Origin of the sequence: Cohnella cholangitidis (assembly GCF_014107495.1) — a bacterium.
GTDB classification, from domain to species: domain Bacteria; phylum Bacillota; class Bacilli; order Paenibacillales; family Paenibacillaceae; genus Cohnella; species Cohnella cholangitidis.
On sequence record NZ_CP041969.1, the window covers coordinates 2,372,844 to 2,430,514 of the forward strand.

Sequence of the window (57,671 nt, forward strand, 5' to 3'; positions counted from 1 at the left end):
ATTGCGGCTATATTCAAATAAGATGCGGTGGTCATCTTCGGATAATTCCAACTTCTTCAGCATCTCGTACTGAGTTTCCGCGGAATCCGTAGTAGCCAATTGATAGTCTGCTTTAGGCGCTTGCCTGCTCACAAGCTTGTCCGCTTTAAACGACTGAAACTTAACCGCATTTGCTCCGGAAGCACTCGCAACGTCGATTAATCGCTTAGCCATCTCGATTGACCCATTATGGTTAACTCCGGCCTCGGCGATAATATATACCTGCTGCTTAGACTGATTCATGATCATCTACCTCATAGAATGACTTTTGTATTAAGCCTCGTAGATTATCAAAATCCTTGAGGATTCCGGCAACACGTTCCGAAGCGCGACCTTCGCCATAGGGATTTACCGTATTCGTACAATCCATTGCAAACGCGACGGTCATCGCCTTGCTAATTTCGCTTCTATTCGGTTCGCAATCGATTACGGAGCTAGCTTGCATCCTCCCCCTCTGACGACTGCCTATATTAACCGTAGGGATTTTAAATGTCGGCGCTTCGTACAGACCGCTGGACGAGTTTCCTATTACGGCGTCGACATGAGACAGTAAACTCAAATAAGGGAGTTGACCAAGCGACGTGTAAGCTTTGGCGTTAGAGTGGCTTTTTACGAATTCATCGGTCATTTCAATTAGTTTCCTGCCGTAAGTATCCGAATTCGGCTTCGTGATAATGATCCCTGTTTCCTGTCCCAGAGATTCCAGCGCATGAAGCAACTCGCTAAATTGTTCCTCCGGCCTTTGGGCATCAAGAGTGGCGGGGTGAAAAGTAACGGCTACATTCCGCTTCCTGAACTCGAATTCCAATCGCTCGGAAAGTTGATCTTTAGTCAGAAGAGTCGCTTTTCTAACGAAATCCAAGCCGGTGCTGCCCACGTTGAAGATATGCTTCGGATTCTCGCCTAATTGACGGACCCTTTTAGCCGCATGCCCGTTGGACACGAAATGCAAATGAGACATTTTCGTTATGGAATGGCGAATCGCCTCATCAAAAGCTCCCTCGGTCGTATCGCCGCCGAACAAATGGGCAATTGGTATTTGGGCAATTAATGCGGCTTGTGCCGCCGCCAATATCTCGTAGCGGTCGCCTGCCAAGACCAGAATATCCGGTTTTAACCGATCCAAACATTCAGCAAAACTCAGTACAGCCAAACCAATCGATTTCGTGATGCCCACCGGCGTATCGCTGGACAATAACATTTCGATTTTCTCGTTGATGATAAATCCGTCTTGCTCTATGAATTTATATGTCGATCCGAACTCAGGAGAGAGATGCATTCCGGATACGATCAATTGAAGCTCTACCGTCGGTTCGGCTTCAAGCTCTTTCAACAGCCAATACAGCAGTCCGTATTCCGCTCTCGTTCCCGTAACTACGCAAATTTTTCTTTTACTCATATATGCCTCCAAGGAAAGAACTGCTTGGAATGTTAATCATGCGCAGACTTAAGTTCTCGGCGTTGACCAAATCCATTCTGGGGCATGTGGAGTAGATCTGGAGTTGATGCAATAACGTCCATGCGGGTCTTGACATCAAGCCATTATCATTCAATTGTTGTAACACGCTGTCTCGTTGACCCTTATCCTCAAGCAGTATCGTGTTTAACCAATAATTGCTGTTGCTATCGAGCGGTTCCTCGAAAAATCGAACGCCATTCAGATCTCTTAGCTGTTCGCGATATCGGTTCGCCAATTTCCGTTTTCTACTTAAAAAGATCGGTAGTTGTTCCAATTGAGCGCATCCCAGCGCGGCGTTGAGATTAGGTAATCGATAATTATAACCGATATGATCGTGATTAAAATCCCAACGGTGCGGAACCTTAGCGGTAGTCGTAATATGCTTCACGAGTTTACCTAGTTCCTCATCCTGCGCGAGAATCGCTCCGCCCCCGCCGGTTGTCATGATTTTGTTGCCGTTAAAGCTAACGGCGCTAAGCTTGCTGAATGTTCCTGTATGTTTGCCCTTGTAAAAGGAACCTAATGATTCGGCGGCGTCCTCCACAAGCTCTAGAGAGTATTTGGTACAGACTTCGATTAATCGATCAAGGTTTACGGGATGTCCAAACGTGTGCATCGCTATAACGGCCTTAATCGCACGTCCCGTAAATTTGTTATAACACCGCTCCCCATCTACTCGAGTAATTTCGCCCAAGTACGTATCTAGCTTTTCAGGATCGATTCCAAGCGTTCGTTCATCGATATCCACGAAATGGGGAATCGCTCCGCAATAAGCGATGGCATTCGCGGTAGCTACGAACGATAACGTCGGACATAATACTTCATCATTCTGCGTGACTCCACTCATCAGTAAACTGATGTGCAAAGCAGCCGTGCCGTTAACAACCGCAACCGCCCGCGCAGAACCTGTGTATTCGGCAAGCATTTGTTCAAAACGATCTACGTATTGACCTACCGATGACACCCAACCCGTCTCTATGCAATCCAGGACGTATTCTTTCTCTCGCCCTTGGAACACAGGCTCATGCAAACCGACGAACGATTTCTCTGAATCAATTGCCCATCTAATAGCTTCTATTAATCTCGAAACATTCAAATGCTCGCTCATATATTGTAGAAATCAGCCTTGTAGTTCTTAAGATTATCCGGATTCGTAAACCACTCGACCGTTTTCTCTAGCCCCCTCCGCAACCCGTCTCTGCCAGCGAATTTCGGCTCCCAGTCCAGAAGGCGCTTAGCCTTTTGATTATCGGCCCACAGCCTCTCCACTTCGCTCTTCTCCGGTCTGATACGGGAAGAATCCGTTTGGATTTCAATCTCGCGCCCCATGATCTCGGCAATGAGCTTCACCGTATCTCCAATAGAGATTTCATAGTTGCTTCCGATATTAATGACTTCGCCGATCGATCTGTCAGACTCCATGACTTCGATAAAACCTCTCACCGTGTCTTCAACATAGTTAAAATCCCTAGTCGGGTGAAGAGCTCCCAGTTGAATCTCTTTTTTTCCGTTAGCGATTTGCGTGATGACGGTGGGTATTACCGCTCTCGCCGATTGTCTTGGTCCATATGTATTAAATGGCCGAATGATAGCCACTGGCGTCTGAAAAGAATCATAGAAAGACATCGCCATCTGATCAGCCCCAATCTTACTCGCCGAATACGGGGATTGACCTTGTAAGGGATGCTCCTCTGTGATCGGTACGAATCGTGCTGTACCGTACACTTCGCTCGTGGAAGTGTGGACGAACTTGGACACGCCGGTCTCCCTTGCAGCTTGCAATAAATTTAGTGTTCCTTTGATATTGGTATCTACATAAGTGTCCGGAGAGTGGTAGGAGTAGGGGATGGCAATCAACGCAGCCAGATGAAGGACTGCATCGCAACCGCGCATTGCCTGCTTAACGCCATGAGGATCCCTAATATCGCCGGTAAAGACATCAAGAGAAGATTTAATCTCTTTGGGAGATTGATCCAACCAGCCCCAGGAATTAAAAGAGTTATAAACGGCAAACGCCCTAACGTCGTAACCTCTGCGTACCATTTCTTCCGTTAGATGCGATCCGATAAATCCATCGGCGCCCGTTATGAGTACTTTGCCTTTGAATTGCTTTTCCATGCAAGCCCTCCGTTGTTAGAAAATCTTTCAACTTTGTATGTATCTACAAATCAGTCTAACACCAGATTGCCATAAAATCGACACGAGTCGCCAACGTTCTACAATTCCAATAATTGGCCATCGGGATTCAATCAAGATCGAACAACCTCTAGCTTCCCAGTAGCTAGAAAGGCGGATCCAGTTCGCGCTTTCGCTTCTGGATCCGCTTTGTTTAAATAAGCAAATTAGAATGGTTATAGGAAATCCACGTATTCCAAGAATCGTTTAATCATAATCGCGGCTTCCGCGCGAGTCGCTTTGCTTTGCGGATTAATCGTCTTCGTCGTGGAGCCCTTGATGAATCCGACGGTAACGCTGATCGACATTCCTTCTTTTGCCCAGCCGCTTACTTTGGCTTTGTCCTTAAAGCCGTTAAGCGCGGTACTGGATGAGGAAGATTGTACTCCAACATAGTTCATAGCCCGGATTAGCATCGTTGCCATTTCTTCCCGGGTCACGTTCGCGTTTGGACGGAATTTGCCATCCGTTCCGCCTTCTACGATACCCGCTTTGCTCACCGCTCCAATATAAGATGCAGACGGGTTTGTGAGAGAGACGTCCGTGTATCTGGAGGCAGAGGATTTATCCCCGTTCAACCCGATACCTCTGGCAAGAAACTCCGCAAAATCGGCTCTGGTAATATTCTTGCCGGGCGCAAATGTTTTGTTCGTGTCGCCCGTTACGATAAATTTGGAAGCTAATACCGTAACATCGCCATTCGCCCAATGCTTGGCCATATCCGTAAACGACGCGTTCCTGCGCACTACGGCGTATTCGCTGTTGCCCTTGCGCTTAAAGTTAACTTTGGTCGAACCGTTGACATTCTCGAATAGCGTTGGAACGTAAGACGGTTGGTTGGAGTCGGAGTCCAGACGAATGACGGCCAAATTGTCCGTGGAACCGGAGAAGCCCGGAAGCGCGAATGATCTCGTAACGTACTGCTCGTAGTTCTCTACCGCTTTGTAATTCGTTCCCGTTAATATTCCCGCGGAGAAATCGGCAGGCGTCGTCATCGACTGAGCTCCGAGAATATTAAGAGTAGACAGCACCGGGGAGTTCTGAGCCTTATCGATGCTGATCTGCAGAGAAGATGTCGTCGTGCTGCCGCCCGCCAAGTAAATCTCTTTGCTGTAATTGATAGCCGACAACGGGATTTCGAATTGCATATCTCCGTATTCAAGACGGAAGGATGCGTTAGACGCCCTGGATGACGCATCCATTAGGGAATTGATCGGAATCGTTACTAGCGCCCCAACCTCGGTCGACGGCACTTTGAATGTGAGACGCGGGATCGCGATACCGCTGTTCTGTCTAATCGCGTCGTAAGCAGCCAACAGCTTCGTACCGTCCAACGTATATCGATTCATGGATTTGCCGGACGGAGCCGTACCTGAATAAATCGACGAGGATTTAGCGACGATTAATTGCACTCCGCCGGAGCCGTCCGCTTCCACGTAATCAGGCAATCCTACGATCGTGCCGCCACCGCCTCCGCCGCCGGGTAACGTCGATTGATTCGTAATGGTCATTTCGTTAATCCCGCTGACCGCTTGGTTCTGCAAATCCTTCACCGAATTACCCGTAGCCATGTAACTAAGTACAACGGTCGAACCTGTTGCTACAGGCGACGTTAGCAAAACCCTCACTTGGGTTCCGACGATATTCACGGAACTAACGTTCGCGAAAGTACCGTTGACTTTCACATAATATTGCGATGCATACGGCACGGATGAGTTATTGAGCGCCGCGCTGTAAGTCAATGTGATTTCATTATTGTAAACAGAGCTAGCCACCAACTGCGTAGTCGTCGCCGCCACGCCTGTAACAGGGTAGCTATTGAATGTTGCAGCTAGATTACCCGCCAAGTCTTTAATTCCTTGACTGGTCTGAATGTAAGAAACATATAATACGGCATTCGTCGCGACAGCCTGAGTCATCGTTAATTCGACCGTGTTATTCACGATCGCGACGGATGAGATCGCCGCGGTCGTTCCGTTTTTGATTACGGAGAAGTTGGATTTCAAAGGAACCGAAGCCGCGCTTAACCCTTCGTTATACGACAAAATAACTTTCGTTCCCGAAGCGGTCGCCGAAGTAAGCGTAGGCGCAACCGTATCGTTCACGTTCTGAACGTAGAAGTCCGTGAACGCGGGAACCGCGTTGCCGCTCAAATCCCTAAGAGGCGTCGATCCGGGCGCGTAAGAGACGGATACGGATTGCGTTTCCGTAACGCTCGACGGCAAAGTGAGAGTCACTACCGACCCGTTAACCGAGATTGCGCTAATGCTTTGCGAATATCCATTATATTTAACGGAGAATTGATAGGAAGCTCCGCTAGCGGGCGCCGCCAACGACTTATTAAAGTTCAAGGTCAGCGTCGAGCCGTTCAGTACGCCGCTCAACGGCTTAGCCAATGTCGTATCGGAACTATTCGTTACCTCTTTGGAGGACAGGGCAACTGCTTTATTGCCCGATAAATCCTGAAGCTGATGATCCGTATCGGAATCTTTGGTATAGGATACTTTAACGGTTTGGCCAACGGCTACTCCCGATTGAAGAATTAACCGGACCGTTTTACCGTTGATCGTAATTCCATTTACTTGTCTCGGGACATCATTAACCGTTACGTAATAGTTCGCCGGATATGGAACGACCGTGCTATCCAATTCCTCGTTGTACGTCAAGACGATTGCGCTGCCATCCATCGCCGCGCTCGAGAACGTCGGGGCCGTCCTATCCGAACCGATCGTCTGGAAAGTCCAACGATAATCGTTCAGTATGCCGGGGTAAGCATTAAGCGCCAAATCGGTAATCGCATTGTCCGGTATGCTCACAACGTAGGTTGCGGATCGGGTCAAGTTTCTCGTCGGCGTTAAGATGACCTTACGGGAATTCGTGCTGTCTACGCTTAACGTTGCGGGTATAGAATCTCTAATCGTACCGGATACGACTTGATTCAGGGTCGCGGCGACGCCATGTACGGTAACCGACTTATCGAATAGCATCGTTAATACCGCGTCCTCTTTGACGCTATTCGTGCCCGATACCGGAATCGTGCTAATCAATTCAGGTCTTACCGTATCGGAATTGACTTTAAACCACCATGTAGAGTAATTGGTTGATGGGATGCCTGCGTATGGATTTCCTGCCAGATCGGTAATGGCAAGGCTTCCGATCTGTACCGCATACGAAGTGTTCTTCACGAAGCTGCCGCACGCGGAGTAAACCGACGGCGTGATCTTGATCGTATCCGTTCCGCCGCCCGTGACCGCGCTATGCGTAACGGGGATCGAACAAACAACCGCTTGGGAAGAAGCATTGCGAATGACGATCATTCCGCTTCCCGGCTTAACAAGCTCGTTGAACTTAATGCTCAGCATACCGTTAACTGCCGTTACGGCTCCTCCGGCTGCCGGCGTAAACGCCGAGACAAGAGGAGGCGTATTATCTACCCCGGAAGCCGTAGTGAAGTTCCATGTCACGGCGTCAACGATTCCTTCATAGAGATTGCCGCTGGCATCCTTCAGAACGCCGGGGTCCATCATAATGTAATATTCCGTATTGGCAACCAGAGGTTGATAGAACGCAATGTTTATCGCAGTAGTACCGCTACCCGTTACTCGGGAGGCGCCAGTCGCCATGCTGATCGTTTCGACCGTTTCATTCGTCAGTACTTTTTTCAAATAAATATTTCCGGAAGTGCCCGTCAATACCGCGGATGCGAAAGTCATCTTCGCGGTCAAGGCGCCTAAGCTTACATTCGCGCTATTATCGGCAGGTACTTTGCTAATCAACGTAATAGGAGAAGCCGTTGTCGAGAAGTTCCAGGTCGTACCGTAGTAAGCGTTGCCTACAACGTCTACGAATGCTCCCTGCTCTACCATGACTTGATAGTTCTTACCGGAAACCAACCGAATCGACGGTTGGATTACGATCGTCGTTTTACCTGTTCCGTCCACGATTCCGCTTCCCGTTACTTCCGGAGAAAGCACGGAAATGACTTGCGTATCGCTTGTATCCAACCGGGTAATGCGGATATTGCCGGACGCAGCCCATACTTTCTCGTTAAAGGCAAGCTTGATCGCTCCCGTCGCCGGCATCGTCCCGCCGCTAACCGGCGTTGTCGTGGCGGAAGGGGGCGTTACGTCGCTAGCGATCACGCGGAAGTTCCAGGTCGTGGCATCGTTAATTCCCGCGAATCCCGCTCCCGCTACGTTCAGGAACGCATTCGGGCTTATTTCCACGTAATAGTTCTGTCCCGCCACGAGCTTTCCGTTAGGATTGATCTGAATCGTGCTCGCGCTTGTCGGATCGATCGTAACGTATGCGCTTTGGGTTGGGTTTCCAAGGTCGTAGCTAGCTACCGCCACGTTCGTATTCGAGTTCTTGATAGATACGACGCCGCCGCTGGCTTTAACGACGTTCTCGTCGAATTTAATCTTTAACATCGCATTGGCAGGCACGGTCACCTCATTGTTAGCCGGAGAAGTCGATATCATGACCGGTCCGCCGGCTGCTGCAAAAGAAGCGCCTGCTACCCATAGCTGAATCAATAACGCCATGATCAATGTGAGTGATAGAGTTCGTTTAAGCTGCAAAACAATGACCTCCTGATGAACACAGTAATACCTTTTATTTCGGCATTTAGTGCCAAAAAAATTAGGGACAAAGGACTTATTTACCAGTTTGCGCATGAAAAAAAGACCTCCGCTCGCGCGGAAGCCTTTGACTTCGTTCGTTGAAATTATGCTAAAGCGCCTTGTTTCAACGCTTCTACCCGGTCCAAACGCTCCCACGGAAGATCGACGTCCGTACGGCCGAAGTGGCCGTATGCAGCAGTCTGGCGGTAGATCGGACGGCGCAGGTCCAGCATCTTGATAATGCCCGCCGGACGCAAGTCGAAGTTGTTCACGATCAACTCGACGAGCTTCTCTTCGGCGACTCTACCCGTGCCGTACGTATCCACGTTGATGGAAACTGGACTTGCAACGCCGATCGCGTAAGCGAGTTGGATTTCGCACTTGTCGGCCAACCCCGCAGCAACGATGTTCTTCGCTACGTAACGCGCCGCATAAGCCGCGGAACGGTCAACCTTCGTCGGATCTTTGCCGGAGAATGCTCCGCCGCCGTGGCGAGCGTAACCGCCGTAAGTATCAACGATGATTTTGCGTCCCGTTAACCCTGCATCTCCTTGAGGACCGCCGATAACGAACCTGCCCGTTGGATTAATGAAGAATTTCGTGTCGGCATCCAGCCACTCGGAAGGAACTTCCGGATAGATAACATGCTCGCGGATATCTTTCTGGATTTGCTCCAAAGAGATGTCTTCGGAGTGCTGCGTGGATACGACGATCGCATCGACGCGAACCGGTTTGCCGTCTTCGTATTGTACCGTAACTTGAGTTTTGCCGTCCGGGCGCAGGTAAGCAAGCTTGCCGTTCTTGCGCACTTCGGACAAACGCCGGGACAAACGATGCGCTAACGCGATCGGAAGCGGCATCAATTCAGGCGTTTCGTTCGTCGCGAAACCGAACATGAGACCTTGGTCTCCTGCTCCGATATCTTCGTTCTCTTGTTGGATGTCTTTACCGTCGCGAGTCTCCAAAGCGGCGTTAACGCCTTGCGCGATGTCGGCGGACTGTTCGTTCAAAGAAGTCAGAACGGCGCAAGTGCTGGAATCGAAACCGTATTTAGCCCTAGTATAACCGATCTCCTTGATCGTACGACGAGCGATAGCGGAAATATCTACGAAGTCGGCTTTGCTGCTGATTTCGCCAATGACTAATACAAGCCCAGTAGCAACGGACACTTCGCAGGCTACACGAGCGTAAGGGTCCACTTCCAGGAACGCGTCCAATACCGCGTCTGAAATCTGATCGCATATTTTATCCGGATGGCCTTCGGTGACCGATTCGGATGTGAAGAGATGCCGGCCTTTTATCGACAAAGTCTCCAACCCCCACATATAAAATCAACCTTTTCCCATGGGAAAAGGCTGTAAAGAATAAACCTTCGATTAATAATGATACCGGAACTGTCGAGGAGTGTCAATGTAATGCAGCCTTTTCCGCGCTATGAATAACAAGGTTACAGGAGCGTTTGCTGAGCTTGTTGAACGAGTCTTTTCGTAATGCCTCCGCCCAGAGATCCTGCTTCCCGCGAAGTAAGATCTCCTAGATATTGTTGCCCAAAGCCGGCCGAACTTATGCTTCCCAGCTCGCCGGCGAATTCCGTATCCAGCCCGCCCGTATGTGCAGCTATCGGAACACCTAGTTCCGCGGCAATTTCGTATTTCATCTGATTAATCGCATTAGCGCACTCCGGTACGACAAGTCTGTTGCTTCTGTTGTTTCTCGCCATAATTATAGTCCTCCTTGTATTGTGATGAACCTAGTATGTACCGGCTCATCGCGATCAAGGCGTATTACATTATGGGTCTCGGGGGAAAATATAGGATGTATCTTCGAACGCCCCGCCCGAATTCGTCAAAAAATCGCGCAGTGCCTCCCGCCAGTGACGCAGAGGCTGAAAGCCCGCTTCGATCATCGCGGCCGAGCTTAGCACGGAGTAGGCGGGGCGCGGGGCCGGACGAGGGAATTGGCTCGTCGAACACGGGGTTACCTTGATGTCCGACATTCCGGCTTCCTCGAATATCGCCTTCGCGAAATCGTACCATGTACATCCTCCCGCGTTGGAAGCATGGTACGTGCCATACTTATCGCTAGTTACAAGCATCGCAAGGAATCGAGCAAGATCATAAGTATAAGTCGGCGCCCCTACCTGATCGTTCACGACCGCTAACTCTTGTCGATCCGATGCCAACTGGAGCATCGTTCTGGCAAAGTTTTTCCCGTATTTCCCGTAAAGCCATGACGTTCTGACGACAAACAGTTTAGAGGAAGCAGATGCAGCCGCTTGTTCTCCTTCCAGCTTCGTCCTGCCGTATACGGAAAGCGGGCCTGTAGGATGGAACGCCTCGTACGGCTTGGTTCCCATTCCATCGAATACGTAATCCGTACTGATATAACAAAATTTAGCCCCGACCGCTTCAGCAGCTTCGGCCACGTTATGCGTACCCATTACATTGATCGCATGAGCCCTATCCGGTTCCGTCTCCGCTCGATCTACCGCGGTATAGGCTGCAGCATGTATAACGACATCCGGTTTCCATTCGGCGATCAGTAAATGGCATTGTTTCGCATCGGCAATATCAAGCTCCGCTCGGCTCTTGCCGATAATTCGGAGCTGGTCGTCCTCCAATCGCGCGAGCTCTTGACCCAACTGGCCGCTAGCGCCCGTTACCAAAACCGTAGGCTGAATCGAAACGCGATCTAACCCGCTCATTGTTGGTACTCTCCCGAGGCGATTCGCCTCAACCAATTCTGATGTTCCTTATACCACTTAATGGTCGCTTGAATTCCATCCTCATAACGATATTGAGGCTTCCAACCCAATTCGTCGCTGATTTTCTTCGCGTCGATCGCATACCTACGATCATGGCCAAGCCGATCCTCCACGAATCGAATCAAACTTTCCGGTTTGCCGAGCTCCTTGAGGATGGTATGAACGACCTGCAGGTTCGTTCGCTCGTTATTGCCCCCGATATTGTAAACCTCCCCCTTACGCCCATTATGAAGGACGAGAGCAATCGCATTGCAATGGTCCTCCACGTACAGCCAATCCCTCACGTTCAACCCGTCCCCATAAACCGTTAAGGGTTGGTTTGCCATCGCGTTCCGAATCATAAGCGGGATAAGCTTCTCCGGAAATTGGTAGGGACCGTAGTTGTTCGAACAACGGGTAATGTTAACGTGCAAACCATAGGTTTCGTAATAGGCGCGAACCAACAGATCTGCCCCCGCTTTACTGGCGGAATAAGGACTGTTGGGGGCTAGCGGGGTCTTCTCGGAAAACAAACCTTCTTCTCCAAGCGTACCGTACACTTCGTCCGTGGATATTTGCACATACTTGGGTACCTTGTACTTGATTGCTAGATCCAAGAGCACTTGCGTGCCGATAATGTTCGTCCTTACGAAAATTCCAGGGTCCGTAATGCTGCGATCGACATGGGATTCCGCCGCGAAATTCACGACGGCGTCGATACCTTCTTCGAATAAAGGTTCCATGGAAGCCGCATCCGAAATGTTCGCACGAACGAATCGGTAGGTTTCGGGATCTTCGATGCCCGATAAATTATCGGGATTGCCCGCATAGGTTAGGTAATCTACGTTCATAAGCTCATAGGACGGATATTCGCGCCTCATGTAATGAATAAAGTTGCTGCCGATAAATCCGGCACCGCCTGTAACAAGCAATCTCATGCTGCTCATCCTTTAGTAAACAAAATTGTATTGCGCGTTTGCCAATCGCGGGTGCAACCCGTCTTTGTCCGAGAGAATGGGCCTATCCGTCGGCCACGCTATTCCGATATCCGGATCGTTCCATAAGATTCCTCTGTCAAGCTCGGAAGAGTAGTAATTATCGACCTTGTACTGGACTTCCGTATACTGCGTCAACGTGCAGAAACCGTGTGCGAATCCTCTGGGAACGAAGAGCTGGCGCATATTGATCGCGGACAGCTCAAAACCTTCCCATTGACCGAAAGTAGGCGAACCTGATCTTATGTCCACGACTACATCGAAAATCGATCCCGCGGTCGCCCTGACAAGCTTGCTCTGGGCTTGCGGATTCAGTTGGTAATGAAGACCCCGTATGACGCCGGCTTGAACGGACAGGGAATGGTTATCTTGGACGAATACCGTAGGGATCCCAAGCTCCGAATAGCGCTCGGCATGATAGCTTTCCGTAAAAAAACCCCGATGGTCTACGAACGAAGCCGGCTCAATTAACTTAACGCCTTGCAACTTGCTCTCTATGACCTTCAATTGATCACCTTATATCGGAAAAATTACCGTTCTATACTCTTCTCGGCATCGTATATGTTATTCACGGGATCGTTTCGTTGCCTTAGGTAACTGCGGCTTCTTCGGCACGCAAAAAAAACCGCCAAGCTTAAGGCTTGACGGTTCATGGTATAAGTATCATTCATAATGGCTATTGCAGCAGCTTGTATTCGCCTCGAACGAGAACGATGATATCCTTAGCCTGCTTAGGATCGGACTCAACGCCTCTATCCCCTCTAGGGTTCAGAATAAGATGGTTGTTCTTGACCGCTTTGCCCGGAGTGATATCCAATCCGTCGGTTAAGTCGGACAATCCGTTCTTGTCCGCACTGTAAGCGATCGCTTTGCCCGTTCGTACGATCAGCTCGCCGCCGTCGGCGACGACCAGCTTCGTCCCCCATGGTACCGTTACGACTTCCAGCTTCGTTGAACCTCCGCCACCGCCGCCGGTAGAGCCGATTTTCTCCAACTCTTGCTTCACAAGCTTGGCAACCGCGGCATCGACGTATCCCTTTGTTACGATTGGATCATCTACGGATCCGGGATTCGTAGGACCGTCGGCTTCTGCCGTCGAGGACATGATTCCGATCGTGCCTAGAGCTACAGCCAGCACGGCCGTCGCTCCCCATACCGCCCATTTCTTCGGTGTCTGCAAGTTTCATCTCTCCCGTTTCGACAAGTTCTATCATTTTGTACGCATTCTGATGCGGGAAAGTTGCGAGATTTGAATATAACTAAATTATATTAACTTGAGCTTACGTATCCGCTCTACTTCTAGTTTTATCCCCTCAGCAAATGAAATAGGAGAAAAACCAAAATCTTTTTTTGCTGCAGCATGATCAAATGACTTATTTTCATTCAATCTTAGTACTTGTTCTATCTTTATTTTGGGATTCTTCGCCACGCGATTATACAACCCAACCACTGGTAGAATGAGCCGAAGAGGAACATGAAGCTTCTTAACCTTTTTATTGAGTGCGTTGGCCGTTATATCGATAACTTGATCGAATGTCAAAGGTTCTTTGCCCGAGAGATTATATGCTTTACCTGAGCATTCCGGATTACTCATACATCCCATGATCGCATCAGCGAGATCATCAACATAAATCGGCTGCTGAAGAGATTGTCCATCTCCGGCAATCGGCATTACCGGATATCGATGCAAAACCCTTATCAACTTAGACATATTTCGATCTCTTTCAGTTCCATATATCATTGTTGGTCGTAAAATAGTGTAGTCGAGCGAGCTGCCCGTCACTTTCGATTCCGCTGCCAACCTTATCGCTTTGGTTTGCGCAGCCAAAGTCGTAAATATTGCCGTTGTACTTACAAATATAGCTCTTCGCACGCCAGCATTTACCGCTTCATTAACGATTGTATCCGCATGCCCAAATCCCAAAGAAGCTATATTAATTAATGTATCAACACCTTGAAGTGCTTTACGATAAGAATCCTTATCCTCAAGTGTGCCAGACACCGTTTCTATTCTATTTCGATCCAATCGATTCGTGTCGCTTGTAGGGCGGACAAAGCATCGAATTTCCTTGTCCGTTTCCATCAGTTTTTTCATAAAATGGCTACCTGTAAAACCTGTAGCGCCGGTGACCAAGATCATTTTAGATTCTCCTTCTCAATTCCCGTAAGTACGTCCAAATACTTATTGGCCAGAGCAGCTCTAGAAAAGTTTCTTTTAACGAATTCGTACCCTTCTTTACTTAATTGTTCTCTTAAGACTGAGTCATTGGTTAATTTCTTAACCGCTTGCTCGATTTGATCAACATTTTCCGGTTCGGCTAGAATAGCACCTCGAGAGCTACGAAGGATCTCCTCTGCCTCACCTGAGATTGAGCCTACAATCGGACACCCACTGCCTAGAATTTCAAACATTTTCGAAGGAATGTACGCGTCAAATAATGGCAAATTTCTTAAGGGCACGAAGCTTAAGTATGCTTCTGAGTAGAACAATGGTATTCTGTCTTTACTCTGTGAAGATATGAATTGAATATTGGTTAACTGATACTTACTCGCTAAATCTAGAACTTTTGGTTTCTCGGCCCCTTCACCTACAAAAACGAATAACAGATCATTATTATCTCGCATTCGTAGCGCTACTTCAACGAGAGTAGACAGCCCTTGAGATATACCATGGGCCCCTGCATATAATAAAATTTTCCTATCTCCCCATCCGTATTCACTCCTAAGCTCATTACTAGCTGGCAGACTCTCTTTATTAAAGATATCTGTATCTACTCCATTAGTAATAACCTCAATTTTTGCTTCTTGGACTCCCCTTTCACAAAGTTGCTTCTTAAATGATTGCGTAACGACGACTACCTTCTTACTTCTTCGATAAAGAAACATTTCCAACGATTCAAGAGCTTTAATAATCCATTTATTTTTTAGTACGCCTAATTTGATGATTGCATCCGGCCATAAATCACGGACTTCAAATACAAAAGGTGATCTTCTGAATATGCTAAATACATATCCAGATATAACCGAAAAGAGAGTTGGTGAACTTACGATAATAACATTCGGCTTCGGGATGTGTACCATGCTTTGAAAAATTGAAGACAGCATAAAAGAAACATGTCCCATTGTTTTCTTGACGAATCCTTCATTCGGTGTTGCATACACATAGTTTCGATATACTCTTATTCCCTCAATTTCTTCCACCATGTATTTCTTCCCGCGATAATGTTCCGGTATTATCCCTGTAGGATGGTTCGGAAAACATGTCACTACAGATACCTGATGCCCTTCGCCGACCCAACGCTTCGCCATCTCAAACAATCTTGCGGATGGAGCACCGATTTCCGGATAGAAATAATGACAAATTACAGTGATTTTCATATCTTGCTCCCTGTATTTTCTCTAGTCAAAATTTTGTATTCCAGATGAGTTCCCAATTTAATCTCAAGTTTAATCTGACCTATCTGTATCGTATAAAATTCTAACCTATCATTAAAATGATATTCTATTGCTTCCTTTTTTATAGATAGCACATATCCAATTACATTTGTCCCTGCAAATAGCTGATCGGAAATATGAAATACCGGGTTATCGTATTTAATGCCAAACTCTGGTGAGTACATGCCTGTAGTTTGTTGCAGACACGTATTTGCCGTCCCGAAGTATTCCATATACAAAGTTAGAGCTTCATGTTTAGACTCATATTTGTTCCCATCAACTGTCCATTCAACTTCGGGGTGTGCATGAATGAAGCTGTCGGCTTTTATTAATTGTTTGCTTTTGCTTGTTATTTCATCTATTACAATAACGATCTCATCCGCTATAACAAAAACTTTCTGACCGGATTAACCCCAATATCATGATAACCATCATGACTCGCGGATAATGCCCACACTCCATCGATATCGCTATAATAAACAGCCGTTGGTCGTGCTCTCTTAGCTAATCGAAAATTACCCCAAACATCTGATTGATTTCTGCCATTAATCATTAAACAATTGTGTGCGGCTGTACTTCTGAACGTATTTCGCAAATCACCTTGATATTGGTAGACGCCTGAATCAACAATCCAACGTTTCCCTCCAAAAGAGAGCTCGTAGTTGCCGAAGTCAGCATGAGCATGAGCAGGTAGGAAGTCCGGACAAGACTGGCCGGCATCCGCAATCAAGAATAGCTTCTCACCTTTATAAACATAATAGCCCGATTCGTCGCCGAAGAATGAAACGGTCTCTTTATTATCCAACTCATCTACGTTCCCTATTAATCGATTATGCCCAATCAATAGCCAATCCAACAATGAATCCGGTCGATCTGAAGTCTCTGCAGATCCTACCCCCATACCGTAAGAAAGCAATCTAATACTGGCAGATGACGATGCAATATGGAAAGCCGAATCATTCAACAATGGAATTTTCCCGTCCGGATGCAAAGTTTGATTCTGGAAATGAACCATAGCTTCCAGCTTGCGATATACCCATTCTGGGATAGGTCTTTCATATATCCTCAATAATCGGATAACTTCCAGATAATCCTTCAACACAATTTGATGATACATTGGCGAACGTTCATAATGCCCTCCATCCGCAAGGATCTGATCATTCAACTGCCCCCACAAAATGGTTAATCCTTTATTGAGAATTGAGTCTGAGAATGGGCCTTCTAAGAAGAGACCCGCATATACCAATGCCTTGCCATTCTCGATCAAGTGATTACCTAATACATCCCATTCTATGTTTTTAGACAGGAAGTAGCTCTGCACCCAGTAACTCTCTAGCAACGCTTGTTTAAAAGCGACATCATCTTCAATAGCGGTTCTGAATAGATCATAAGCATACGTCCAATTCACTAAACGCAAAGAGAGGGTGTAGGGATGCCAACCATCGCCTATACCCACTTGTTGATTGTTCTCGATCCAGCTTAATACTAATGACTTAAATGTATTGTAATAGGATGTAATGGCTGTATCTTGAGTCCATGCCAAGCCTAAAGAAATTCCATATTCAAAATAATGTAAATTGTAACGCCATAAGTGCGATGCTCTTGTAGTGTGCCATTCAATAGTATCATCAAATTGAAGTTCATAGTTCAAAAAAACAAACTTATTACTTTGAATGTTCTTTATCTCGAGCTGAAAATCATTCATTCGAGTTGGATTCCAATATTCATTCAGATTACCGTGAGACAATAATATATTTCGCTTAGTTAACCTGACTCCGAGATGGAGTTTCTTTATTTTTCGTTTGTAGTGATTCATCGTTATAATACGAAATGGATAAGCGAATCTCCGCTTACCCATAAATAATAATCGATGACCTATTTGATTCCACTTGAGGTAACTGGTCGTAATTAGCATTCTCTTTATTCGATCAACCCGAATCATATTATGCACCCCAAAACCATCGTTAAGCTTTAATTCCTTTAGAACTGGCAACAGAGCTTACAGTTCTGAAAATAATTTTTATATCCATCCATAAATTATGATTCTGCAAATAATACAAGTCATACTGTGCTTTCATTTCATCCGATATATCATCCCTGCCATTAATCTGAGCCCAGCCTGTCAATCCCGGCGGAATACGATGAACATTGAACTGTTCTCTCATACTGATTAGCTCCAGTTGATTATGAAGGGCTGGCCTTGGACCAACGATACTCATATCTCCCTTTAAGATATTGAACAATTGAGGAAGTTCATCTAAGCTCGTCTTTCTCAGTATCCGACCGACTCTTGAAATATAGACTTCCGGATTATTTAGCAAATGTGTAGGGATGTCCGGCGTATCCACCTTCATTGTGCGGAACTTATAGATCGTGAACAACGTATGATTCCTTCCGGATCTCTTCTGCTTAAATATTACCGGTCCTTTAGAATCTAATTTAATCACTACCGCTAAGAAAAGAAGAACTGGTAGGAGAACAATAAGTGTTGGGATGGAAATAACTAAATCAAACACTCTTTTCATAATATCCTCCATAATAATAATAATAATAATATCTATTTTAATCGATTAATGATATCAAGTGTAGTTTTAGTTACTTCGAATATTTCGTTTAGCGGGATTGGCGGGCGTAGTCCACCCTCGACTGCTTGAATAAATGCTTTTATTTCATTTGAATGTCCCTTATCTTGATTCCATAACTTCATTTTCTTAAATTTGGGCCACCCATACCCCGTTAGTGTCTTGAAATTATCCAGAGACAATATTTTCCCACCACAGAACACTTCTACGCGTTCCTTCGGAAAAGATGCATGGCCATTCGCAAAATAGTGAACCGTTCCCATTGATCCATCGCTAAATGTTAATGTTATGGTTACTTTATCATCACGGATGGTAACACCAGGAACCATTCCAATGACTGAAGCTTGAATATCTACAATTTCATGTCCAATTAGATATCTCAATAAATCAACAAAATGACATGCTTCACCAATTATTCGACCACCGCCAATAGCGCTATCCTGTGTCCAATGATCGGAAGGAATCATTCCTGCATTTACGGTTATGATTACTGTTTTAGGCTCATTACTTGTCGCGATCATTTGCTTCATCAATGCGGAATGCGGCGCGAATCTTCTGTTGAACCCTACCATCAGAATCTGGCCATCGTTGATTTTGAGGCCTTTAAGTTCATTATATTCATCTTGTGTAATACACAGAGGCTTCTCTACAAACACATGTTTTCCAGACATTATTGCTTTTTTAACATAACTCGCATGAGTATTGTGGCGAGTAGTTATAAATACGGTATTAATATCCGCATCAGCAAAAATTTCTTCGGTATCCGTGGTCGTAAGCTCGAACCCGTATCGTTTCCCAACATGAACACCCGTTACTCCGCTGTTACTTGCAATATTGCGTAACTGTACTCCTGTTTTCTTAATGGCTGGCATTAGGATTTGATTCGTAAAATTCCCAGCGCCAATAAACCCAACGACGGCCTTGTTATTAGACTCTACCTGTGTAGGTACTATTAACTGATTAAGTTGAACAGTGTGACTATTTGTACCGCGATCATCCTTATCATTGTACTTCAGCACGATACCTAATGATGATTTGCCGTCCTTAAGTATCTCATATGCTTCACCCGCTTGATCCAACGAGAACCTATGAGTGATTAATGAACTTACATTGACTTTGTCGGCAGCCATTAGATCTAATACTGCCTCAAAATTCCTTTGTTCCGTCCATCTTACAAAACCGATTGGATAATCCTGCCCTTTTTCTTCGTAAGATGAATCATAACGACCTGGACCGTATGAACAAGACACTTGAAAAGAAATTTCCTTTTCATAAAAATCCGCACGGGATAGTTCTAAACCAACAACACCCACTAAGACGATACGCCCTCTTTTTCTACACATTTGAGCAGCTTGATGTACTGGATCGTTGCTTTTTGTGGATGCGGTGATGATAACGCCATCTACACCTCTACCATTAGAAAATTTCGTTGCAGCGCTTATCGGATCTTCCCCTTTAGAAAGATCTACAACATTTGCGCCAAACTGTTTTGCTAACTCGCAACGCTTCGAGTCAAAATCAATGCCGAGAACACGACATCCGTTTGAGATCAAAAGTTGAACCGTAATTAGGCCGATTAATCCAAGTCCCGTGACAACAAATGCTTCTCCTATTGTAGGTGTTGCCAAACGAATTCCTTGCAAGCCTATCGCTGCTATAACAGTAAATGCCGCATCCTCAAAGGCTACCGCATCCGGTATCTTTGCACATAAATGTTGGGGAACGGAAACGAATTCAGCATGATGTCCATTAGAAATGACTCTGTCACCGACCTCATAGCCCTTGATCCCCTGGCCTACCGCTATAACCACACCAGCACTGCTATAACCCAATGGAAGCGGTTGGTTCAACTTCGTTTTTACAGCTTGAATTGTGGGTAAAATTCCATCTGTTTTTATTTTATTAAAAACCTGACGAACTTTATCGGGTTGTTGGCGAGCTTTATCTAGATAACTTGCATTTCCGAAGTCTACTAGCATTTTCTCTGTTCCCGCGGAAACAACAGAGGAATTCGTTTGAATAAGTAAATTCCCTGGTCTTACTAGCGGTTGAGGAATTTCAACAACATCAGTCTCGCCCGATTTTAAATTTTGCAGTATTTGTTTCATATCAACTCTATCTCCTTACTAGATATACGTTGATTTTCGTTTGAATAATTGCCCAGTTTATATAAGTCAATGTTGCTAATCTTAGATATGCAATTTTTAGTATCCAAGATAATAGGAGATCGCATCTTCGATTGATATTTACTAAAGTCTAATTGTTTAAATTCATTGTGGTCAGCAAGTATAATAGCACAATCTACATCAGTTAAAGCTTCCTCCAGATTGCTGCATAAAGGTTCTCTATACTCTTTAACGAACGGATCATATATGGATATCTCCACGTTTCTATGTTTCAATAAATCTATAACTTCTGAAGCTGGGCTCTCACGAGTATCGTCAATATTTCCTTTATAAGTTATTCCTAAAATAGCTACTTTATTTGGTTTGAGTCGGCACAGTTTAAATACTTGATCTACAACAAAATGTGGCATACCAGAGTTAATCTGACGGGCTAAAGAAATTAATCTAGCTTCTTCAGGAGCTTTCTCAACAATGAAATAGGGGTCTACAGCCAAACAATGCCCTCCAACTCCAGGTCCTGGTTGATGGATATTGACGCGAGGGTGCTTGTTTGCCATCTCAATCACTTCAAGGGCATTAATCCCTAGTCTCTCCGATACAAGAGCCAACTCATTTGCCAATGCAATGTTCACATCACGAAACGTGTTTTCCATTAGTTTAGCCATTTCCGCCGATGTTGCATCTGTTAAATAAATTTCGCCTTTAACAAATGATTTATAAATTTCGCTTGTGACTTCTGCAGACACCCTATTGTAACCACCAATGATTCGGTTATTCTCAACCAATTCAATAAAAATTTTTCCCGGCAAAACCCTTTCAGGACAATGACTTAAATAAATATCTTCGCCAACGGACCACCCATATGCTTGTATAATTGGAGTAACGATGTCTGTTGTTGTTCTTGGTGGGATCGTCGATTCTACAATAACAATATTTCCTTTTGCCAGATAAGGCGCAATAGCTTCCGTTGCAGATATAACATAGTCTAATTTAGCCGTAAAATCTTTATTTATTGGTGTTGGAACTGCAATAATAAATACATCTGCTTGTTCCGGTTGTGTCTGTGCCTTAAATGTGAACTTATTCCTAACCTCACTGAATACATCTCTTAACCCTATTTCCTCAATATGGATTTCCCCATCATTTAATGCGCTTACTACCTTTGAACTAACATCCACACCAACAACTTCATAACCTGATTTAGCAAACATTAAAGCTGTGGGGAATCCAATATATCCAAGCCCGATTACACATATCTTTTTCATGATGTTCTCCTATTTCCAAATTTATATTGTCCCGATTATATGTCGAATAAATATATCGTGGTCGCGTGTCCCCACTAGATCTTTTTGGTCCACATTTTTACAATTGTTCATTTTCTCTAGAACCTCGTCTCGCGTTAACGATTCAATTTGTCGTATTGCAGACTCTTCATCGTCGAAATCTACTGTCCAACCACATTTGTTTTGTTCAATTCTCGGTGCAACGCCGCTTTTAGCGTGTGCAATGATTGGTGTGTGATAATAAATGGATTCATAATATCTGTTTGGCAGTGCCCAGTTTCCGTTAATATCATTATTGCTCATATTAGCAATCCAGCAAATATCAACTTTTGCGTACATATCAGCTAAATCATCAGGAGAGACATATTCCCCTTCAAATCTCATATTCGGATATTGATTCAATTTTTCCTGAAAATCACTAATATTTAACAAGAATCCTCGTATATAGATCTGGATATTTTGCCTATTGTGCTCAGCCAGTCGAGATATAATATTCCAGGATCTCTGACATCTCAAAAGCCCGAAGAGTCCAATAACTAGTGGTCTCCCGTCCATATTTTGCTTTAACTGTACATCTGGAATAGGAGGGTATAGTTTATTCTCGATCACCTCAATTTTTTCCATGGGCAATTTTTGAAGTTTAATTAAATATTCATCTCTATACGCCGGTGCAGTCACTACAATGCAGTCCACTTTACGTAAGACTAATCGCTCCAACTTTCGCAAACATTTGCTGAAAAGCGAGTTTCCTACCATTTTAGAACGAATATCTCCTATTTCACAAACCACTTTTATTCTCTTTCGAATAATTAAATATCTGACAATCAACGCCATAACTGCGTTATCAAGACCGAATGAGTATAGACACAGAGATTCGGAAATCTTATCCTTGTTCCGTGCAAGTATCCTTAGTGCGATGTACATTTTTTTTATTCTAGATAAATAATTGCCATGTGCTACATAGCCAAGAGATGTATATTCAATGTCCTTCTTTTTTCCTTCAAAGTAGTTTCTCTCAAAACTAAATATTAGACTTGAATGATTTTGATCTTCGAAGCTTTGTATCCTCTTATGAAACCGAGGCTGTGAAGAAACAGGCAAAATATATGTAATTAGATTCTTCAATATTTCACCCCTCTTCCATTCCTATTGATTATACGAATAGTTAATAACAACCACGATCCAACAAAGAAGACTCCACCATATCCCATAATAGATCTTGCAATACTAGCTTGAGAAAAATAGAATACGGTAAGGAATACAAATATAATTAGCAACACACTTTCACCTGATCGTGGCAATCGCTTCAGATAGGCATCTAATCTATTTAGAGTAACACCTAGTAGAATGCTTCCGATTAACCATCCATAAATTCCAAATGCCCCATAAAAATCGAAGATGGCTGAACTGGCTACAGAGCCCTCATACCCATAGAAATATTCAAAAACTATTGGAGTATCAGAATATAAATCAAAATCGAACATTGAAGAAAACAACCCTATATTAGTAATCCCATAGTGCGGTTCAACATATGGGAAATAGTGAGTATACATTATGGAAGGTAAAGATAATCTTCCTAATAATCTCGAAATAGTGATTAGTGTCAACGTCCATATGGTATTAAAAAAACCTTCCCCATTCTTCCCTACTGTTGTCATAAAAAAATAAAGGCCAATCATTATAGCAAATAAAATGAGCCCATATAATATTAGTGCTTTATTCGATGTTACTTTATTCAGAATTTGTTCCCTATTAAGTCTTGTTCTTAGCAATAATTCTTTTGCTTTGTAACTATTTCTAATCCAATATGTCATTATAAATAAACAAAGCAAAAACAAAATTAATGGCCTTTTTTGAAAAGTCATCAATAGCAAGAAAATTGAGTAAAAACAATACACGTAAGACATATATTTCATCCAACGCTTATTGTGGATAAGCGATACCATCCAATGTCCTACAACTAGGAACGGTATAATATTATAAATTAAGATTACCAGCATGTAATTACTCGTAACTGCACTTCTTGCAAGAATAATTCCTGCAGGATCAGATTGCAGCACACTTGAAAATCCCTTTAGAATATCAGGAACCTGAGGAAGTAATAGAAGCAATGAAACGAATACAGCACTCGCAGTGAATAATTGAATTTTTTTAACCGATATCTTGGATTTTACTTCAAATTCAAATCGTAAAAGGTTTGAATTTTTGAGTAAAAAATTCCCACGGGAAAAGATAAATTGTGTAAATTGATATGAGATCAGAACAAGTACTATCCCGCCACTCGACAATATCATCGTTTTCATTATCTCATTATCACTGATTTTATCAAAAGCTAATCCAGAAAAAAATATACCTGTACCCAAATAATCAACAAACCAAGGAACCATAAGAATACCACATAAAACTAAAAACAAATTGCTGATCATAAATACACCAATTGTGCTTATCGAGAATATTACTTTTCTTTGCAAGGCAATTGTAATAATAAATATTAACGATATAAGTAACGATAATTGTTGTGGATCAGTCATGTTCTACCTCGTTTTTTAAGCGCTTAGGTATTAAATAATTCATTACCTCAACCACAAATGGAGGTCTAAGTAAATATAATATATAGAGTCCGGAGAGTAGGGTGACCATAATGAACAATAAGCCTATTATAATCGAATTAAATAAATAGCCCCCTAGTAGATTAACTCCGAAAATAGCAATTGAGATTTTCAAAAGCAATGATGCACCAAAATATCTTAGTGAACTGAGATGAGAATAAATCGTAATTATAGTTATCAATGCTAATGAACAGCACGCCATCAGAAGTGATATTTTAACTGCATCAATAGATGAAATAAATTGTTCTAAAATATAATAAGTAACGATATGTACCAGTATAGCACATACCAATGAATACAAATTGTATGGCTTATCCCATAATATTTCAATTAACCCTTTCATCCCCCGATATAAGGTGAAAGGTAAAATACAGAGAAGAATTAACAACAGATATGGGTATGTTCCTTCTACCAGTTGCTCTTCACCTAACCATACCATTAATATTTCTTTACACCATGGCAATATTAAAACAATTAATATAGTTGACGTATAGAGTAATGAACCGAACATCCAATTAATTTTCTTCACATTTATACTTGGATCCTGATTGAGAATTCTAGCTGCGGATAAAGAGACAATCTGTGATATAGGCATAATGATGGTTAGTATCATATTAAACATTGTTAATGCAATAAGAAGGTATCCAGACTGTTCCAAGCTATATCGTAATAACCAAGGGCTTATCATTAAGAATAGCATATCCAAGAATGTAATAACTCCTCTTGTTGCGCCGTAATAAAGAAAATTCCTAGCAACTTCCTTTATTACCCCCCTGTGTATTCTCACAAAAGATACTTTAAACAAAGCAGTAATGGCATAACATAATAAAATCATTAACATGAATATCGCTTGCCATTTTATCACTTCATCCACTTCTGGATTATTCGAGAGTATAAATATAAGCAGAAGAATTCCACTTGAATTTAATAGTTCCAATATATTAGCTTGGAAGATTTTTCTCTCCGCTAACAATGTCGAATAGATGATGTAATGCAAACTAAATATTACTATTATACTAAGAGTCCATAACGCGAGGTCTTCCCCATTACTTAAATTTGGGAATAACCATATTGAGAATAAATCAGAATAAAAATAAATAATGGGAAAAGTTAGTGCTGCAGTTATTATCCATATAATTAATGCAAATAGGATATAAATATATTTTAATTTGTTATGCAAATTTAACGAGACATATCTCTGTAAAGTTTGTGACATACCAAATTGAAAAAGATTCGCTCCTGTGTTACTAGCTCTTCTTGATAGTAAAAATATACCTAACATAAAGGGGGTGAATTCCATACCCGCGATTCTAACTACCATAAGCATAGCTATTGATTTAATTAGAGCAAATATTAAATTAATAGCTATCTCGCTTTTCACATTCTTTGGGCTCACAATGTTCATTTCCTTGTATCATTATTTGATAAACCGATTTCTCCAATTTAGGAAATTAAATATAATCCATAATTGAAAAGCTTGGTTAACAGTATCCGGTCCTTTTTTTAGTCTAGAGGCTATTTCATCCACATCGAAGAACTCCGCAAGTTCATTCTTCCCATCTTGCAGCAACTCTTGGAAATATGATCCCAGCTTTGTAGTAAACCAATCTTGAATCGGAACTGCAAATCCCGATTTGGGTCTATAAACGTCTTCTTTCCCAATATACGATGCACAGTAACGCTTTACCGGTTCCTTTAGTATTCCACCTCGCATCTTAAAATCTAATGGAACTGACAAGGCGAAATCAATCAGATCTCGATCAAGAAATGGAACACGAACTTCAACGCCATGTGCCATTGACATTTTATCTACTCGCATTAACAAAAGCTCCGGCAATCTTAATTGAAGTTCCATGAATAACATCGTTTGATGCAAGTCTGCTTCTGGGTGAATTTCCATTAATCTCCTATACAATGGCTCGACAATATCATGAGAATCATATTTCATCTGCAGAAATTCAGTTGACAAGATACCTCTCTTTTCCTGTTCAAAAAAACCAATCGAAGATGACATAAAGAAATTTTGTCCTTTTGTCATACGTAATAATACATCTGCAATTTTATCGCTAGTCGGAGAATTTGACAGACCAATTAGCGAGGCCATACTTTTATTTATGAAGTTTGGCATCTTGTTCATTGGATTCCATAGTTGACTATACTGTTTAAGATATTTCCTATATTTGTTATATCCGAAAAATAATTCGTCGGCGCCTTCGCCAGCATGCAACACTGTCGTACCAGTTCTCTTGGCATATTCGGTCACAAAATACAAAGGTACGCTAACAGGGTCGGATATTGGCTCGTCTTGATAACCGATTAGAGATAGAGATGTATTAATCAAATCTTCTTCACTTATTTTTATACTATAATGCTCTGAACCTAACTTTTTGGCCATGTATTCCGCATGTTCACTTTCATCTTTAAATAGCTTTGTTCCAGTCATCCCGACGTTATATGTTCTAACCCTCTGATTTTTCATATATTCCTGAAAAACAGAGACATTTAATGTTGAATCTACTCCACCTGAAAAGAGCACCCCTACCGGCACATCACTCATTAATCTTTTTTCTACAGATTTCTTAAATAGGTGTTGAAATTGATCGTCTAGTTCATCTGGATATACTTCCATTTTATTGGGGAGTGGCTCCCAGAACTTTCCTTGCTTTATCGCTAATTGATTATTTCGAATATTAACTGTTAAAAATCCTGCGGCAGGCAGTTTATATATTCCTTTAAACATCGTATTAGGGGCGGGTACCACCAAATAGGTCAAATAATGATAAAGGGATTGTTGATCAAGACTCGCTTCTACGAAAGGATCCTGTAGAATGGATTTAATTTCTGAAGCAAATAAAAATCGGCTTCCTATCTGCGTATAATAAATAGGTTTTACTCCAGCCCTATCTCTTGCCATGAGTAGCTGTTGTTTTCTATCATCCCATATCGCAAAAGCAAAATCCCCATCTAATAATTCAACTATCTTTTCTCCCACTTCTTCATACAAACAAACAAGAACTTCAGTATCGGATTGGGATCTAAAGCGGTAGCCTTTAGACTCAAGTTGTTCTCTTAATGTCTTATAATTATAAATCTCACCATTAAAAGTAACTTGAATATCGCCAAATTGGTTGCCCATTGGTTGTCTTCCTGCTTCAGACAAATCAATAATCGATAATCTGCTATGCCCTAATCCGACTTTGCCGCTTGATGCGATCCAAGTTCCTTTCCCATCTGGTCCTCTATGCCCAATCGCGCTAACCATAGCGTTCAAAGCGTGCTCGTCAATATTATGATCGGAACTAATTACACCAGCTATTCCACACAATCTGATCATCACCTTTATAATTATCTACTTAAGTGTTCAAGAATATTTCCTTGCCAGATCGGGCACTTTCATATGCTGCCGTTGCCATCCAAGTGGAAATCAGCCCCGCTCGGGCATCTGCCCCCTGGGTAATCCACTCCTTGCCTCTTAGTGCATGCGCAAACTCAAGTAATGCATCCAACTGTCCTTTGTTCCCCTTCTTGCAGTTCTTTTTATTGATATTCATTCCATATCCGTCTATTTTTCTAAAATCATCGACAATAACAGTTCTTCCATTGCCAAAAGCTTCGTAATACTCTTTTCCAGCCTTAGGGTTACCTAAAGCTGTATATAACACTTGAGCAACGGAACCATCCGGATATTTAATTTGAGTAAGCACGTTGGGATTCGTAATCTCATCCCTGCCACATACGACAGAGGAGATCGAAGTCGGCTCCTGACCCATGAACCAGTTACATAGATCAAAGAAATGAACTCCTTCTCCCAACAATCTCCCACCCTCGTCAACCGTATTACTCCAATCTTCATTCAATTGTCCAATATTAACACGACATTGTAGAATTCTGTTTCCTTGCGCCCCTATCCCTCTACGTGTTTCCAACATATATGGTGAGAACCTTCGATTGAATCCAACTCTAACAACCAATCGTTTTTCTGCCGCTACTTGACATATTTTCAGCGCATCTTCCGTTTTCGTAGTCATTGGTTTCTCGACGAACACATGCTTTCCGGCTTCTAAAGCGTCTAATATGATTTTGGCATGACTTGAATGTCTTGTAGATATGATAACCGCATGAATATTGGGATCATCAAGAAGAAGGGCATAATCACTCGTTGCAACTTGAGCGTTCACTTTTTTAGCCGCAATCGTAGCTGTTGCACCCGAACGGCTTGCGACGCCATATATATTGAAGTGTTCCTTTAATTGCAGGAGGTTAGGAATGTGGACCGCTTTGGCATACCCACCTACACCGATTAATCCTACATTTATGACATTATCCATTATCGGTGATATCGTATTACTTTTAATCATTCTATCTAAGCGATCAGGTTCTTTAGTATTTAATCCAACGTCACCATAATTGATTACTACACCGAACGTTTGGGGATTTGCTTGTTTGATATAAGAATATGCCGATGCTGCTTCGTCAACAGAATAATCTCCGGATATTAACGATTTGAAACTTACTTTTTTTTCTTGGAGCAAATGAATAATATATTCTAAGTTTCTTCTTTCCGTCCAACGAGCATGTTCTACTGGATAGTCTTTCCCGTTTAATTCGTAGTCTTCATCATATCTGCCCGGTCCATAAGAACAAGACATTTTTACTTCAATTTCTTTCTTGTACATCTTGGATCTTGTAAGGTTTAATCCAACATCGCCTACAATGGATACTCTGCCTCTTTTTCTTAACAGATCGAACGCTAAATTTATCGGCGAACTACTCTCTGTTGCCGCGCATATTATAACGCCATCCAATCCAGTACCATGAGTTACATCCATAATTTTCTCAACTGAGTTTAAGTCGTTTAATGCCCATGTTTTATGACTTCCAATGGTTTCTGCCGCTTTATTAGCACGATCTCTTGATAAATCCATACCATATGCATCGTAACCCATTGCATTTAGTAATCTTACGCATATTTGACCAATTAACCCTAAACCTATAACTCCCACTCTTTCACCCGGACTTAAATCCAGTTTGCGAATGCCTTGAAGTGCAATACAGGCTACGCTACCAAAAGAGGCTTCTTCTAGGGGGACGTCTTCAGGAACCACAACTGCCAAATTTTTTGGTACGACAACATACTCTGCATGGTTCGCAAAACCTACGCCCATGCACGCAACATATTGGCCTTTTTTGTAAGGCATTAGTGGATTATCAACATCAACGATAACCCCTGCAGAACTATAGCCAATCATTCCATAATCATTTAGTTTGTTTCTAACCAATTCATAAGTATTCATTATGCCTTGTTTCTTCGCAAGCTCCCATACTTGTTCAATGCGGTCTTTCGATTTCCATACTTTCTCGTAGACACCAAGCATCCCTTTACGGCTTGCAACGGCACTCGACTCTGTTCCAGTACTTATGAGCGAATATGCGTTTCTAACCAAAATCGAATCTTTCAATCTTCCGGGAACTGGCACGTCTAGCACTTCAATTTGGCTTTTTCCAGACAGGAACACTTGCTTCATTCTTCCATCCCTCTTTTAACTGATATCAGATCAAAGCTTAATTCGGTTTCACCTTCGATACGGTTAATGATTCTTATTATTTTTGTCTTTACCTTTGATCCATAACCAGGACTATACCAACCATCTTCGATACGAATTTCGGATGTACTCTCTGTTGTCAACCTGCATACGATTTTCGTTTCGAGCATCAAATTGACGGTATTTCTATATGCATTAACGATGATTTCCGGCGCTAAATGTAATGACCTCGTCGTAATATGCATACTTTGACAATTAATGATGTCAGTACAACGTAGCGACTTCTCTTTCGGATTATACTCAAACTTCCTAGATACACTTACTGGATCAGTTAAACGAGTATATCCTGAATGAGAACCTTTGATAATTTTAATCTCTTTTTCTATATTAATATCTACTTCCGGTAATGGAGAGTTAGCATATCCCCACATTCCTACCAAGGGTGCTATCTCTTCATTATCTATCATAAGGTTATTGTGAGAAGAAGTCCCCCTAAAATAGTTTTTCTGCATAGGGTCACCTGTGTATACAGGACATCCGGGATCCAGTATTAATAATTGCCGATCAAACATCAACTCGAAGGAAAATAGATCATTGTGACCATGTCCGCCTCTATTGTTCATGCCCACTTCGCCCACGTCAATCCACAAAAAATTGGAACTATCTTTAATAATTACAACCCCGCCACCTGCAAAATAGTGACTTACGTCCACCTGCTGTCTCTCTGCATTTAATACATTCCATCGCTTTAATCCTTGCGTTCCAAATAAAATAGGTACTGTAATGTCCATATCATTATGATCTGGCAATAATTCCTGTTTATTAAACAATACAGAGGCAATCGATAATAAAGTAGAATGATCATAACTCTCTGCTAGGTCAAAGTTAAACGCTCTCGCACTGTCATTGTCGCCGACAATTGGAACCTTACCATCAGGTCTTGAATATTTCTTAGTATAGTTACAAGCTTGAATGATGCGATCTTTAGCAACCGGATCAATCGAATATCCATGCCTCTCACTTGCGATTAATGCTATAACGAATAATTCCGTGACCAATCTATGATAAGGAATGGATTTTTCATGATTCACTCCATCATCGGTGTACTGAAGAAGTATTTCTCTGTCAATTTTATCTCTTGCGTACTTCAACCAAACCTGGGATCGAGGATAGTGGTGTTCTAAAACAAACCCTGTAAGTAACAAGGCAACAATATTTGCAGTATAATGATTTCCCCGAATATCTGTGTATTCAATTGTTCTGTATAGAAATTCACCATGTGAACACAACAGTTTTATGATAATCATAAGGTCTGATGAATCATACTTATTCGATACCAACATCATTTCTAATAGGATAATCAAGTTTATCATTCTCATCGAACATTCCATCGGATACCAGTTCACGGAATAAGCTAGCGGATTTTCCTCTTGCCAGTTCGCAATCACATCTACTACCCACTTTTTTTGATCATCTCGATCATATAGAATAGCAGATACTAGAGCAGGAATTAGATGATTCATCCTTGATGCTTCCCACGGATATTTCACATCGTATGGTACTTTTTTATTTTTTTCATAGAAATTATACAATTTAAAATATTTATTGGGCCAACAGTATTGATATCTCCAGTCTTCATTCCAATTGATTCCTTTAGTTGGAGTTGTTGATCCCAAAATTTCAAAGTTATTTGCGAACACTTTCGATGCATAACTTTCAACACTTTCCCCAATATTTGGTTTAGCTTTAATAGCTGCTTCTAACCCTTCTTCAAAGTCGGCAGCAATAATAGACGGTTTAAATTGTGATACCCATTTATCTATATTCTCTGTATTCCAATAGCCGTCTACAGTAGCTTGTACCTTTTCCCATCTTGAGAATTTATCCATCATAGATAATTGAAGTTCCTGCTTAACTCTATACCACACGACTCCAATTGGTTTACTGAAAATTTTTTTGACTTTTTGGATCATCACTTTAATGTTCTCCTGTTAGCTTGTCTATCTCGATTTTTTCCTCGGGGAATATATCGGTAAACGATTTATAGAGCTTTTCGTTTTTGGACTCCTCTTTGATTGTGGCCGCTAGCAGTAATCTAAATGCCGGTCGATACTCTTGCAATGACATCCGGCTTGATATCATATGTTTTCCCAATAACGTGATCAACTCGGGATACGAGCCTTTGTTATAATAAATTTGTGCTATTTTCAGATCCATATTCAATAACAAACCGCTGTCGTATTTATCCTTTTGCGACTCGAAGAGTTCCTTATATTTGAGATAGTGCTCGATTGCCTTATCCCACCACGCTTGGTTAGACACTCCAAGTTCATATAGTTGATTTACAAGGAGTTCATGATGTTGCATGTCCCACGGTCTACTCTGAAGCCATCCCTCGTACAATTGATTTGCTTTTCTAGGCTCTCTTTTCGCAATCCATGCTTGGGCTTCAAGTTGCATCAAAATCGGATTATATTGTTCTATTTTTCTTTGTTTTTGAATCATATCAAATGCACTATTCAGTAATCCCTCATCATTCGTGTTCTTATAATTTTGAAGCATTGAACCAATTGCAACACTAACGAAATCAGGATGATTAGGCTTGATATCTATTGCCTTTGTCAGTTCCTCATAACTTCCCTGTTTCAACGCTTTCTTATAGTAATTGGCAGCTTCAATATTGCGTCCCATAGCAATAATAATAACTATGGAGATAACTGCCAAAAGAATTCCGGGAATATACATCGGTACTATTTGTGACTTAGAGCCCTGCTTAGTTGGAAGTTCAACTTTAGCTACCATGCCCCCCAAACAAAAGAAAACTATAGCGGCAATGTACACAAAGCTCATATGAAAATCGATCACGCTATGAATCAAGATCGGAGTTGCAATCAACATATAGACTTGACTATAATCTTTTTCATTCGTTCCAAAATAACCCTTGATATGGATAAAATAAACGTAGATCAGAAGTAATCCTAAAATTATTATCCCTATAATGCCTGTCTCGTCGAGTAATTGCATGTAGAAACTATGAGCCTGATTACCGATATAAGGGTATGATTGGTACTGGCTATATAGCTTAGCCCACCCTCCTCCACCCGTGCCTATAATCGGATAATCTTTAACAAGATTCAATGAATCGTGGTAGTATGTCAATCGCTGCGATGAACTAGAATCGCTTATTTCAATTGACAGTACTCTCTTTTCTAAAGTGTCCGGAAGAATCTTTAAAATCGGAGATTGGAACATGACTAATGCCCCAATAATCCCTACAATAATTATTGTAAATGAAGGGATTATCCATCGATGATTTATAAAATGAATAAGTTTAGTTAAATAGGAATCTTCTTTTGCTTCTTTTTTCTCAACCAATCTTATCAATAGTCCAACTAGTATAGATATCAATAATATACTTATCCATCCGTAAAACGCACTTACCTCATGATCGCTAAATCTCATCAACAATGACATCACAAAAATCGATCCTACAACTCCAATAGAGATATGAAGCAACGATTTTATTTGTTTGTTTACAGAACTAAAAATCAGGTGAATGATCAGCATAAACATGAATATAATCATTGCGCCTCTGGACAATGTTAATAACAATGATGTAAATACTGGAACGAACATGAATGCATGTACTCTCCACCAACGCGAACCATAATCATCGTTAGTTACTATAAATATTTGCCCGAATAATAGGCCCATCAAATACACGGCATACGTATTTGGATACTGAAATACATTGGATAGTCTTCCTTGCAGTATTGCTTCTTTCATCTCTATATGACCAAACCAATTCAAAAACCCTACAAAGACAATAATATACCCCGCAAACATTAATACATTTACAACTACTTTTGTATTTACCTTCAAGAACTGTTTGAGGATGATGGATAGCGTAAAAAAGACCGCCCAGAGCCATGCTATAGTAGTGGCATCGGTGGCGGAATGAGGAGAAATCGCATTTATTGAAGCTACATAGTAGATCAATGGCAATAAAAGTACGAGCCCCAACGGTATTACAATTTTTAAATCCATTTTCTCTTTTTTAAATAATGTAATAGAACCGATTAGAATAATTGCACTTCCAAAAAGTATCCCGATATAGACCGGCTTTTCAAAAGTAAACTGCCCTCCAAAAAAGAGACCTCGATTATAAGGCATAAACAAAAAGAAAGCAGCGATCAATGCTAGTACGATATATTGTAACCATTGCAGTCTATTATTAGTAGAAGTCTTTCTAGACATCTATCGAACCCCCTCATTATGACTCCTTCATTTTTGGCTTTTGCTCCAAAGCTGCAACCATTTCTAAAGAAGCGTGAAGTAATTCTTTACCCCTAAGATTTTCAGTACGATTCTCGCCATTATCCCATTTGAATGAAGGAACAATCTTATTTAGTTCTATCCTCACATCGTCTGTTTCATCCATTCTCTCAAAAACGGCAATAAGCCGCTTTAATCGCTCCCCTGATACTTTCTGAGGGATACCCACGTAGATTCGATCGTGTTTTGTCGCAGACGCTCCTTCATCTTTGCTGAGAATCTCCTCGAATAACTTCTCTCCCGGTCGAATACCTGTATAAACAACGTTTATATCTTTATTCGGTTCCAAGCCGGATAACCTAATTAAATCAAATGCAAGATCCGAGATCTTGACTGGCTTACCCATATCAAGAATGAAAGTTTCTCCGCCATTTGTTATCGCACCAGCCTGAATGACCAATTGTACTGCTTCCGGAATTGTCATGAAATAGCGAACCATATCTGGATGAGTTACAGTGACAGGACCACCATGCTCGATCTGTTTCTTAAATAAAGGGATAACACTACCTCTACTGCCTAATACATTACCGAATCTAACGGCAGAGAAAAGTGTTGTACTTCTTGCATCTAACTCCTGTATCAGCATCTCTGCAACACGCTTCGTAGCCCCATGACATTCGTTGGGTTGACTGCTTTATCGGTGGATATCAGCACGAACTTCCCAGTACCGAATTCGTGTGCGCATTCAGCCACATTTTTCGTTCCGAACACGTTATTCTTCACTGCTTCTAATGGATTGCTTTCCATTAGAGGAACATGTTTATGCGCAGCAGCATGAAATACAACCTGTGGGCGATATTGACGAAAGACCTGCTCTATTCGAACTCTATCCTTAATATCTGCGATGATTGCATCCATAGAAATCCTTGGATACGTAGCTCTTAATTCTAGCTCGATATCATATATACTATTCTCACCATGATCCAATACAATCAATTTACGGGGATCCATAGCAGCAACTTGACGGGAAATCTCTGACCCAATAGACCCTCCCGCCCCTGTAATCAAGACTATCTGATCTTTAAGGTACCCAGCAATTTCATCCAGATCAACTTTTACAGGTTCCCTACCTAATAGATCTTCAACACTAACATCACGAATCATATTAATGGATATCTTACCATTAATTAAATCATTCATTCTTGGCACAATCTTAATTTGGCATCCCGTGCTCTTACTGCGATTAATAATATCAGAGATATCTGCCCTAGATGCCGTTGGAATAGCGACAATAATATCATCTATCTCATACTGTCTTACCACTTCCTGAATATCTTCACGGGTACCAACAACCGGAATACCCAACACTTCATATTTTTGCTTCTGAGTATCATCATCAATAAAGGCAACAGGGTATATTTCTGAGCGATGGCTGTGCTTCAGTTCGCGCACAACCACAATACCTGCCTCTCCAGCTCCTACTATCAACGCTCTGCGATGATGGGGCTGTATCTTAATGTAGCTATCCCTGAACAATCTCCAGAAGAATCTGGATCCACTAATGAATAGGAAACTGATCATTGTCGTTAACAAATAAATGCTCCGAGGAACAACCAAATTCGTATATACATAGTCATGCAAGAAATAATGAAGACTGTAAAATGCAATAGAGCCCACTGCTGTCCCTTTAAGAATTGCAATGAGATCCCCAACACTTGCATATTGCCAAATACGTTTGTATATCTTAAAGCTATATAAACCTACAACAATTAGAACTATGTATAGAGACATCACATATGGTAACGTACCAATAAATTCAGGTTTAATCGTAAAATCAAACCGCAGCAAGTAAGATAAATATACGGAAGCCGCTACTAATAAGGCATCGCTAATAAGCAATACCACCAACCGTATATATTTTTGCATGAGTCCTCCCTCTATTCACCGATACTGGTCAATGATTTTAATGTGTTACGCATATAATGTCTGAAGAAGACAATCAGAACGCTGATTATTCCGCCAACAAAAGCAGCAATGATCATATTCATAAGTTTATTAGGCCCTATAGGAACAGTTGAATGTATCGCTGGAGAAATAAATGTTGCTTGGTATCCGTCCAACAATCGATCTGAGCTTTTCACGCTTAGTTTATCTTGCTGAATTTGATTTTCTAGCAATACAATTCTCTCCGAATATTCTTTTAATCTTTTTTTCATATTTGACTCATCTGCATTCAGTCCAGTCAAAGTAATGGAAAGGGTAGCTATTTGACCTTGAAGAGTTGTATATGCTGGGTTTATCGTTTCGCCATTCATCTCAATTTCCGATAGCTCTGAGATTGATGCTTTTGTTGAATCCTTAATAATCGACGACAGCAAAGGATTATCGAGAATGAATTGTTTTGTTGATTGTTTCTCGGGAATCAATTTTAATTGGTTCTGAGCTTCAGTAAGCTGACTCTTTGTACTAATAATTTCATCAGTGAGTTCCTTTAGTTTACTCTGAAACTCTACAATACTTTTCGAGCGATCCGTGATCTCAATACGATTCGCAAGTTCATATGCCAGTAAGTTTGCTATGTTCGTAATTAATAACGAATCTTTTCCTTTGACTTTAATTTTCATGACATTAATGTCTTTCAGCGCCTCTAAGTGAATTAGACTTCTAATCGAACCTATTGTGTATTTACTTTGATCCAATTGGAGCTTCTCTATTAATCTGTTGATTGCGGTATCACTTTTCACCGACTCAATAAATGTGCTTATATCTAACTGCTCAGCGCCCTCTTCATTAGCAGTAGCAATTCTTACTAACGAGTTCGATTCATATGTTGGCGGTAGTACAAAGAAACTAAATATACCGGATAATAGTATCGCTACTAGAGTCACGCTAATTACAATCCATTTGCCTTTTAATATGATCTCGATAATCTCACGCAAACTAATTTCTTGATCCATTAAACTTCGCACCTCAGTTTCATCATCGTTCAGTATCTTTATACGTTTGTCCGAATATGTATTCCTACGATATACCTATTTAAGTATACATGTGTACTGGGAGTATAACAAGCAATTGAAAAATGGAAAACGAGCGACTAAGCGCCGCTCGTTAACCTTGTGTTTATTCGGTTTCCGGAGGTAGCTTTCTGTTTACCAACCAAGGTATTGTTTGCGTAGCGACTAACTTCTTATAGCCCGGTTGTAGCTCATGGTATACGTTAAATGTCATATCTTTCAACGTTTGAATGTTAATTACCCATCTGTCATCCGTCCAGGATAGTTCAATTGTATTTACACCGTTCTTGAGTGCTGTTCCGGTATCATCTTTACCTGTCGTATCGACAGTTGGGAACGTTAATTCCTTGCTGAAAGTTGCTTTGTTATCTGCATCCACAAGCTCAATAATCACTTTCTGATCCTTAGCGTTAACCTTGGTCAACAAGTTTTGCTCCAAAGTGTAATCAAGCTTCAACTTAAGCAGATCTTGATCAAACCTAATAGTTGTACCCACTTGATTTATCGAAAATTTATATGGATCAAGATCGATATTTTGAAGATTTTTCTTTACTTCACGGTCATTAGGTAATTTAATTTCAACCGGATCGACGTAACCGACTAATTGGCTCTGTTGCTCGCCTGTCTGCCCGGTGGTCGTTGAATCTTTTGTTTCCGTGACTGCTTTACCGACAACCATCTTCATATTATCGGTCTTCATTCCCTTAGGAATCGATGCCCACGCGTATACTAGAGCTTTACCGCCATAATTGATTTTGTCGCTTACATTTTGGAACGTTGCAGGATACACTGTTCCATCTACGGTTTCGAAATAACCCGCTAACTGTTGAACCCCGCTTAGACGTTTTTCTAAGCTGTTCATCGTAATAAGAGCAACTGCCATATCTGCGTTCGCACCAGTATAGCCCATCAGATATTTGACTTTTACATCTGCTTTATAGCCCGAATCTTCAATTTTAAAGCCTGTTTTCCAATCAGTCGTACTAATTGGACTAAACACGCCAGTATTCGAGAACTCGACTAAATCGACCAATTCCCCTTCAGTTCCTCCGCCTGATTCTTTTTGTTGCAAAGTGAACTTCATGTTTTTGACATCAAATGAATACGGAACTTTACCAAACGCTTGTAGCTTTATCGATGCGCCCGGCTCGATATCGATTTGTTTATTCCCATTATTTACGGTTGCCGTATTTTCAATTGAATTATTAAAGACATATTTGCCTATAAGCTTCGGTATAACCAAAGAATCTGTACCTTTATTTATCAGGGTTAGGTTCGTAATTATGAGATCGTTATCTTCGATAGGAAGACGGTTAATTGAGTCTACTTTGATGTAGTATATTCCATCGGAATTCGCAAAAGAGTATGTCTTTCCAATGCCTTCTCCAGTGCTAACACTTGCTTTAGGCAGGGTGAATAGAGCCATTGGGATTCTGTCTTTGCCTTCATTCGCAGTCAATGCTACGACCAGTTTCCAGCCGGTTTGTTTGGCTGCAATCGGTACAGAAGCAGTTAATTGAAAGGTTTCCTCGGATAATGGGCTAAGCACTTTTCCCTTTAAGTTCTTCGCGGTTAGGGGATACATGAGACCATTTGCCGTTTGAATCATAATTTCGTACTCGGGTAAAGTAACAGATCTTTTCCCTTCATTCTTGATTACTAGATCGATATCGGGTCTATAGTACTTCTCGCTTTTCCCGATTGTCGCTTTTTTAATATAGAAAGAGACTCTTGTATCGTCGGCGCTAACAATGCGCTTGTAACCGGCCGGAGTAATTTGTATGTACTTCTGAGTGGCCGAAAATGAACCTAACACTTTGGTGTAAGATGGGCTTGAGAAGTCCCACTTAATCACTTTAACTACTAGATCCGTAAGTTTCACATTCGATCCAACTTGACCATAAAAGATGATATCTTTTGTGGACTTCGCAGCTATTTTAGCGATGTCCTTGTTGGCAATTGTCAGAGAGTATTTAGAGCCAGACTTCGTAGTTAGATTAATCCAATAATCAATGAAATTTACTTCCGTATTACTATTATTCTTGACCGTTAATGTCAGCCCTACTAGCTGTCCATTATTCGAAGGAATCAAGACAACATTATTCACTTCTGCAACAACATTAGCCTTTAACGACACAGAGCCTATTTTCTGTGGTTGTAGTGTCTTCTGCTTCTGCTCTTCCGCGTTTACGGGACTATATGCCGAGATCAGTAAAATCAAACAGATCATGCTTAATAGCGTCTTGCGCAATCGTGACTTCTCCATAATGACATCCTCCAGTTTTAACCTTTACTATATAGACGTCTAATGTCTCTAAGAAGTTTCACGTGATTGTTAATTAATCTGAAGACATAAAAAGAGAGGCCCCTTAGGGCCTCTCTCCATTAGAACCACTTATTATGGTGCTAGTGGTGTTGTTACGAATGTGCTAGCGGAGAATCCAGCAGCCGAAGTAGCTGTAAGCTCGAAGCTATACACACCTGCTGCACTGATGTTTCCGTATTGGTCAATGGTTACACTGCCACCATCTTGCAATTCTGGATTAGAAGCAGTACCGCCTGTTTGAACCTTCACATTAGAAGCTGTGAATGTAACACCGAACAGATAGTTGTACTTCTGAGCGTCTACACCCTCATAAGTAATACCATAGTTATCAGTTACTTTCAGATTCATCAATGCGAATGCATTAGGTGTTGCAACATAATCAGCATAAGTTCTGCTTCCGTTACCACGGTCAAGTTTTGTCGAAGTAATAACTGTGTCTTTAGTGTTCACAGTGATTGTTTTCAACTCTTGAAGACCTTTGCTAGTTGTGTAAGTTACGTTAAGGGTAGCAGTTCCTGGTTTGTTACCAATTACATAACCTTTGTTGCTAGCAATACCTGTTTGAGCAACAAGAACATTGGAAGATGTAATTTGTTTCACAGTATCAGGGATTGCAACCGTGTTACCAGCTGCGTCAGTTGCTTCGATCGAAATCGATCTTGCAAACTTACTAGCAGTTGGAGATTCTTGTGTAGCAACAGGCAGTTTAACGCTACCGTTGTTATAAACTGCTTCAGTTACCGAACCAGAATCGATTGCGTTGAAGAGATCAGCTACAGCACCAACTGTGTAGTTAAGAGTATCTGTAGTTGCCTCAATTGTTCTGGAAATTTTTGCAACTGGAGTGGCTGCAGTGCCTGTTCCGTTCGATTTGATAATTTCAGCTGTGAATGTTGCTTTGGCAGTAGAATTAAGTACACCATGGTTAAGAGCATCGAAAGCAAAACCATCATTGTAGTTGGACAGGCTTCCAGCGTACGTAGCTGAACCAGTGCTTCTCTCGTACGTAGCTACACCAGTGATAGCAGTAGCTGTTTTCTTTGTTAATTGAAGACCGGAACCAGTCGTGGTGCCCGGAGTTACTTGAACGTAATAAACTGTGTCAGATGCCGTAGGAGTAGTTGTAATTACATTACCAGCAGCATCAAGTACATGAAGAGTATCCAACTTAGAACCATATTGGTCAATAACAATCAGTTTGAACTCATCGTTTGCATTAGCAACGATTTTTTGTTTAGGAGCATCGTCTACTTTGAATCCAGAAGGGATACGAGCAGGAGCGATCGTTACTTGTTTCGTTGCATTGCTGCTTACGTTAGGCTCAGCGATAATCGCTGTTACAGTTACTACTGTTCTTGGAGTTTTAGGGATATTAGTCAGTTGGACTTTACCTTTATGCTCACCAACAGTAATAAGTTTCGCATTAATACTCGAACTGATTTTGATTCTTTGCTCGTTTTGAGCATTTACTAGTTCATCAACAGTGAGTTGAGTTCCGTTTGCATCATATGCGATTACTGGCAAGTAAGCATCAGCATCACCTGCAGCTACATCGCTGGAGAAATCACCGAATTCAATTTTGTTGGCCGTCTTGCCGGATTGCAGGGAGATTTCACCCGTTGCGCTACCCGCTTGATTGAACACGTTGAACGTATACTTGGCAGACTTATCAACGTTTTTAGACAATGCAACTTTGATATCTGCAATGTCATCGTTATTGGAATCGCCAGCATAGATTTGGTTAGGAATTGCAGGCTCATATCCATTAAGAACAAAACGAAGATTTTGTGGATCTTTAACTGGATCGTATGCAACGATGTTGCCATATTGATCGAATTGGTTGACGCTAATTACTGCAGTTTCACCTTTGTTACCAAGGAAATCCTTGCCGTTGCTGTACTTCACAGGGCTGATATCCATCTTGCTGACGAATGGAGCAGTACCCATTTTGAAGTTTTTCGTAACAGACACATGGTTTTCATTGTTAAAGATGTTTACAGAGATGATCCCGGAACCCGGCTGATATCTGTCAGCTAGACCATTATTAGAGCCTGGCGCAGTTGGTGTCTCATCATCTTTTTTGCCGTCTGTTTTGATAGTAGTATCCAAAGTCAACAGCAGTTCGCCTGTGATAGCGTCTTTACCAAGTTTTACGAATACATCATTACCCTGACCTGCATATACCGTGTAAGATCCCGGGTTAGCAGAAGCGAGTTCACCATATTGGTTCACAGGCTTAAGCTTAACGATGTTATTGTGGGAACGAGCCAAAGTATCGCTTGTATTTACGAACTCAATGCTTTTAAGAACTTCTTTTTCGCCAGTAAATTTAGCAGTCGCCGTAGCGATCTCAGCTGCATCAAGACCAGCAAGAGTTACAGTGTACTCGCCTTCGCCGATTACGACGTCAGTAAGTTCCAAAGTAGCGGATTTCTTGTCGTCAGCCCATACTGTTTTTGTAGCAACGGAGATTGTTCCTTTTTTCAGGGACAACGTTGCTTTCGCAGTATCAACAGCTTTGTCCAAAGTTACGGATACTTTCTTAACGCCAGTTGCTTTAGCGGAAGCTACGGAAGCTTTCTCAGGAGCAACAGGGTTAGCAGTTACGTAAGCTTGGTATCCAACTTCGATAGCTTGACCGCGAGTAGCCGCTTTAGTGTAGTCAGTGCGAGCAGCGATCAGACCGGAGTCAATAGCAGCTTGGATGTAACCAGCAGCCCACGCAGAAGCGCCTTCTACTTTAGCGTCTTTAACTTCTTCAAGCTTCAGGATTCTAGCAGCGATAACGATGACTTGCTCAACCGTTACATCGCCTTTAGGATCGAACTTGCCGTTGCTGCCTTCAACCAAACCTGCTTTAGCAGCAGCTTCGATTGCACCGTACCACCATTGCTTTTCTGTTACGTCGGAGAAAGTGCTGCCTGTTTTCTCTTCGGACAGGCCAGCAAGAGCGATAGCGATTGTAGCGAATTGAGCGCGGTTCAGTTTGTCTTCCAAACCGTCGGAGCCCGTTGTAGTACCTTTCAAGATGCCTTTGTCTTTCAAGGCTTGATATTTTTGCGCAACTGTAAGATCTGCGTCAGCTGCATATGCCAGGGATCCGAACGAACCGAATACCAAGGCAGCGGAAAGTAAAAGGGATAAACTTTTCTTCATAACCTTTTTTTCTCCTCCTCGAGAAAGTATCTGTTTTGTTTGTGTGTGAAAATTATAGCTCGAATCTCTCATCGGTGTTTCACCCCCTTCCTTGAGTAGAGCATTGTCTATAATTGATGTCTGTCGGCATGTCTATTAAGTAGATACATGTCGCAGAAACTTGTAATCCGTAAAATAATGCAAGAAAAAGACAGAAATCAGGCAGGGTAAAATATGCCACTTTCCTCATTATACATGAGACGAACACCTAGCGTAAAGAAGATTTTCATAGAGAGAGTTGAAGATTAGTTCTAGAGTCCCTCTCAAAAGTCTCATCATGTTAAACGCGCGGCGCGGATAAAAGTTGCGGTTTAAATCAAATTGTTCAAACTTTTTTTATCCCTGCTGCTCAATTCCGACTCTTTGGCATTATGTAAGGGTTTATCGCTTCTCTAGTATAGCTTGGACTAGTGAGTTCGTCATTGGTAAATCATTTCCTATAGAACCAAGAAAGAGAAACACAGAGGGGAGACCCCATGGCCTCCCACTCTGCAGATCAGTCGAGATTAGCTTAAGTTTTTAGGGAATAGGCTGTTGTATTTCTTCAATAATTCCACGGCGATCTTGCCCGCCTCGGCGCGAGTCATATTGCCTCTTGGGTTGAAGGCAAATGATTGTTTGTCCTGACCCGGTACCGTAACAGGCGTTCCGGACATGATTTTCGCCTTGCTAACCGCTTCGATGGCCGGTCTTGAGTAATAGTGAATGAGCCCGGAATCGCTGAACGATTTGGCCAGCTTCGCCTCTAGCTTAGAGTCGTTGACGGACATTTTCAGTTTCATGGCTCTTGCGATCATTACCGCAGCCTCTTGGCGCGTGATCCTGATCTCAGGACCGAAGAAACCTTCGTCTAAGCCCGTAACGATACCCGCTCTTGCTGCGGTTTCAATGTATTCGTAACTCCAAGTGTCCGTCTTCGTTCCCGGAGAAATATCGAAGAAAGTCTGGCTGCCGGCAGAATTTAATGGAAGGTTTAGACCCTTCACCAATAGTGTTGCGAATTCACCGCGCGTAGTCAGATCGTTCGCTCCGAATTCATCCGTACGCATGTTCTTCATGATGCCCTTGGAATAAAGAGCGTTCAGAATGTTGCGAGCCCATGAATGATTTGTGATGTCCGTGAAGCCTTTTCTCAATTTAACGACGTTGTAATAGCCGAAATCGTCAAACGGAACCGTGATCGTATGTTTCTTGGTATCTACTTTTCCGCCGATGTTCTCCCAGCTGCCATTATCCGTGTATCGCATAACCGAAACCGTATATCCGACTTCGTCTACCACGTTGGTGTCGTATTTAAGGGTTAATTCGCCTCGTTTGGACGGAATAACTTTACGTTCCAACGGATATTGAGTGAACAGTCCTTCTGTCGAATATGGCGCAAGTCCATTCGTAGCCGGCTTGTAGTCAATGTCCCCTTTGTTTCCGTACTCCCCGACTCCACCGCTAATCCAGTAAATCGGCGATATTGAAGAGAAGTTTAGCGTATTGCTGTTGTTCTTGAACCGGATTGCAAGCAATTCAGGAATTTGAATCTGGCTTTTATCTGCGAAGCGCTCGTCAAAATCGATGTTGATAATGTTTCCATAATCATTCCTTCTCTCAACGACACCATCAAGAGGATCGGCGATTCCGAACAAAAACATCGTATTGTTATAAAGTTTCGTAATATTTGATGCATTAGGTTTAGCCGATTGCAACACGGTTCCTTTAGGGAACGTAAGCTGTACACTTTTTTCAAACACATCGAATTTCTTATCCATCTTCTGCATATACTGACTATCTATTTGTACCGAGCTTGAGTAGTATACTTGAACCGTATTATTGAGAGTCGTGTCGGCACGTTTGATCTGAACCTTGATTGAAGTCAATTTGTCGGGCTTAAGACCAACAAAATCATAAGTAAAGCGATTATCGCGATCCGTACGTTTCGTCGCTTTCTGTCCGTCGATAAGAACCTCTGTTGCACCCTCGGCTTCAATATCGAAATGCACGAAATTCTTGTTCACGAGAATCTGATTACCCACGGTCGGTTGCGGTGATAGAACCCTGTAAGGAGAAACTTCGCGGGTAACATCCAACAATTGATTCGTGCGCGCTCCCGTTTCGTTGATCAACTCAAGGTTGTAAATGTGCGAACCTGGAGCCGTGAAGGGAATATCGCGAATCCTGAGAATGAAATCTTTCTCGTCTCCGGCGAAATCATAGTAGAACTTCTCGTTATTAGGCGTGACATAGAGTACGTTTTGCTTTAGTCCGACAGCCGCACTCCCCACATCGGGAATCGTTGTATTAAACATTAAAGAAGTGCCAAGCTTCAAATTCAGAATCGAAGCGCCAGTACCGCGAATAACCAGATCGTATTTCGTTTCACTCGTTGTATATTTCCCGTTTACCAATAAGAACTCCGGTGTAACGGCGAAAATTTTTGCCATTTTCTCAGGTGTATACGGCGGATCCGTCAATTCACCTTGAGTAAATTCTTCACGTCCCGTCACGCTAAGTGTGGGCATTAAGCTTTTAATTGTAGATAAGTTCGTATCAATGAGATAGATACGCACTTCCTTGACGATCTCTTGAGAGATTCCTGCGCCATTCTTGTTAACAGCCTTGAATACAATTCTGTTTTCACCGAAGACCAGAGGACCGGTTCCTCCGATATTAACTGTTAGAGCAAAACTCGGCGTTGTTAATTCAGGAATTGTAGGATCCGTTGGTGGTGTAGCATCAGCGCTATCCATTAAAACACCGTTAATGAAATATTGAGCGGCTTCAATATTCTCGAAGCCCATAAATTTACCCGAAATCGTTAAATCATTCGTTTGACGGGAATCAAATTCATAGGTTTGACCATCATACAAGTTTTCAATATAGATATAGCTCTTATTTACGTAAGAGATATCTGCGTTATACGTCGATGTTGAGTTGTCGTATTTAAATTGTACTTTTTGTTGGCCATTCGTAAAATTCTTAACTTGATATACCATCGAAGTCGCAGTTTGACCAGCAGCACCCGGAACTGAAACGAGCGTCAACGTGGTCGTGCTTAGCGGCAAATAAACTGCTTTTAATGTGCCTGATGGCGCAATATTAGTGTCAACCAAGATATAAAAGTCCGGAGAATTAACTTGCGCTCCCCTCAACGGTTCCTTATCCGCAAGGGTAACATCCGCTGTACCGTCATAATTGGGTAGGTACTGAATATTCTCAATCAGCGTATCCCCGGGTACGAATTTAAATGTGCCTTCGAAAGATGTCGTAAACGTACCGTAAGTTACGGTAATTCTTACCGTTTGCGTATTCGCGTATGCTCCGCCGCTAACAGCAAAAGGAAACGTAGTTGGCGTCGTAAAAGTTACGAGTCTATACTCCGGAGTAATACCGTCAGCTCCCGGAATTATGATTTCCGGACCATCCACATCCGTGGCAGCTATCGTCGTAACTGGGCTACCATTCATGATATAAGTTGCGGAACCACCAAAATCAGTAGCCCCATACGGGACTAGCATTGTTACTTTCAAACCGGCTTCCTCGCCTGGAACTGGCGTAGCCGCCCCCGTCGTTACATTAGGTATTTTATTCAAAATCGGGTATTCTGCCGTATGGTGCACCAGTTGCACATCGGTGTATGGCTTCGTCGCATCGAAAAAGTACAGTTCACGCGTCGTGTTGATCGTATTACTACCGTTGGAAATCGACATTTTCAATGTGTTCAGGCCCGGCTTTAGGTTCATCGCAGGCGTAAACAATGTACCATCATCATAGATGTAAGCCAGAATAGAAGATGCGCCGTTCATGCTGACCGTAGCCGTGGTAGCGTTCTTGACGATCCCTTGCAAAGTGATCATTTGCGCCGGAACTACCGCTTGAGTTCCTTCGTTCAGATTCACCGTAGTAGAGCCGCTAATAACTTTGAGGCTTTCGATATAGGGTATTTGATCATAAAGAACATAGAACACATCGGAACGTTGGATCGTACCTTGCATCCCTGTAAACGTAATTCTGTTCATCCCGCTAAAAAGGGTCAAATTGCTGGCCGTGAATCTATTCGTTTGCCCCGTAACTTCTTGAACGGAGCCCGTCGTATAATGCGTGCTATCGGTTTTCCAAGTTTTATCCGCTTGGAGATTCAGTTGCTCGATTTTGACCCCCATGCTTGCCGAAGCTACATAGGAGAACGTACCGCTGATCGTCAATCTCCCGTTACTGGTAACATAAGCGTCATCTCGCGTAAGCAGCGTCGGAGCGCCCGCCACGTCGATCGTGTGCAGCGCGGTATCGCGAAGCGCAGTAACATCCGGAATAAAATAAGTCGCCGAACTAGCCGCGTTAACCTGTTTGATCAAATTCGCGGGAACTAATGTTACGACGAGAACAAGTGCCAGGAATGCTGATAAAAGTTTTCTCACGAAAAATCCTCCTTATGTATGGCTAGAGCCTTGCGACTCCCACTTATGACAATAAACGAGACCCAACCTTCGATATAAGCTGATCTTGTCCGATTGCGCCCCTCCTCTTGGCGGTATTCGTCTAATTCGGCAGGTTCTACCATTAGACGTCACGATTCCGCAAAAGTTCCGTACATTTGTTATCGGGCATTGACCGCCAATTCTTTAGATGAAATAACGAAAAAAAGACTCGACTGCCTGTCCTTAATCTCTTAAGGATCAACAATCGAGCCTATGTTAGGTTATGAAAGCCTGATTATTTGCCCCTAGTTTCCGTGTGCGGCTTCATGCGAAGCCTAGCCAGGAAGTCGAGCACGGGCCGACGAGTCTGATCGACGATTCCGATAAGCTCCGCGCCGATCTGCAGCAAGAAGACGAGAGCGCAGATGACGATAAAAGTAATCCAGTTCCCTAAACCCGTATTCGATACGGAGGACTGAATAACCGCGCACGTACCGAAGAAAGCCGCGATTCCGTAGATAATCAACACCGTCTTGCGGTGACTGAAACCGAGCTGCTGCAGGCAGTGATGCAGGTGACCTTTGTCCGGAGCGAAAATCGGCTTCTTATGAATCCAACGGCGAACGATCGCGAAGAAAGTATCGGACAACGGAACGCCGATGATCAGCAATGGCGTCACGAAGGAAACGATCGTAATTTGTTTGAAGCCCAGCATGGAGAGCGTCGCCAATGCAAAACCAAGGAATAGCGAGCCCGAGTCTCCCATGAATATTTTCGCGGGATGGAAGTTAAAGAACAGAAATCCGACGATTGCACCGAGCAGAACCGCCGACAGCAAAATAACGGTCGAATTGCCCATGATGATACCCATGACGAGAATGGTGGTAACGGCGATGCCCGATACTCCCGCGGCAAGCCCGTCCAATCCGTCGATTAGGTTAATAGCGTTCGTTACGCCGACGATCCAGAAGATCGTAAGCGGAATGCTTAACCATTCCCCGAGCGGCTGCATAGCCGAGCCGAAAGGAATATTCAATAAATCGATCTTGACATCAAACCCGAAAACTACGATGCAAGCCGCGCCGATCTGAACGAGCAACTTGAGCTTCGCGGATAAGTCGAACTTATCGTCGAGCGCCCCGAGCAGGACAATCAACGTGCCCCCCACCAAGAGTGCGCTGATTAGATTACGATCGTGCGCGCTCAGAGTCCCTTCGGGTACCCAAGGCAATATAAGTAACAATCCCACCGTAAAAGCGGCATAAATCGCTACGCCGCCCAAACGAGGCATGATTCTTGTATGAACTTTACGTTGGTTAGGCACGTCGATCGCGCCTATGCGGACCGCCAACTTCTTAACGAGCGGCGTTAATACGAGCGCAAGCGCTAAAGCCCCAATGAATGAAATGAGTCCAATACCTAGCATCCAACCAGACACCATCCACAACTCCCCTTTTTTCTGTACCGGAATGAATTATACTCCCGCCACAAGGAATTCAACAAGGTGAACATTCAGTCGTTTTCAGCCGTTTTTCATGATTTTTATCATTTTCATGAAAGTTTTCATGACGGATTGCTATGTTTCAGGACTTTATCTCCGTCTTTAATCACTTTGAGCGCAAATTTAGGAAGAACGAGCATCCGCTTGAACCGGGTAGGTTCCTGCAATAACCTGTAGAACCATTCCAATCGTAACTTGCGAAACGCGACGGGCGCGCGCTTAAGCTTGCCGGATACGACGTCAAAACTGCCTCCGACGCCCATTACGACGGGAACGCCGAGAACGGATTGGTACTTCTCGATCCATGGCTCCTGGTTCATCGTGGCTCGCGCCACGAATAACAAATCCGGATTCGCCGCCCTTACCGCGGCTACGACTTCTCCATCTTCCTTATCCGTAAAATAACCGTCTCTGCGGCCGACGAAACGGATTCCCGGGAACTCCCGTTTCAGTTTTTCGTAGGCGGTTTCTATAATATCCGACGATGCGCCTAGCAAATACGCGCTCCATTGATGCTTTTCACCCTCGCGCAGCAACTCGTGCATGAGATCGAAGCCTGTCACGCGCTCTTGAACGGGCTCCTTTAATCGGCTGGCCGCCCACACCACTCCGGCTCCGTCCGGTACGACTAGATCCGCGGTAGCCAACGTGTGATGAAAGGACGGATTTTCCAACCCGACCATAAGCATAATCGGATTCCCGGTTATAACGCGATGCGGACGCCGCGTCTCGATTGCATGCGCCAGGTAAGCAACGGTTTCTTTCATATTCATTTTCGAAAACGGTACGCCATACAAGGAAACCGTAGGATACGGCTTCGTTTTGGGATTCAATTTGGGTCACTCTCCAGCTGGTGTTAGTTTGCTTTCTTTTGACGCTATCCCTTCCGCTCAGAAAAAGACGCTACGTTATCCCAATCGCTCAGAAACTCATAGCACATCCCAAAACAACTGAATTAGTTGCCATTATACCGCCATCTGCGATGGGTTAACACTTAAAAAATTCTTTTATTGACTATGCAAGATGTCAAACGTTGTAATTAAACGCCTACACTAATTACGTATAAAATCCATAATTTGTTGCGCGGGCTTGGAAGCCTCCTGTTTAAGACGCTGAATCGCGGCGTCGCAAGATTGGTGCCAACGCTCGGGATTCAGCAAAATTTCTGCAGCCTGCCGAGCAAAATATTCCGGATCCAGCGATTCGGTCGAACCGACGGCCCGTTGTCCGAGCCGCTGCACGAACTGATCGATCTTAGGGTCGTACGACAGCCCCAGGAGAGGTACGTTCCGATTCGCCGCATAGATCAGCGAATGCAAACGCATCCCGATGAGCAACGCGCATCGGCCGACCTCCCGCAGCATCCGCTGCGGGTCATCGTGCGCGGGCGAGCTCCGCCAACGCCCCGGCCCCCGCCAGCCGTTCCATCACGTAGCGCGACGCATCCTCGTCCGCGCCGCGATGGAACGGCAGGAAGCGCAGCCGGACGCGATGCCGTCCGGCCAGCGCTTCAAGCGCGGCAGCCACGCGGTCCAAGTCCGCGCGTCGCCGCGCCAGAACCTGACGGACACGCCCACCACGGGGGGCATGTCCGCATCTTGCGAGCCGACGGTTCCTTGGCTCGCTTCTTCGCCGGCGCCGTCGCCCGCCGGCAAGCCCATTACCGGATCCGGCACCACGTCAATGCTTGCCGGCGGTACGCCGTAGCTCCGAAGCAGCATAGCGGACTCCTCGTCCCTCACGGAAACGTAAGCCGCCTTCTTGAAGGCTCGCGCAATGAATGGCCGAGGCAGCTTTCCGTTGACCGGGCCGATTCCCTGCGCATATACGAAAGTCGGTTTGCCGCTCCATCGAGCAATCGCCATAATCCCTAAATAATACGGAATAGAGCCGCGGCCGGTCGCGTCCTGAAGCAAACTTCCGCCGCCGCTAATTAAACCGTCGCTATTTTTAATAGCACGTCTGACTTCGCTCAACTTCATCCGGTGCACGGATTCTACTCCGTAATGCTTTGCCGTCCAATCCGGATCCCCCGATAACACGACCGGCTCGACTTTCACTCCGGCTTGGCTCGCAGCATCGTCTAAAGCCGTCAAAATGCTCTTGAGCACCGCCTCGTCCCCGCTATTGCGAAATCCGTAATATCCCGACAAAACCAAACGGTAAGCCGTACGGTCGTTCTTTTTTAGATCTGCACGCTGTCCGATTGTCTCCCGCCCCTATCGCCTTTTTCTCCATTTTATAGAATGCTCCAATATTCCCGTTTTTACGAGTAATGCCTGACATTCTAAAAAAAGCTTCATAATCCTCTAATCTGCCTCTTAATTAACTTCCTGAACGAACGGGATAGCGTAAAAAGAGGAACAATCCCTGACATCAACGCCCCGCCTGAGCCATCCCTTTACCTGAGTTGACGGGATAACGCGGAAAGAAGTTGCTACTTCATCCGATTCCATCGCCTCTAGAACTAATCCCCCACGCTAACATGAGCGAAGGGGATAAATTGTAAATCTGAAGCTTATTAGCTTATCAAGCTACCGTACTCGAATTTTTCTTCAGCCATCTCTCCCAGAACTTCTCGACGATCTGCCAAGCGGCAATGATCACCAATCCGATCAAGACGCCGATGCCTAAACCCAAGAAAACTCTAATGAGCGATAATAACAACGGCGTGTGGATGTGCGCGAAAGTATCGACCATGGACAGTTGCGCGATCGTCCCGGCAACGAGCAGCACCATTCCCCAACGATAACGCAAAGCCAGGAAGATACCCGCAAAGAACAGCGGATGACCGAGCATAAACTCTTTGATCCTAGGGCGAACGCCGAACGTGTTCTCCATGAGAGAACGGAACGTCAACTCGATACCCGTAACTTGACCGCTGTTTCCTGTTCTCGACAAATAATAGTAACCTACGGCTCCAAGAACGACCGCGCCCGCGATCCACATGACCGTAAGCGGCATCGCCAGAATTTTTCTGGCATTTCCGAATACCGTGTCGCCCGAGCCATACAAAAACACATAAAGCGCGACAAGGCCGATAGGCAGCAAGTGCAACAAGCCCACGCCGCGGAATTGCTGCAATACTAAACTATAAGAAATGTGGTTCAACAACGCCACGACGAACGGCACAGCTGCGAGCGATAGAATCGTCGTCCGTGCGAGGAGCAATACGGCCCCGCCCAGTCGGCGCACGCCGGATATCGGTTGCGTCGCCGCGCTCTCCCTCAGCACTCGAATGCGCTTGACGAGCAAGACGACGGAAGCCGTAGGCGCTGCAATAGCCGCGAGCAAAGCAAGAGCCTGCACCATCAAAGTTGAACTCAGCACGTACAGTCCCGCTCCGCCGATCGACCCGGCCACGAGGATCGGCAATAATAATGAAGGAACGAACAGCCCGAACGTCAACGCAATGAGCGCGATTGCTCCTGGCGCGGCGATTCCCCGCAATATCGTTTCGGATGGAGCCTTCTCCACCTCGAAAGCTTTCGGCTCTCCGACTTCGAATCCGAAGTCATTCAATTGTTTCACGACGCCCACGGTATCTTCATCGCCTTGCAGGACGTCGACGATATTTTCGAGAGGATGCGATATCTGTCCTTTGACGGAGTCCCTTGACGCTGCCGCGTTCAGATAGAGCAAACGGATGTTGCGATCTTTTACGGCCAGGATCAAGCGATCCTCCAAGACCGGATTTTTAATCACGGTCATTTCGCCTTCGGAGACGGAGTGAGCCCTAATCGCATTGTAACCCATAAGGTTGGCCAGCTTAGCCATTCCCTTCTGAGGTACTTTTAAATTCTCAAAAATACCTACTCCGATATTATGTTTTTTCAGCTCGCTTGCGAACCTTTGAACTCCGCCGAATTTGATTCCTTTGCCGAATCCGGTTACCGCTTCTCCATCGAATAGAACTCTTGTAACCCCGAGTTCCTGGAACGATTGAAGCCACTTGTCGACTTCCTCGGCATCGAACGGAACAAATCTGTCCGACAAGCGAGGAACGACCATGAATCCGGCATCCTTCAGCATTTTCATAGCGATCGGATTCGGTTGCATCGCATGGATGTAAGCATCGTCGTACCCCATGTTAATCCGCAAGCCGGAGTGGTCTTTAATCGACCAATTCGTTACCTCGGCCCCATGATGACGGAACGCCCATTCGATTATCGGGCGAAGCACCTGCTCGTTCTCCGGTCTGTTAAAAATCACATAAGTGCCGTTATCCTCAGAAGGTGAAACGAGATTTTCCAACAACGCTGCTTGAGTGGCATTATAAACGTTGATTTCTCCCGCCCAAGACAACTCCTCCAACGTACTTTCGAATACCGCCATTCCGTTCACGCCCGCGTCTTTCAGAAGCTTTAATTGCTCCTGCACGAACTCCCGCGGATTCGCTTGCGTATTCCCTACCTGCAATAAATCGCGATAATCCATTACGATTGCAACATTATTCGCAGAGGTCTCCGTCTGCACTCTGGCGTACATGACCGGCAATGCCGCCACGACCCCAAGCAATACGACCCACCAAAGCCACTTCGCCATTCTTGCATTCCATGTGTTCAGCCACTGGGGCACAACGGTCACTCCTTCGTTTCGTCTATGCCAGCGAATCTACCCGAGCCATAACAGCTTCTGCGAGCCGTTTCAAGGAAGAAGTCGCGCCATCTAGTCCCGTACCGCATACTGCAAAATAAACCTTAATCTTCGGTTCCGTCCCCGATGGACGCAAGCAGAACCATGAACCGTCCGCGAGCAGAAACTTCAGTACGTTCTCTACCGGCAAACCATCAAGGCCTTTTCCGTAGTCCAATACCTTTGAGACGGTTACGCCCGCGATCTCTTCAGGCGGGTTAGTACGCCAGTCGGTCATTATCGCGCCGATCTGCTCAACGCCGTTCTTTCCTTTCAGCGTGCGCGATTCCAGCTTCTCCAAATAGGTACCATGCTTAGCGTACAGCTCAAGCAATACTTCATATAGCGTTTTTCCTTGCGCCTTGTAATAAGCTGCCGCTTCGCAGATCAACAACGCGGCAACGACCGCGTCCTTATCGCGAGCGTAAGTACCCGTTAAGTAACCATAGCTTTCCTCGTAGCCGAAAAGGAACGTATGGGATCCGGTAACTTCGAATCGAGACATCAGCTCGCCGATATATTTGAATCCCGTGAGCGTGCTCATGACATCGCAACCATAAGATGCGGCGATATCTGCTCCCATCTCGCTAGTAACGATCGTCTTAATAACAGCTCCGTTAACTGGTAGTTTACCCTGGGATTGCAGATTCGATAGCAAATAGTTGACCATTAATGCGCCGGACTGGTTACCCGTTAGAACGACGAACTCTCCTTTGTCATTCTTGACGACCGCGCCCATGCGATCGCAATCCGGGTCCGTGCCGACGATAATATCCGCGCCGACTTCGTTTGCCAGCTTAATGGCTAAAGCAAAAGCTTCCTGCTCTTCAGGGTTCGGAGATTTGACGGTCGGAAACTGTCCGTTCGGCTGCTCCTGCTCTCCGACTACGCTCACGCTTGAGAAGCCGGCTTGCTTAAGAACCCGCTGAATCGGAACGTTACCTGCTCCGTGCAACGGCGTGAACACGACCTTCAACGCTTTTCCTGCGCCATTCTTAATGACCTCAGGCCGCACGGTCTGGGATACGACGATATCAACGTATCGTTGATCATCCTCATCCCCCAGCCATACGAGAAGACCCTGCGCTTCCGCTTCCGCCGGCGTGAGTCGTTTCACTTGATCGAAGGAATCGATGAGTCGGATCTGGCCAATGACTTGTTCGGCTTGATGCGGGACAAGCTGCCCTCCATCCGCTCCATATACTTTATAACCGTTATATTCCGGAGGATTATGGCTGGCCGTTACGACGATCCCGCCCGTAGCTTTCAAATCGCGAACCGCGAACGATAGCTGAGGCGTAGGACGAAGGGAGCGAAACAAGTATGTACGAATCCCGTTAGCCGCAAGCACGCACGCGGCTTCCAACGAATAAACGTCGGAATTGCTGCGCGAATCGTGCGCGATGACGACGGAGGGAGAAGAGGATTCGCCTAGCAGGAAGTTCGCAAAGCCTTGAGTGGCTTTACCGATGACATAACGGTTCATCCGATTCGTTCCCGCGCCCATTACTCCGCGCAGCCCGCCGGTACCGAACTCAAGGTCGCGATAAAAGCGGTCCTCGATCTCTCCTGCTTGCCCGTCGATAGCACGCAATTCTTCTTTCGTCTGATCGTCTATGTTGGGATCCTTTAGCCAAGCCTCGTAAACAACCTGTGGATTAGCAGCCATGGTTTTTCTCTCCCTTATCTTTTTTCTTATCCCTTGTTAGGATCCGACAACGCAAACATAAGCTCGCCTTCGGCTACGATAGCGTCGCCTACGCGTGCTGTACCTCTGCCTTTGCCGATTGGCCCCTTCAAACGGGTTACTTCTAGCTCCAAAATCAGCGTATCTCCCGGTTTTACCTGGCCGCGAAATCTGAATTCGTCGATGCCGGCGAAGAAACCCAGCTTTCCTCTGTTTTCTTCCAACGCCAACATAGCGACCGTCCCGACCTGAGCCAACGCTTCAACGATGAGCACGCCGGGCATGACCGGGTAGCCCGGAAAGTGCCCCACGAAGTAAGGCTCGTTCATCGTAACGTTTTTAAGCCCTACCGCCCGTTTGCCGGGCTCAAGCTCCAAAATACGATCGACTAGCAAAAAAGGCGGGCGATGCGGGATCAATTCCTGAATTTGTACGATATCCAACATTATTAATTCCTCCTGATCTTGTTCCGATTACGCGCATAAGTCCCCTCGGGGCGGCAAATAATACAACCATCCCTGAGGCGAGCTGCAGTCGCAAAGGTTGATATAAGAGAGCTTGCCGCCGCCCGCCGTTCCTCCAGCCGGCGGCTGGCTCTTTTGTGTAGCATCCCGATTAGGATGCCCTATTCAAGCTCTTGAATTTCATAAAGTAAATAAACGAAGTTGCGAAAGACAACGCAATGCCGCACCATAACACGGCCACTCCGCCCGGCAGTTCAACGAACATCAAGGTAATCGCGGCATAATAGATGACCGTTGTCGCTTTGCCGAACACGTTCGCGGGAACGGTCTTTAGGCCGCGGAAATGGAAGACAGCCGAACCGATGATCATCACCAATTCGCGAAATGCCATGACGACGAACGCCGCTAGCGGAATGACGTTCTTGATTAGCAACGCCAATATGACGGAAAGCATCATAAGCTTATCCGCAAGCGGATCCAGCATACTGCCCGTAACCGTGACTTGTCCGCTTCGGCGCGCGATGTACCCGTCCAAAAAATCGGTGAATCCGGCTACTAATAAAACGCATAGAGCCGCGATCGATTGATCGTTAAAATATAGTAACAAAAACAGGGGGATCAAAACAAACCGGGACATCGTCAGCATATTGGGTACATTCATTCCCGCGCTTCCCCCATTTCTCTAAAGTTCCCCATCATTATAACGCCTCATCTCTACAAATGAAAACTCCCCGAGCCAGAAGCCGGGGAGTTGCCGTCCCGGTTGCAAGGCGCAGGCCAGGCTTCAGCCGCCCTCCGCGAACACGAGATCATACATATGCTTCCATGTGTTGAAATCGAACACATCCGATAGGGGCTTGTCCCCCAGAACGGTGTATCCTATCGCCAAGCCGACGATTAAAGCCATTATGCAAAGAACCGGAATTATCAACATTTTAATGCTCAACCAAATAATACGGGCAACTATCCTTCCCGAGGATCGCTTGCCTTGCTCATTCGAACGGGAGGGTGCTGTCATGAAGCTTTCGTCTCCTTCAAAGCACAACGTCGCGGACTTGTTTTGCACCATTGTCCGCTTGGATACTCAACCGCGCAGGTTATTCGTCATTCCCATCATCTGTTCGCTGGAGGAAAGAGCCCTTGCGCTCAGCTGATATGCACGTTGTACAATCATCAAATCGGTCATTTCGTCCGCCATGTTTACGTTAGACTGCTCTACGAAACCTTGTCGGACTGCGATGCCTGACTCTCCGTTAGGAAGCAATGCAATATCGCGCACTACGTTCGCCGGATCGACATTTTCCGGCACTCCGTAGAGATTGTCAGCAACCGCCTGCAGCAACTCGGAGTTTGTGACTTCCACTAACTTCAGTCTGCCCAGATCAATCGGAGCCGTACCTTCCGCTCCTACTCCCGTTAAGGTGCCGTCTAGCGCAATAGTAAGATTGTAACCGGCCGGAACGCGAATGAAATCTTCGCCGGCACCCGTTTCCCCTACGACTTGCTGTCCGGAGTTCGTAACGAGAATACGGTCTCCGTTCGCATCGGGCATTAATTGAAACGGACCGTGCCGCGTAAACGCGCGCGCCCCGTTAATGTCTCCATTCGTACGAACCTCGAACAGTCCATTGCCCTCGATGGCTACGTCCGTCATATTGCCCGTTTGCTGCAGCACGCCTTGGGACATATCCGTCTGGATAGATGTCAGTCTTGCCCCCCAGCCCTGCGTGAAACCAAGCGGAGTTCGTCTGCCTGGCTGGTTGAATTCTTCCAAGTGAGGATTAAGACTCGTCAATATATCTTCGAATACCGCGGTTTTACGTTTGTAACCTACAGTATTGGAATTGGAAAAGTTATCAGCAAGCATATCCAGCTTTTGCTGAAGGGCGCCCATCGACACGGACGCGGTTATCATCGAGTTGTTCACTTAGGAGTTCCTCCTTTGGGCGTCTGTTATACTCTGCCGATTTCGTTAACCGCTTTATCCAAGCTGCGATCATAGGTTTGAATGACCTTTTGATTCGCTTCGTATGCCCGGAGAGCGGCCATCAGATCAACTGAAGATTGGGCAGGATCAACGTTTGAGCGTTCCAAGAACCCTTGACGGACTTCGACTCTTTCGCCTGCCGCGATTTGTCGAATGCCTGCGTTATCTCCCGCATAGCGGAAACGGCCGTCTCCTTCTCTGATAAGGAGATTAGGATTATCGACGCGCATGATGCGCAGTTGCGGATTCCCATCCAGCGGCAAACCCGTCGTGCGATCCAGCAATCTGCCATCGGCGCTAACGTTAACTTGCTCCCAAGGAACGGTCACGACGATAGGCTGCCCGTTCGCGCCTACGACCTCTAATCCGTCCGAAGTCAAAAGAGTTCCGTCCGGCGCGGTCTTGAAGCTTCCATCCCTCGTATATCGCTCTTCTCCTTGCGCGTTAGCGACCGCGAAGAAAGCTTGAGGTTTATAAGTCACTTCGCCGTCCTCGTCCACGTATTTACCGGATTGATCAAACGTCGCTCCGTCTACAAGGATGTCAGAGATGAGGGCCAAATCTTGAAAA

37 protein-coding genes and 2 pseudogenes (2 of these 39 cut by a window edge) are annotated in these 57,671 nt (G+C 44.1%); all 39 read right to left on the minus strand.

Annotated elements, in window-relative coordinates; all coding sequences use genetic code 11:
* Positions 1-282, minus strand: partial view of an N-acetylneuraminate synthase gene (gene neuB, locus FPL14_RS11325; RefSeq protein ID WP_182303041.1) — the start only. 807 nt of this gene lie to the left of the window's left edge; 282 of the gene's 1,089 nt are visible here — the first part of the coding sequence; the start codon lies at positions 280-282; its stop codon lies beyond the left edge, outside the window.
* Positions 269-1,438 carry a UDP-N-acetylglucosamine 2-epimerase gene (neuC, locus tag FPL14_RS11330; protein ID WP_182303042.1) on the minus strand — a complete coding sequence of 390 codons (1,170 nt, stop codon included), beginning with the start codon at positions 1,436-1,438 and terminating at the stop codon, positions 269-271. Before neuC ends, neuB begins: the two co-directional genes overlap by 14 nt.
* Positions 1,431-2,606: a LegC family aminotransferase gene (locus tag FPL14_RS11335; RefSeq protein ID WP_182303043.1), complete on the minus strand. Its 1,176-nt coding sequence runs from the start codon at positions 2,604-2,606 to the stop codon at positions 1,431-1,433. Before FPL14_RS11335 ends, neuC begins: the two co-directional genes overlap by 8 nt.
* Positions 2,603-3,616: an NAD-dependent 4,6-dehydratase LegB gene (locus FPL14_RS11340; RefSeq protein ID WP_182303044.1), complete on the minus strand. Its 1,014-nt coding sequence runs from the start codon at positions 3,614-3,616 to the stop codon at positions 2,603-2,605. Before FPL14_RS11340 ends, FPL14_RS11335 begins: the two co-directional genes overlap by 4 nt.
* Positions 3,617-3,849: 233 nt before the next feature.
* Positions 3,850-8,253, minus strand: coding sequence for an Ig-like domain-containing protein (locus tag FPL14_RS11345; RefSeq protein WP_182303045.1), 4,404 nt, complete (start codon positions 8,251-8,253; stop codon positions 3,850-3,852).
* A 146-nt stretch (positions 8,254-8,399) separates the two neighbouring features.
* The gene (gene metK, locus FPL14_RS11350) at positions 8,400-9,602 is read right to left on the minus strand and encodes a methionine adenosyltransferase (RefSeq protein ID WP_220471237.1); all 1,203 of its coding nucleotides are present in this window, start codon (positions 9,600-9,602) and stop codon (positions 8,400-8,402) included.
* 140 nt (positions 9,603-9,742) lie between these two features.
* Positions 9,743-10,015: an alpha/beta-type small acid-soluble spore protein gene (locus tag FPL14_RS11355; RefSeq protein WP_182303047.1), complete on the minus strand. Its 273-nt coding sequence runs from the start codon at positions 10,013-10,015 to the stop codon at positions 9,743-9,745.
* Positions 10,016-10,084: 69 nt separating this feature from the next.
* Positions 10,085-10,999, minus strand: a complete 915-nt coding sequence (gene rfbD, locus FPL14_RS11360; RefSeq protein WP_182303048.1) for a dTDP-4-dehydrorhamnose reductase — start codon at positions 10,997-10,999, stop codon at positions 10,085-10,087.
* Entirely contained in the window at positions 10,996-11,976 is a 981-nt protein-coding gene (gene rfbB, locus FPL14_RS11365; protein ID WP_182303049.1) for a dTDP-glucose 4,6-dehydratase, read from the minus strand. The genes rfbD and rfbB overlap by 4 nt, the downstream gene beginning before the upstream one ends.
* A gap of 12 nt (positions 11,977-11,988) precedes the next feature.
* Positions 11,989-12,540: a dTDP-4-dehydrorhamnose 3,5-epimerase gene (rfbC, locus tag FPL14_RS11370; RefSeq protein ID WP_182303050.1), complete on the minus strand. Its 552-nt coding sequence runs from the start codon at positions 12,538-12,540 to the stop codon at positions 11,989-11,991.
* Positions 12,541-12,709: 169 nt separating this feature from the next.
* Positions 12,710-13,213 (minus strand): hypothetical protein, encoded by a 504-nt coding sequence (locus FPL14_RS11375; protein WP_229263875.1) that lies wholly within the window; start codon positions 13,211-13,213, stop codon positions 12,710-12,712.
* 84 nt (positions 13,214-13,297) lie between these two features.
* On the minus strand, positions 13,298-14,173 hold the full coding sequence (locus tag FPL14_RS11380) for an SDR family oxidoreductase (RefSeq protein WP_182303051.1): 876 nt from the start codon (positions 14,171-14,173) through the stop codon (positions 13,298-13,300).
* On the minus strand, positions 14,170-15,411 hold the full coding sequence (locus tag FPL14_RS11385; protein ID WP_182303052.1) for a glycosyltransferase family 4 protein: 1,242 nt from the start codon (positions 15,409-15,411) through the stop codon (positions 14,170-14,172). Before FPL14_RS11385 ends, FPL14_RS11380 begins: the two co-directional genes overlap by 4 nt.
* A gap of 439 nt (positions 15,412-15,850) precedes the next feature.
* Positions 15,851-17,173, minus strand: coding sequence for an alginate lyase family protein (locus FPL14_RS11390; RefSeq protein WP_182303053.1), 1,323 nt, complete (start codon positions 17,171-17,173; stop codon positions 15,851-15,853).
* A gap of 259 nt (positions 17,174-17,432) precedes the next feature.
* Positions 17,433-17,993 carry a sugar transferase gene (locus FPL14_RS11395; RefSeq protein WP_182303054.1) on the minus strand — a complete coding sequence of 187 codons (561 nt, stop codon included), beginning with the start codon at positions 17,991-17,993 and terminating at the stop codon, positions 17,433-17,435.
* A gap of 32 nt (positions 17,994-18,025) precedes the next feature.
* A complete protein-coding gene (locus tag FPL14_RS11400; RefSeq protein ID WP_182303055.1) occupies positions 18,026-20,158 on the minus strand; it encodes a bi-domain-containing oxidoreductase in 2,133 nt (710 codons plus the stop codon).
* The gene (locus tag FPL14_RS11405; protein WP_182303056.1) at positions 20,155-21,441 is read right to left on the minus strand and encodes a nucleotide sugar dehydrogenase; all 1,287 of its coding nucleotides are present in this window, start codon (positions 21,439-21,441) and stop codon (positions 20,155-20,157) included. The genes FPL14_RS11400 and FPL14_RS11405 overlap by 4 nt, the downstream gene beginning before the upstream one ends.
* A 21-nt stretch (positions 21,442-21,462) precedes the next feature.
* Complete coding sequence (locus tag FPL14_RS11410) at positions 21,463-22,584, minus strand: glycosyltransferase (RefSeq protein ID WP_182303057.1); 1,122 nt, start codon at positions 22,582-22,584, stop codon at positions 21,463-21,465.
* Positions 22,581-23,990 (minus strand): hypothetical protein, encoded by a 1,410-nt coding sequence (locus FPL14_RS11415; protein WP_182303058.1) that lies wholly within the window; start codon positions 23,988-23,990, stop codon positions 22,581-22,583. Before FPL14_RS11415 ends, FPL14_RS11410 begins: the two co-directional genes overlap by 4 nt.
* Positions 23,983-25,464, minus strand: coding sequence for an MATE family efflux transporter (locus tag FPL14_RS11420; protein ID WP_182303059.1), 1,482 nt, complete (start codon positions 25,462-25,464; stop codon positions 23,983-23,985). The genes FPL14_RS11415 and FPL14_RS11420 overlap by 8 nt, the downstream gene beginning before the upstream one ends.
* Positions 25,465-25,485: 21 nt before the next feature.
* Positions 25,486-27,402, minus strand: a complete 1,917-nt coding sequence (asnB, locus tag FPL14_RS11425) for an asparagine synthase (glutamine-hydrolyzing) (protein WP_229263969.1) — start codon at positions 27,400-27,402, stop codon at positions 25,486-25,488.
* Positions 27,403-27,421: 19 nt separating this feature from the next.
* On the minus strand, positions 27,422-29,593 hold the full coding sequence (locus tag FPL14_RS11430; RefSeq protein WP_182303061.1) for a bi-domain-containing oxidoreductase: 2,172 nt from the start codon (positions 29,591-29,593) through the stop codon (positions 27,422-27,424).
* The gene (locus FPL14_RS11435; protein WP_229263970.1) at positions 29,590-31,584 is read right to left on the minus strand and encodes a heparinase II/III family protein; all 1,995 of its coding nucleotides are present in this window, start codon (positions 31,582-31,584) and stop codon (positions 29,590-29,592) included. The genes FPL14_RS11430 and FPL14_RS11435 overlap by 4 nt, the downstream gene beginning before the upstream one ends.
* 4 nt (positions 31,585-31,588) lie before the next feature.
* Entirely contained in the window at positions 31,589-33,868 is a 2,280-nt protein-coding gene (locus FPL14_RS11440; protein WP_182303063.1) for an O-antigen ligase family protein, read from the minus strand.
* Between the two features lie 16 nt (positions 33,869-33,884).
* A pseudogene (locus FPL14_RS11445) lies at positions 33,885-35,812 on the minus strand (polysaccharide biosynthesis protein).
* A gap of 11 nt (positions 35,813-35,823) precedes the next feature.
* On the minus strand, positions 35,824-36,843 hold the full coding sequence (locus tag FPL14_RS11450) for a Wzz/FepE/Etk N-terminal domain-containing protein (RefSeq protein WP_182303064.1): 1,020 nt from the start codon (positions 36,841-36,843) through the stop codon (positions 35,824-35,826).
* Positions 36,844-37,006: 163 nt separating this feature from the next.
* Entirely contained in the window at positions 37,007-39,166 is a 2,160-nt protein-coding gene (locus FPL14_RS11455) for a hypothetical protein (protein ID WP_182303065.1), read from the minus strand.
* 132 nt (positions 39,167-39,298) lie between these two features.
* Complete coding sequence (locus FPL14_RS11460; RefSeq protein WP_182303066.1) at positions 39,299-42,454, minus strand: S-layer homology domain-containing protein; 3,156 nt, start codon at positions 42,452-42,454, stop codon at positions 39,299-39,301.
* Between the two features lie 473 nt (positions 42,455-42,927).
* Positions 42,928-46,827 (minus strand): S-layer homology domain-containing protein, encoded by a 3,900-nt coding sequence (locus tag FPL14_RS11465; protein WP_182303067.1) that lies wholly within the window; start codon positions 46,825-46,827, stop codon positions 42,928-42,930.
* 295 nt (positions 46,828-47,122) lie between these two features.
* On the minus strand, positions 47,123-48,253 hold the full coding sequence (locus FPL14_RS11470) for a glycosyltransferase family 4 protein (protein ID WP_182303952.1): 1,131 nt from the start codon (positions 48,251-48,253) through the stop codon (positions 47,123-47,125).
* Between the two features lie 137 nt (positions 48,254-48,390).
* Positions 48,391-49,101, minus strand: a complete 711-nt coding sequence (locus tag FPL14_RS11475; RefSeq protein ID WP_182303953.1) for a WecB/TagA/CpsF family glycosyltransferase — start codon at positions 49,099-49,101, stop codon at positions 48,391-48,393.
* 279 nt (positions 49,102-49,380) lie between these two features.
* A pseudogene (gene csaB, locus FPL14_RS11480) lies at positions 49,381-50,535 on the minus strand (polysaccharide pyruvyl transferase CsaB).
* A 322-nt stretch (positions 50,536-50,857) separates the two neighbouring features.
* Positions 50,858-52,906: a DUF5693 family protein gene (locus FPL14_RS11485; protein ID WP_229263878.1), complete on the minus strand. Its 2,049-nt coding sequence runs from the start codon at positions 52,904-52,906 to the stop codon at positions 50,858-50,860.
* Positions 52,907-52,928: 22 nt separating this feature from the next.
* Positions 52,929-54,632, minus strand: coding sequence for a phospho-sugar mutase (locus FPL14_RS11490; protein WP_182303068.1), 1,704 nt, complete (start codon positions 54,630-54,632; stop codon positions 52,929-52,931).
* A 26-nt stretch (positions 54,633-54,658) separates the two neighbouring features.
* Positions 54,659-55,096 (minus strand): 3-hydroxyacyl-ACP dehydratase FabZ, encoded by a 438-nt coding sequence (gene fabZ, locus FPL14_RS11495; protein ID WP_182303069.1) that lies wholly within the window; start codon positions 55,094-55,096, stop codon positions 54,659-54,661.
* 169 nt (positions 55,097-55,265) lie between these two features.
* Entirely contained in the window at positions 55,266-55,775 is a 510-nt protein-coding gene (locus FPL14_RS11500) for a CDP-alcohol phosphatidyltransferase family protein (RefSeq protein WP_182303070.1), read from the minus strand.
* 123 nt (positions 55,776-55,898) lie between these two features.
* Positions 55,899-56,132, minus strand: coding sequence for a DNA-directed RNA polymerase subunit beta (locus FPL14_RS11505; protein WP_182303071.1), 234 nt, complete (start codon positions 56,130-56,132; stop codon positions 55,899-55,901).
* Positions 56,133-56,198: 66 nt separating this feature from the next.
* Positions 56,199-57,041, minus strand: a complete 843-nt coding sequence (locus tag FPL14_RS11510; RefSeq protein WP_182303072.1) for a flagellar hook-basal body protein — start codon at positions 57,039-57,041, stop codon at positions 56,199-56,201.
* Positions 57,042-57,067: 26 nt separating this feature from the next.
* Positions 57,068-57,671: the 3' portion of a flagellar hook-basal body protein gene (locus FPL14_RS11515; RefSeq protein ID WP_182303073.1), read on the minus strand. Its footprint extends 263 nt past the window's final position; the window shows 604 of its 867 coding nt (coding positions 264-867); its start codon lies beyond the right edge, outside the window — the gene reads right to left on this strand; the stop codon is at positions 57,068-57,070.

Coding starts and splice junctions, on each gene's coding strand:
- neuC (WP_182303042.1), bottom strand. CDS start 1,438: ATGAGTAAAAGAAAAATTTGCGTAGTTACGGGAACGAGAGCGGAATAC.
- FPL14_RS11335 (WP_182303043.1), bottom strand. CDS start 2,606: ATGAGCGAGCATTTGAATGTTTCGAGATTAATAGAAGCTATTAGATGG.
- FPL14_RS11340 (WP_182303044.1), bottom strand. CDS start 3,616: ATGGAAAAGCAATTCAAAGGCAAAGTACTCATAACGGGCGCCGATGGA.
- FPL14_RS11355 (WP_182303047.1), bottom strand. CDS start 10,015: ATGGCGAGAAACAACAGAAGCAACAGACTTGTCGTACCGGAGTGCGCT.
- rfbD (WP_182303048.1), bottom strand. CDS start 10,999: ATGAGCGGGTTAGATCGCGTTTCGATTCAGCCTACGGTTTTGGTAACG.
- rfbB (WP_182303049.1), bottom strand. CDS start 11,976: ATGAGATTGCTTGTTACAGGCGGTGCCGGATTTATCGGCAGCAACTTT.
- FPL14_RS11380 (WP_182303051.1), bottom strand. CDS start 14,173: ATGATCTTGGTCACCGGCGCTACAGGTTTTACAGGTAGCCATTTTATG.
- FPL14_RS11385 (WP_182303052.1), bottom strand. CDS start 15,411: ATGAAAATCACTGTAATTTGTCATTATTTCTATCCGGAAATCGGTGCT.
- FPL14_RS11390 (WP_182303053.1), bottom strand. CDS start 17,173: ATGAATGATTTTCAGCTCGAGATAAAGAACATTCAAAGTAATAAGTTT.
- FPL14_RS11395 (WP_182303054.1), bottom strand. CDS start 17,993: ATGAAAAGAGTGTTTGATTTAGTTATTTCCATCCCAACACTTATTGTT.
- FPL14_RS11400 (WP_182303055.1), bottom strand. CDS start 20,158: ATGAAACAAATACTGCAAAATTTAAAATCGGGCGAGACTGATGTTGTT.
- FPL14_RS11405 (WP_182303056.1), bottom strand. CDS start 21,441: ATGAAAAAGATATGTGTAATCGGGCTTGGATATATTGGATTCCCCACA.
- FPL14_RS11415 (WP_182303058.1), bottom strand. CDS start 23,990: ATGACTGATCCACAACAATTATCGTTACTTATATCGTTAATATTTATT.
- asnB (WP_229263969.1), bottom strand. CDS start 27,402: ATGATCAGATTGTGTGGAATAGCTGGTGTAATTAGTTCCGATCATAAT.
- FPL14_RS11430 (WP_182303061.1), bottom strand. CDS start 29,593: ATGAAGCAAGTGTTCCTGTCTGGAAAAAGCCAAATTGAAGTGCTAGAC.
- FPL14_RS11435 (WP_229263970.1), bottom strand. CDS start 31,584: ATGATCCAAAAAGTCAAAAAAATTTTCAGTAAACCAATTGGAGTCGTG.
- FPL14_RS11440 (WP_182303063.1), bottom strand. CDS start 33,868: ATGTCTAGAAAGACTTCTACTAATAATAGACTGCAATGGTTACAATAT.
- FPL14_RS11450 (WP_182303064.1), bottom strand. CDS start 36,843: ATGGATCAAGAAATTAGTTTGCGTGAGATTATCGAGATCATATTAAAA.
- FPL14_RS11455 (WP_182303065.1), bottom strand. CDS start 39,166: ATGGAGAAGTCACGATTGCGCAAGACGCTATTAAGCATGATCTGTTTG.
- FPL14_RS11460 (WP_182303066.1), bottom strand. CDS start 42,454: ATGAGAGATTCGAGCTATAATTTTCACACACAAACAAAACAGATACTT.
- FPL14_RS11470 (WP_182303952.1), bottom strand. CDS start 48,253: ATGCTAGGTATTGGACTCATTTCATTCATTGGGGCTTTAGCGCTTGCG.
- FPL14_RS11475 (WP_182303953.1), bottom strand. CDS start 49,101: ATGAATATGAAAGAAACCGTTGCTTACCTGGCGCATGCAATCGAGACG.
- FPL14_RS11490 (WP_182303068.1), bottom strand. CDS start 54,632: ATGGCTGCTAATCCACAGGTTGTTTACGAGGCTTGGCTAAAGGATCCC.
- fabZ (WP_182303069.1), bottom strand. CDS start 55,096: ATGTTGGATATCGTACAAATTCAGGAATTGATCCCGCATCGCCCGCCT.
- FPL14_RS11500 (WP_182303070.1), bottom strand. CDS start 55,775: ATGAATGTACCCAATATGCTGACGATGTCCCGGTTTGTTTTGATCCCC.
- FPL14_RS11505 (WP_182303071.1), bottom strand. CDS start 56,132: ATGACAGCACCCTCCCGTTCGAATGAGCAAGGCAAGCGATCCTCGGGA.